Genomic DNA, 57671 nt, shown 5'->3' on the forward strand with positions numbered 1-57671 from the left:
CGGGGGCCCCCCTGACCCTGCAGGGCCTTCACGATGAGGGCGTCTCGGTTCCGGCGCGGGTGACATCGATCGACCGCCGTGTTGATCCCGCCACGCGACTGGCGGCCTTACTGGTGGCCATCCCGCGGGGAAGCCCCCTGCTTCCGGGCGAAACCCTGAAGGCCCGGATTGTGGCAAACGCCTTGCGAGGGGTAACGACCGCGCCCCGTGCAGCCATCCTCTACGATGGTGATGCCCCATTCGTTTTCGTCGTCCGTAACGGCAAGGCGATCCGACGGGCCGTAACCCTCGGGATTGAACAGGGTGACACCGTCCAGATTCGCACCGGCGTACAGGCGGGCGATCAGCTTGTTGTCGAAGGCGGTCCGGCATTGTCGGACGGCATGGCCGTGCACACCGGCCAACCTCCTCAGGCGGCACACCCATGACCCGCTGGCTGGCGGGTCAGGTTCGCTTCGTTATCCTGGCCTTTGTCCTTCTCGCGCTGGCCGGCTCGGCATCAGCGGTCCGACTGCCGGTCAGCCTGTTTCCCCGGATCGACTTTCCCCGGGTTGTGGTCGCGCTCGATGCCGGCGACCGGCCCGTCGATCAGATGGTCAATCAGGTGACCCGTCCGGTCGAACGCGCACTGAGAACGGTTCCGGGTGTCGTAAGTGTGCGTTCGACCAGCAGCCGTGGTTCGGCGGAGCTCTCGGTCAATTTCGCCTGGGGCGCAGACATGGTCGCCGCAACCCTGCAGGCCGAATCTGCCGTCAACACCGTCATGCCCGACCTGCCGCCCGGTTCACGGTTCGAGGTTCGACGCATGGACCCGACAGTCTTTCCCGTCCTCGGTCTCGCGCTGGTTTCGACCACGCGCGATCCCGTCAGTCTGCGCGATTTCGCCATGCTCCAGCTGGCTCCCCTGATTTCTTCGGTTCCAGGTGTGGCCAGCGTCGATGTACAGGGCGGGCAGCAGAAAGAATACCAGGTCCTCGCCGACCCGGCCCGGCTGCAGGCCCTCGGCCTTTCGGTCGAGGACCTTGCCCGCGTATTGGCTTCCAACAATGTGGTCGTCGCGGCCGGTCGGCTCGAGGACCGCTACAGGCTGTACCTCGTCCTGGCCGACAACCGCCTGGGCAGTATCGATGACATCCGCCACACGGTCGTCCAGACCGGCACGCGGGGCGTTGTCGAACTCGACGACATCGCCGATGTGGTGATCAGCCACACGCCTCAATGGACGCGTTTGACCTCCCAGGGTCAGGACGCGGTGCTGATCAATATTCGCCAGACGCCCGACGCCAACAGCGTCGGCCTGGTCAAGGAGGTCCGTCGCCGGATCGCCGGGTTCAAGGCCGAGACTCCGCCCGACGTGAAAATCGTCACCTTCTACGATCAGTCGCAACTGGTCACCGCCGCGGCCGCAAGTGTGCGGGACTCCATCCTGCTGGGGGCCCTGCTCGCGGGAATCGTTCTGTTCGTCTTTCTGCGAAGCCTGCGCTTCATGCTCATCGTCGCACTCCTGTTGCCGGCGGTCCTGGCGACAACCACACTCGCGCTGGGCCTGATGGGGATGAGTTTCAACATGATGACCCTGGGCGGCATGGCCGCCGCTGTGGGTCTGGTGGTCGATGACGCCGTGGTCATGCTCGAGCATCTGATGCGGCGTCTGCAAGAGCGACGGCGCGGTGCCGATGAGACCGAAGGTGTCCTCTCCGCAGCGGCGGAAATGGCGCGACCGCTGATAGGCTCGACACTGGCGACCATTCTGGTGTTCGCCCCGTTGGCCTTTTTGGGTGGCGTGACCGGCGGCTTCTTCAAGGCCCTGGCCATCACCATGTCGGCCGCGCTCGGCGTTTCCCTCCTGTTCGCTCTGTTTATCGCCCCCGTATTGGCCGATCGCTGGGTGAGGGAGCGGGATGTCGAGCAGGCCGAACGTGCCGGCAGTTTGCTGGAAAAATTCGGAGGTCGCTACGAATGGCTGATGCAGAAAGTCCTGCGCGTGCCCGGGCGGCTGGCCCTGATCGTCGCCCTGATCACGGTGGCCGTCGGTGGGTTCGCCTATACCAAGGTCGGATCCGGCTTCATGCCCAAAATGGACGAAGGCGGTTTCATCCTCGACTACTACGCTGCACCCGGCACCTCATTGGCCGAGACCGATCGGCTGCTGCGGCAGGTCGAAACCATCCTTCAGGCAACCCCCGATGTCGAAAATTATTCACGGCGCACGGGCCTGCAACTCGGAGGCGGGCTGTCCGAAGCCAATGAAGGTGATTTTTTCGTCCGGCTCAAGGCCAAGGGGCGTCGACCCATCGAGACAGTCACGGCCGATATCCGCGGACAGATCGAGACCACCGTTCCCGGCCTGACCGTCGAAACCGCCCAACTCATGGAAGATCTCATCGGGGACCTGACGGCGGTTCCCCAACCCATCGAGGTCAAATTGCTCGGTGCCGACGAGACCGCGTTGATGACCGCGTCCCCCATGGTCGTCGATGCGATTGGAAAAATCCGGGGCGTCGTCGAAGTACGCGGCGGTCTGCGCGTCGCGGGCGACGCCGTTGTGATCACGGTCGATCGCCCGGCAGCAGCGCTTGAGGGACTGGATCCGGAAGCTGTCACCCGTCAACTCGAACTCCTCGTCGGCGGCACAGTGATCGGTCAGATCCAGGAGGGTGAAAAGTTGATCGGCGTCCGCGTCTGGACGGGGGGCTCAACCCGGGACCGCATCAAGGCGCTGGAGATCCTTCCGATCCGCGCGCCGGACGGACACGCCCTCCCCCTCAACAGGGTGGCAAGCCTGTCGATCGCACCTGGCCAACCCCAGATTACACGCGAGAATCTGCAGCCTCTGGTCGCGGTTACCGCGCGTCTGGATCAGCGTGACCTCGGTTCGGCGATGCGCGAGGTGCAACGCACCGTTTCGGGCCTGGCCCTGCCTTCGGGAGTACGTGTCGAATATGGCGGCCTGTATGCCGAGCAGCAGAAATCCTTCCGTGACCTCGCCGTGGTCTTCGTCAGCGCCCTGTTTCTGGTGGGTTTGCTGTTCCTCTATCTGTTCCGTAGCTGGGCGGCGGCCGGCAGTATCGTGGTGACCCTGGTCCTTGCGGCATCCTGTGTCTTCCTGGGCCTATGGGTTACCGGGACCGAACTGAACATCTCGGCAATGATGGGCCTGACCATGGTGATCGGCATCGTCGCCGAGTTGGGGGTCTTCTATCTGGCGGAACTGCCCACGGACGGTCCGGCTGACAACCGAACCCTGATTGCCGCCGGACGGGCACGCATGCGACCGATCCTGATGTCGGCCCTTATCGCCATCCTGGCCCTGTCCCCCCTGGCGCTCGGTCTCGGCGAAGGCTCCGCCATGCAGACGCCGCTGGCGATTGCGATCATCACGGGCCTGCTCGCAGGCGTGCCCCTGATCCTGATCTTCACGCCCGCCCTGCTGGCCCGCCTGTCCACCCCGTTCAGAAAGCCATCAGCATGAGCGTCAGGATCAGGCCGCCCCGGAAACCAACGGGATCATTATCGATGGGGGCGAGGATTGCCGTGCGGGCCGGCATCGTCGCCGGTGGCGCGTTCGCCCTTCTTCTGGGCTACGTGACCCTTGCGGCGGTGACCGGAAATTTCCACACCGTCTCTGACGGCGAAGTCTACCGCTCGGCCCAACCCTCCGCCGAAGCGCTGGCCCGATACCACCGCAGATTCGGGATCCGAACCGTGATCAATCTGCGCGGGAAGAATGAATCCGAGTCGTGGTACCGGGACGAGATCGAGACCTCAGAGCGGCTGGGCATCCACCATATCGACTTCAGGATGTCGGCAAAGCGCGGCATTACCAAAAAAGAGGCCTAGCGGTTGATCGAGATCATGCAGCGCGTGCCGAAGCCGCTGCTGATCCACTGCGAATCCGGAGTGGATCGTTCCGGACTGGCCTCCGCCCTCTATGTGGCCGCCGTGGACCGACTCGGCGAGCAGGCCGCCGAAGACCAGCTGTCCCTGCGATACGGTCACATCGCCGCCCCGTTCGGCAAGGGATGGGGCATGACGGTTACCTTCGAAGAAATGGAACCGTCCCTGGGTTACAGCGACAGCTGAAACGGTACTGACGCCTCAAGCTGCCGGGAGCGGACACCTCGAACGCCCGCAAAGAGTGGTGGGCTCAACTGATCGCCGCGTGACGATGAGCCCCCTACCCTAATCGCGCCCAGCGGAGAAAATTGCCGTTGGACTGACAGCGCCGCCACGGCTCGTGCGCCAGCTCTGAACGATAGTCAGCGACCCGGACTCCGACCAGTCCCGTCACATGCCGCGATGCCGGGTAGCGTCACACCTTCCCGACGCCGACCCTGCGCTTCACTGTCGCACTGGCGCTGGTCATCCGACGTCACTTTTGCCCATAGACGGGATCCCGTGAACCACCACTGACCGTTCGAATGCGGATCCACACCTACCTGGATTGAACGATATCAAGAACGCGGCGTTGGGTCCGGAAGGTCGTTCGCGCCTGTTGCGGGACGCTTCATCGCTGCACCCGGATCTCGCTGACCGGAGTAGCGTTCCAAATGCAGTTGTTGGGCGCGCATCCGTATGTCCAACAAAATTGACAACTCCGCCGAGTTCCACGGTGGACTGGGGCCCAGGGGTGGACATGAGTGATCACAAGGCGGCCACGGCTGACAACTGGCTGACAGACGGCGGAGAGATGGCGGGCGCTATCCGCGCTCATGACTGGTCCGCCTCCCCGCTGGGCCCGCTCCCGACATGGCCGGTCTCGCTCAGGGCGGTCGTGAACCTGATGATCACGTCGCGCTATCCGATGTTCGTGGCCTGGGGACCGGCGCTCACCTTCATCTACAACGATGCCTACGCCCCGATCCTCGGCGAGAAGCATGGAACGGCACTGGGGGAGCCATTCCAGGGCGTCTGGTCCGACATCTGGGACGACATCAACCCACTCGTCGAGCGCGCGCTCGCGGGCGAGGCGACCTTCAACGAGGATCTCCACCTCGTGATGGAGCGCTACGGCTATCCGGAAGACACTTGGTACAGCTTTTCCTACTCGCCCGTCCGGGACGAAACCGGGGCGATCGCCGGCATGTTCTGCGTCTGCGCCGAGACCACAGAAACGGTCCTGACCAATCATCGGATGGGCTTCCGTATCGATCTCGACGACCGTCTACGCGGCCTGGAGGATGCAACGGACCTGCTGACGACGGCCTGCGAGCTGGTCGGTCGGCATCTCGAAGCGGGTCGCTGCGGCTATGGCGAGGTCGATCCGACAGACGAATTCCTGGTCATCAAACACGACTGGACCGATGGCCGGATGCCGCCGTTGCCCGGCAGAATTCGCCTCGCCGACTACGGTCAGGAACTCGTCAAGGAGTTCCAGGCCGGCCGGGCCGTACGGCTGGCAGACCCGTTAACCGACAACCGGACCCAGGGACACGAAGCCGCCTTTGCCGCCATCGGTGGGGTTCGGGCCGGCATGGCCGTGCCGATCCTGAAAAACGGCCGGCTCAGCGCGCTTTTCTACGTCAACCAGACCGTACCCCGGCGCTGGAACGACGCCGACGAAATGCTGCTGCAGGATGTCGCGGAACGTCTTTGGTGGTCGGTACAGAATGCGCGGACCCAGGCCCGGCTGCGTGAAAGTCAGGCGGTGCTGAACTTCACCCTCGATTCCGCCAAGGTCGGAGACTGGGATCTGGACCTTCTGACCGACCAGGCCCGGCGCTCGGCGCGGCACGATGCCTGCTTCGGCTACGCCGAGCCCGTTGCAGACTGGGGCTTCGAACAGTTCCTCGCCCACGTCGACCCTCGCGACCGGGACGATGTGGAAAAGCAGTTTCGGGAAGCGGTCACCAATCTGACCGAGTGGCGCTTCGAATGTCGTGTGGTCTGGCCCGACGGCAGCATTCACTGGATCTCCGCGGATGGATCGATCTATCGCACCAGCGAGGGTCGCGCGACGCGGATGCTGGGCATTGTGTCGGACGTCACGGACCGCAAGCGTTCGGAAATGCTGCAGATGGCCCAGCGGCGGGTCCTCGAACTCGCAGTGCAGGACGCACCGCTGACAGACACGCTCGGCGAACTGCTGACGACCATCGAGGAACAGGCACAGGGCGGTATGATCGGCTCGATCCTGCTGCTGGATCGCGACGGTCAGCACCTGCGCCATGGTGCGGGTCCAAACCTGCCGGACGAGTACAACCGCGCCATCGACGGCGTCGCGATCGGTCAGAACGTCGGTTCCTGCGGCACGGCGGCCTTCCTGAAGGAGCCGGTGTTCGTTTCGGATATTGCCGACGACGTCCGCTGGGCGGACTTCCGCGACCTCGCCCTGTCGCACGGCCTTCGGGCCTGCTGGTCGACACCGATCCTGTCGACCAACGGTGCCGTCCTCGGAACCTTTGCGATGTACTATCGCGAACCGCGTGAACCCCACGCCGGGGACCTGGAACTGGTCGACGTCACGACCCGCTCCGCCTCCCTGCTGATCGAGCGTCATACGGCGGCGATCGCGCTCCGCGAGAGTGAGGCCCGCTTCAAATTCGCCCTCGACGCGGCCTCGGCTGTCGGCACCTGGGACTGGGATGTGAAGGCGGACCGGGTCTATGCGGACCCGCATTTCGCCCGCCTGTATTCGGTGGACCCGGACAGAGCCGCACGGGGCGCGCCCGTGGCGGAGTTCACCTCCAGCATCCACGAAGCCGATCAGGCCCAGGTCGCGGCCGGCATGGAACAGGCGCTCGCTGCCGGGGAAGACTTCCAGTCGGAGTATCGACTGGTGCTGCCGGGGGGGCAGGTCCGGTGGGTGCTGGCCCGGGGTCGCGCCTACCACGACAGTCAGGGCGAACCCGTTCGCTTCCCCGGGGTGGTGCTCGACATCACTGACCGCAAACAGGACGAGGCGGGACGGCAGGCCCTGATCGACATGAATGACCGCTGGCGCGACCTGCGCGATCCCTCTGAAATCGCCTATGTCGCCGCTGAAGTCCTCGGCCAGACCCTCGGCCTCAGCCGGGCGGGCTATGGCACCATCGACCCCGGCACCGAAACCGTCGAGATTCAGCGGGACTGGACTGCTCCCGAGGTGAAATCACTCGCGGGCGTTCGTCATTTCCGGGACTATGGCTCCTTCATCAACGACCTGAAGCGCGGCGAGACCGTGGTATTTTCGGACACCGAAACAGATCCACGAAATGCCTCTGCGGCCAAGGCTTTGAAGGCCGTGGCGGCGCGTGCGATCGTCAACATGCCGGTTCTCGAATCCGGTCGCCTGGTGGCCATGCTGTTCCTCAACGCCGCAGAGGTTCGCGAATGGTCGTCAGGAGAGCTCGCCCTGATCCGCGAAGTCGCGGAACGCACCCGAACCACGGTCGAACGCGCTCGCGGTGCGCTCGAGCTGGCCGCAAGCGAAGCCCTGTTCCGCAGTGTCGCCGAGGCCATGCCCGGCTTCGTCTGGTCCGCCGACACAGCCGGGCAGCTCGACTACACCAGCCCGCGCTGGCTGGACTACTCCGGTGACGGTGGGACCGAAGGACTCGGCGAGGGCTGGGCCGGGTTCGTTCACCCCGACGACCTCGCCGGTGCCCTGGAACGCTGGCAGTCCTCGATCCAGACCGGCGACCTCTATGAGATCGAGTTCCGCCTGCGCCGCAAGGACGGCATCTACCGCTGGTGGCTGGTGCGGGCCGTCCCCGTTCGGGACGATGCCGACGCGATCACGCGGTGGATCGGATCGGCGGCCGACATCGATGAAATCGTCGCCGCGCGCGAGGTCCTTGCCCGGGCCCGGGACGACCTAGAACGCACCGTCGAGGCCACCACCGCGGAACGCGACCGGCTCTGGACCCTGTCGCGGGATCCGTTCCTGATCGCCGATTCCGAGGGCCGCTGGCTCAGTGTGAGTCCGGTCTGGACCGAACTGCTGGGGTGGTCGGAGCAGGAGTTGGTGGGGCGGAACCCGGCGTGGATGGAACACCCTGACGACACGTCAGAGACTCACGAGCAACTGGACCGGCTGGCGTCGGGAGACCCGATCCTTCGCTACGAAAATCGCTTCCGCACCCGCGACGGTGACTATCGCTGGTTCTCGTGGACGGCGGTTCCCGATGGCGCGTTGATCTATGCGGTGGCCCGCGATGTGACGGCGGAAAAAGCAGCGGCCGCCGCACTGCAGGAGGCCGAGTCCCAGCTTCGCCAGAGCCAGAAGATGGAAGCCGTCGGACAACTCACGGGGGGTATCGCCCACGACTTCAACAATATGCTGGCGGTTGTTATGGGCTCACTCGAACTTCTGGATCGCCGGCTCGACAAGGAAGACAACCGGGCGCGCCGCTATGTTGAAGCCGCCAGCGAGGGGGCCCGTCGCGCGGCCCTGCTGACCCAGCGTCTGCTCGCCTTTTCGCGCCAGCAACCGCTCCAGCCGGTACCGGTGGACGCCAACCGCCTGGTCGGCGGGATGTCCGACCTCCTGCGCCGCGCACTGGGAACCGATATCCGGCTCGAGACGGTTCTCGCCGGGGGAGTCTGGGGGGTTCACGTCGACCCGAACCAGCTGGAAAACGTCATTCTGAACCTGGCGGTCAATGCCCGGGACGCAATGCCGGACGGCGGTCATCTGATGATCGAAACCCAGAATGCGCATCTGGATGATCGCTATGTCGCCGCCGAAATCGGTGTCGCGCCCGGCCAGTATGTGCTGATCGCCGTCACCGACTCCGGCTCGGGCATGTCGTCCGACGTCATTGCCAAGGCCTTCGACCCCTTCTTCACCACCAAGGAGGTCGGCAAGGGAACCGGCCTCGGCCTCAGCCAGGTCTATGGCTTCATCAAACAGTCCCAGGGCCATGTACGTATCTATTCCGAACCCGGCCAGGGCACGACCATCAAGCTGTACCTCCCCCGGTTGACCGACACGGACGCCACCACGCCCGAAGAGGACGATACGACGAAACTGGTTCTCGGCGAAAAACACGAGGTGGTTCTGGTCGTCGAGGACGAGCCCGCCGTCCGGCGGTTTTCAGTCGAGGCCCTGACAGAACTCGGTTACGGCGTGCTCGAGGCCGACGGTGCCCCTGCGGCGCTAAGACTCCTGGAACAACATCCCGATATTTCGCTGCTGTTCACCGACGTGGTGATGCCCGACGTCAATGGTGCCAGGCTCGCCGAGGCCGCGCGCCGGCTTCGGCCGGATCTGAAGGTGCTGTTCACCACCGGCTACACCCGTAACGCCGTCGTCCATAATGGTGTGCTCGACCCCGGTGTGGAATTGATCGGCAAGCCGTTCAGCGTGGAAGACCTTTCGGCAAAGGTGCGGAACATTCTGGACAGGGTTCCGATTGGGAGCCTGTCAGATTAACGGCAGAGACGGTCCTGTCGGCCCCAACGGTGTTGTCAGGACATATTCCACCGACGCCGGCCCCGGGATCCGGGATCTCGCCTTCGTCATCGACAGCGCGCTACAAATACATGCGCCTTGCACCGATCCAGCAGACTACCTCGTCCAGATGCCATCGGGGCGACTGAGGCTGAAGCGGAAATACAGCCACACCACGTAGCGGATGACATTCGCCCGAAAGCGATGGTTCCAGGGTCACGCCTTCTTCAGGGTCAGGGTGATGACGGACCCGATCGGCCGGAACGTCCGGGCGACGCTGTCCTGGGCCGCGACCTTGAAACGCGGGCGATCCGAAAGAGCCACCGGCTGGCCGTCAGCGTTCACCGTGGCCACAATGAATCCGAGCGTTTCCAACTTCTGCACAGCGGTCTCGGCGGGATCGTCGAGCAGGGCGGGCACTGGTCGGGACTCGTCGAGCGCCGTGGGCGGCGGCACCGGGACGACCTTGAAGGTCAATTTGGCAGCACCGTTCGCCTGATAGCCATAACGGTTGGCGAAACCCGCATCGACCGGCACCACATAGGTACGGGCCGCGCTGAGACCGCCGCCCGCGCTGCCGTCAGCGGCCCCCGTGCCACCGACCCGCATCGACACCTGCACCTCGCAGGTCGTCTCGGGCAGGACATAGAAGGTCGGGCGGTAGCCGATGTCGCGCAGCAGGGCCATGCCCTCGTCGCCTTCGGCGTCATAGACCGAAAGCGTCTGGGCGAGCGATGCCGCGTCCAGCGCGGCCTGGGCCTCGGCGACACCTCGTCCCACGGCGGCGATCACGGCCCCCAGCGGGGCCGCCAGACCGTCACTCAACAATTCACCCAGCGAGTCCGTCATCCTATGCTCCCGAGCTGCGGGCAAACACGACCAGGACACGACCGCCGCGCGCCATGCCTGTGCCCGGTTCCGGCGTCTGCAACATCGCTTGACCCTCGGCGACATTCGTCCCAAGGCCCGGCGGGCCGAAGCTGGCCTCCAGCATCAGGCCCACGGAGGCCAGGACCCGTCGTGCGGCCGTCTCGGTCAACTGCCGCACATCGGGTGCCACCAGTGCGACTCCGACGGCCGGCGGACGATCGGGGTTGAGGTCGATCTTGACATCGGAGAGGACGCCCGGCGGCAAGGATTTCAGATCGACGGTGTTCAGCAGGTTCAACCGGCTTCCGTCGCCCTGCATCAGACCCCGGGCATTGACCGTGACGCTGCCCAGCGAAAAACCGGACGATTTCAATGCGGTCTGCGCCCCGACGAGCTCGGTCCCAAGCTTGGTCGCCAGGTCGCCGACCCCGATGCTGGTTTCGCTCACCCCGTCTTCGGCAGCAGAGAGACGCGGACCGGCGGCCGCCGCTTCCGTGCGCAGATTCACGAGCGCTGCTTCGCTTTTCGCCAGCTTGAGCGAAACGTCGGCCAGAGCCGCTTCACGTTCGGCCAGGGCCTTGCGCTGGGCCGCCAGCTCGACGTCACGATCAGTCAGGGCCTTGGCGCTATCCGACAGCCGCGCCGCGAACTGGCCCGCCACCTCCTTGGCGATCTCGGCTTTCAGGGTGGCCGCCTCGGCCGCCTGAAGCCCGCCTTCAGCGGCGCGCACCACACCACCCACAACGAACGGGTCGTCCGGAATTCCCCTTGTCGCCGCACGCGGTTGAACGAAACGAGCCGCATCAGGCAATCGCGTCAACTCGCCGAAATCGACATTCAGCAGGGCCGACCGGGCGCGCCGCGAGACGCGCGGATTCGACGACAGGACCACGACGCCGCCGCTTTCGACCAGGCGCAGGGCCGGAGCGAGCGGCACGGTGTCATCGGCGATCACGCCCTTGCCGCGCAGCTCGCCGTTGGCACCGGAGGTCGCCGGTCCGGCGGACACCCAGGCATTGGAGAAGAGATAGAACAGCTGCGCCTCGACCCGCACGCCCGCCACAGGCTTGGCACCTGCATCGACCAGCCGGGCGAACCAGTTGAACGACGTGCTCATCCGACCACCTCCAGCGGGATCGCGGCGCGGGCGCTGAATGGCCCGATCGAGGCCACGACGACCGCCACGCTCTTCCCGGACTGGCCGTCGTCGATCCTGAGCAAGGTCGCGGCGCGACCGTCGGCATCGGTGGTCAGCAGGGCGTCTCGCAACCGGGTGCCGGGCAACCGTCTGAACTCGCCCAGCCCCCGGGCGCGGGACAGGGCGCTCGAGTCCTCATCGTCGATGTTCAGCTCAAGCGGCTGGTCCGCCAGTCGTTCGCCGGCGCTGTTGCTGACGGTCAGGGCCAGTGTCGCCTCTCCGCCGATATTGCCACCGACAGCGATGGCGATCCGCGGAACGGGCAAGCCCTCGCCGGGTGGCGTGGCGATCAGACGCCCGCTGATGCTGCTGCGGACATTCTGACTGCTGCTGCTCTGGTCCCTGGCGGTGAATACCAGCGCGATCGGTCGACCGCCGCTATCGGTCCGGGTTTGCATATCGACCTGGATCGAGAAGTCCAGAAATGGCAGTTCATAGCTCGAAAGCAGCCGACCGCCCGCGTCCATCAAGGGTCCGGCGTTCAGCGCCATCTGCGCCTCGCGCAGCCCATTGGCGAGCGAAACCAGCAGTTCCTCGATCGAATTGCCGACGAACCGACTTTGCTCGGGCATGTCAGCTCTCCTCGGCGCGACGGGCGCGAAGCCGGTCCAGGGCGCGGTCCCGGCGGGCATCGTCATTGGCGGCGTCGGCCTCACGGAGATCGCGCACGTTGCCGGCCATCTCCCTCAACTGGTCGGCCCTGGAGGTCAGTTCATCGATGGAGCCGACCGCCACGGCCAGTTTCCGCGCGGTTTCACGCACATAGGGATCGGCCCGTCCAAGACCTGGAATGCGGTCTGCGGCGCGTGCCCGCCAGTCGCTGGGGATGGCGTCTCGCGCCGCGTCCAGGGCCCGGTTGGCGACCACCTCGGCGGCGCGGGTCCGGCTGACCAGGTCGCGCGCGCGCGTCAGACGGCGGTCCAGCGCATCGCCGACTGGCTGGGGTGGCGCGCGGCGGTTGGTGACCCCGTCGCCCAGGGCGACCGCGTCACGCGCCGCCATCCATGCCCGGGGATCGATCGGCGGCCGGCCGGCCGGCACCGCCTCTCCCGGCGTCGGCCGCAGGGGTAACGGCATTGCGCCCGCAAGGAGAGAGATCTCCGGCGCGACGGTCGGCGGGGTCGATGGTCGATCAGGTGCCGCCTCGCGCGGACGGTCGCGCGCGGCGGCCCAGCGAGCCAATTCGGCGCGTCGCACCGCCATCGGTGTGACGGCATAGCGGGGATCCGCCGGGTCGCCGCCGGTCAGGGCCGCGACCCCGGCCTGCAGTGACTCCCGTTGACTGATGAGGGCGGCCAGGGCCGGTGAGAGCGCTGCGGGATCGAGCGCGGCCGGGTCGACCCCCGCCGGGTCTGGTGCCGGCGCGTCGTCCGGGACCACGGACGACGCGCCCGGTCCTGCGGTTGATGCCGCGCGTCTCAGGGCATCTCGCCACGGTTCCCTCATGCCGGAGTCGCGCGTTTTGCGATCAGGTCGCGCACCCGTTCCTCAAACAAGGCCGGTGGCGGGATCGGCACCAGCTTGGTGCGCATCAAACTGCTGCCCTCGGCGCTGTACTGATATTTGGCGGCAAAGCTGGCGCTGACACTGCTGGTGGCCACCGAACCGCCGCCGCCGAACGGCGTCCAGAAGGCACCGCCCGCTGTCGCGCTGGACGAGCTCTCTACCTTCCTCTCGACATCGGTTTTCATCGAGATCGACATCTTGAGTTCGATGACCGTATCGACGAACTGATAGAAGGTGGGCGTGAAGCCCAGCTCCATCAGGCTGTATTCCTGGCCATCTCCGAACTTGATCAGGTATTTCTTGGAAACATTGCCCTCGCCGGGCGTCTCCTGGTCCGCCGCCTCGTCATAACCCGCCATCAGACGGGCGATGCGCAGACTGACCAGGTCAAGCTGCAACTGGGCCTGGGCGATGCCGACCCCCAGACGCTGGATCATTTCCGGGAAGGGTACGGCGAGCAGTTCGGTACCGACGCTCATCGTTCAATCTCCTGCTGTCAGGGTGCGGGCGGCTAGGGCGGCGGAGGCGGGGGCGGTGAAGGCAGCGGGGTGCGCGCGCTAATTTCAGCGTCGAGCTTCTTGCGACGGCGTTCGACGTCCTCATCCAGTTGACGTCGGATGCGTTCCTCCAGGATGGGCGGCGGCGGCAGCGGCACCAGCTTGGTGCGAAGCAGACTGGAGCCTTCGGCGGTGTAGCTGTATTTGCTCGCATAGGTCGCATCTACCTGACTGGTGGACACCTGACTGCCCCCCCCGCTGGGGCTCCCGAAAAGCGCCCCGAATATGCCTCCGCCCACCTTGAAACTTTTCTGGTTCTGGCCCGTGTCGCGGGTCGTTCGCGTCGTCTCGGTCGAGCGGGTGATCTTGATGGCGATCTTCACCTCGATGATGGTGTCGACAAACTGGTAAAAGGTCGGACTGAACCCCAGCTCAAGCATCGAAAGACGTGTCGGCACACGGATCAACGCCGTCGCGCGCTGTCCCGCAGGGGTGCTCGATTTCTGGTCCGCCACCATCGCCGCAAGAGTTGCGGTGCTCCCCGACCTCAGCGCTTCCTCGGTCGCGACATAGGCCTCCGCCTCGATAATCGTCATCAGATCGTAGCCGAAGAAGATGCGGCTATCGTCGAATGCGATCTGGCCGTCGGTGTCGTGGATGACCTTGAGGCCACCCATCATTTCAGCGACTTCGATGCTGCTGGCATCCAGTTGCATCTGCCCGTCAGCGATGGCGAACGCCATCTGACGGATCATGTCCCCCATCGGGACGTTAAGCAGTTCCTGTCCGATAGCCATGTGTCCGTTCCTTTTCTAGGCGGGCTCGGGGGTTTGTTCGCTCATTCGACGCAGAACGCCCTCGAGGATTTCGGGCGGCGGCAGGCTGACCACGCGCGCCGCGATCGAACTCATGCCTTCGGCGCTCACCGAGAATTTGCGCGCATAGGAGACGCTTACCGAGGCCGCGACCATGACCATACCGGCGTTGACGCCCAGGCTGGCCCCGGCGGTGACACCGAACTCGGTGCCCTCGGTCATCGAGAAGCTGAGCTTGGCCTCCACCGTCGCTTCCGTGAAACTGTAGAAGGTCGGCGTGAAACCCAGCGCCATGAGATTGTACTGCTGCCCCCCCAGTTCGATCTCGGTCGTCGCCATCAGCGCAGCGGTGCGCACGCTGTTTTCGTCCATGGCGCGCTGGGCATCGGCGACAGCGATACCCAGCCGCTCGATGATCTGCGGCAGCGGAGCCGACAGCAGCTGTCGGGTGACGGCGGGGACCTCACTCATGGCGACGGCGGGGTGGGCGTTGGCGTCAGTGAAGGCGGCGGTGTCGGCGTCGCGGGCTGCGGTGCCAGATAGGTGCGTATCTCATCGAGGAATTCGACCGGTGCCGGAACCGCCACCAGGCGCGCGACGATCTCGCTGTTGCCGTTGACAGACTGTTCAAACGTCCGGCTGGTGCGATAATCGACCGCAATACCGACCGCGAGGGCATAGTTCGCACGGTTGGGATCGGCTGTCGGCGTAGCAGGCGCACCACCCGGGGCGGCCGCCGCGGCCAACGGCTGGCTGATGCGCGCGCCCCCATCCGCGGCGAGCGAGATGTCCGCCGTGCCCAGGGTCAGCAGATCCAGCACGATCGCATCATCTGACCGAGCTACAAAGACCACCGAGCCACGTCGCGTGGCGCGCGAGAGATTGGTCGCTGAGCCCGCGTTGATCGCGGCAGCCATGTTGAAGGCAAAGGCCTCGGGACTGTTGGTGCCGAAGACGTTTCCGTCACTGTTGACCGCCGTGCCGCTGGTGGCAACGGCCGTCGCCGCCGTTCCGACGTTGACGGCCGTACCGTCGACCGCCTGGGCGGTCGAGCGCGCCACAGCGACGAAGCCGTTGCCGGTTCCACCGCCCGTCATGTCAGGCGTGGGCGTGGCCTGCAGATTGGTGCCGTTGGCCTCGACCACGATGTAGTTTCCACCGCCCGCAAGGGTCACCTCCGCACGACGGAACTGCGCATTGGCCTCAGGTCCGGGATCCCCCGTCCACCGCAGTTCGCCCGTGCTGGCGGGCGTGGTGATACGGCCGGCCGCGACGCCGAGAGCGATGAGTTGATCACGGACCCGCGCGGCGCGATCGTCGCCGAGACGGCGGTTGCTGGCCTCTGTGCCGGCCCGGTCGGTAAAACCGCTGACGATCACCGGCTGGGTGCCACCACGCAGGAGGGTGGCAATAACCCCAAGCTCGGCCAGACCGTCGGGTTTCAACACGCTGCTGCCGGTGTCGAACAGGCAGATGGCAATGGCACCGAGCGCGTCAGGTGCCGTGGTCGAGCCCGCGGAATCGCGCACCAGGCGGGCGTTAAATCCGCCCAGCCCCTGAATTGCCGTTCGGACGCTGCGCGCGAACGCCAGGGCGTCGGCTTCCGAGTTCACGGTCGCGACCTTGCCACTCGCCAGGGTGTAGACTTCGTTGCTGCCGGCCGTCGGCGTGTTGACGATGCGGATCAATCCCGCGCTGACGGCTGAAGTCGGCAGGAAGGCAATGGCATTGCCGGTTAGCACCGGATTCCGGGCCGTCGCCGGAACCAGGGCCAGGGTCACACTGCGCGCCGTGTTGTTGACGAACACCCGATCAAATCGGCCCGTCGGCATTCTCAACCGTTCCGCCAGATTGTTGGCCGCAGCCTCAAGATCCGTCCCGGTTACATCCAGCCGGGTCCCGGCGACGGTCACACTGGCCGGAACTGCGGTCAGCGTGACCTGAGCCAGCCGGGAACCGGTCCCCGCACCGGCACCCGGACCGTTGTTCAGACCGAAATCCACATGTCCGCCGATCCCGAAGCTTTCAGTATTGCCGACCTTCATCGCCAGCTGGAGCCGCACGGTCAGGTCGGCATGCTGGTAGTGGTAGAACGGTGGCGACAGACCGAGTTGGAGAAGTGACTTGCCGCCCAGTCCCTCTCTCGGCATCACATATTCGCCGACCTGGGACAGGCTGTTGAGATCCAGCTGCAACTGGGCATTGGCGATACTGATCCCCATCGCCTGAATGAAGTTCGATACGCTCGTGTCCGTCAGGATCTGACCCGGCGTCATTGTCTCGATCGGATTAGCCATGGGCCGCGTCCTTGCTCGCTTTCGGGGTGTCCATCATCCCGTCCGCATCGACGATGTCGGCGCGGACGATGAAGTAGCGGTGATGTCGTTGCGCCTCGGTCAGTCTCGTCGGGCTGACGCTCAGGCCGCGTGCCGTCCAGTCCATGACGGCGCGGGCGAGGGACAGTTCCGGGTCCAGCGCCAGAGCGGCCGTCAGCGCGGCGCGCGCGGCGGCGGTGTCGCCCGCCTTCAGCTGGTTGACACCCTGACGCTCCAGCAAATGCGCCCGGTCACGTCGGTGAAACGTCGAAGCATCAGCATCAGCGGCGGCGCTCGCCGCCTCACCGGCCAGGGCCGCGGCCTGTGCATACGCCCCGGAGTGCTCCAGGCTTTCGATGACGCAGTGGAGATAGTGGCGTGGAAACACCTGTGGAGCCGCCGCGGCATATGCCAGACGCAAGGCCTCACGGTATTTCATCAAGGCTTCGTCGTGTCGGCCTTTCAGCGCCAGCCGCTTGCCGGCTTCAGCGACCGCCATATGCATGCGGTGCCGGTTGGGCGCCGCATCGCTGCAGGCGAGAGGGTCGCGCTCGATCTGGACGGGAGTCATGGAACGGCCTCCAGAACCTCAGCCCCCGCAGCCTCCAGTCGCGCACGCATCAGGCGCGCGCGCGGGCGCGACATGACCGCGGTGCGGAACGGCGGTTGGGCTCCGAACCCCGCTGCCGCCAGCGCCTCGGTCGGCGCGTTCATGACATCAAGGGCAACACCGGCGAACGTCGACAGCTCCGCCGTCGCGCCGAAACCTGCCTCCACATAGGCCGCCAGCCGGGCCGGCACCTCGGTGAAGCACACATCCGCCTGCACAGGCACGGGCAAGACCGCAGCCAGCCGGGGATAGTCTTGCGTTGGCACGCCGGCGAGTGCCTCCAGCGCCGCCGCACCGGCGACCGCATCGTCCGGCATCGCGTTCAACAAAATGGTAAAGCGCAGGAACGCCTGATTGAAAATCCGCACCGCCTCGGGCGCTTTCATCCGCCGCCAGATGGCATCAGCCGTTTCCCGGCTCAGGTCGAACACCGTGGCGGAGCCATCGGCTTCAAGCTTGCCCCCGGCCGGCAGATAGGGGCGCAGCACGCCCGCCTGCAAGGGGGTCAGCCGCGAGGCAAACAGGGCATATCGTGAAGACGTCGGGTCGGCGGCGATCAGCGAGACGGCATCGCCGGGCAAGGCCCGCTTCAAAGCGGTATAGGTCGCTGCGCTGACATTGCCGAGCAGTATGCCGGGCGGGGTCAGCAACGCTTCAAGTGCGGCCGCCGGCGTCGTGCCCAGAAATCCACCGAGTATCGCCGCCACTTCATCGGCCCGCGAGGGCTCAATCAGTTCGCCGGCAATATCCAGCAAAGGAGCCCGCGGAGGCGCATGACCCGCTGGCTTGACGGCCGCTTCAAGGCCAAGGCCCGTGATGATCTCCACAAGGCGTTCTGCGTCCTCGGCTGGCACACCGCCCAGTAACCTGGCCGGCGCGCGATAGACGGCGTCCACGACGGTTTCGATCGGTAGTTCCAGCGCCCGGGCCAACGCGGCCGCCGCGCCTGGCGACCCCGAGCCCACGCCCAACATGAGGATATCGGTCCGAGACATGAGTGCCCGTCCCATAACAATTTGATTTGCACCAAGTAGAAGTCCTTACCGCGCGCCAGAACCCGCCGCTCTCGCAGCTTTCGGCATCGGGTAACAGGAACGGCAGGTACTTACGTCTGTAATCAAACTTTAAAGAGAGTATTGAAACGCTACGCTCAAACCACCATCTTAACTAGCGCCAGAATCCGCGGGATGGCAAGCCCTTTGGTTGTGGGCGGCCCGTTATTCCCCTCACCTTGTCCCCGGCAGCGTCTCTGGAATGCAAGGCTTTTGTCCGCCCACGACGCAATGTGCATTCCGGTTACTCATGCTCTTGCGGGACATCAGAATCGTTCCCGAGAAAATTGGTCCTGCCCCCTGCCCTGGCCGTACTGGAGTTCGGCGTTAATTCTGCGCTTACGCCCACACGGGAGCATCTCGTCCAGATGCCGGGGCGATAGCACCGGCCGGCGACGCTTCAAGCGCCGCGCGCTCGGCGGTTTATGACCACCCAAGAAGAGACAAGTTGCCGTTGGACGGACAGCACCGTGTGCACTACGCTGGCCACAACAGGGCGTTGTGAGGGGCATTTGCAAGCGTATATGATGGTATTGTTTCGCTGGGCAGCCAGTGTGCTGATGGTCGTCAGCCTGGTCTTCAGCGCGACCCCGGGCACGGCACAGGTCCCATCGGTGCTCGAGGAGATGACCCTGATCACCCAGGGGGCCGATCAGGCCTCCTTCCTGCTGCGCTTCTCGCCCACCGAGCCACAACATGCAGCGGTGAACCTGAACCCGCGCAGGCCCGAGCTGCTGATGCGCGCAACGCTCCGGGCCCCGCGCGTGTCTCTCCAGGTGACTCCCAACGGCCTCGTCCGTCAGGTGAGCTTCGACAATTCCAACGGCGACCTGCTGGTGCGGTTCGACACGTCGATGCCCTCGAGCGTCAAGGCTGAGCCGGCAGGCAACAGGGGCGTCCAGGTCACCCTGACCCGGATCAGCGAGGAGGAAGCGACGGGAAGTCGTCCACTCGGGTCGGCCGGCGAGGCGGTCGTGCCCGCGACCGACCTTCCGGGCTTTGCCCAGGGCGCTCCGAGAGACACCTATATCCCGGGCGACGCTTACGAACTGGTGCCGCTGAAATACGCCGACGTCAGCGAAGTGATCGGACTGCTGGTCGAAGGCCAGACCATTCAGCCCAACAACGTCTTCATCCGACGTGAGCCGGGCTTCGGATCGGTGGCCTCAAGCAATCAGCAAAACTTCAACAGCTTCCAGAACCGGCCCGAACGCGAAAGCGTGCCGCTCGGCGAGTCCTTCCCCGGTCAGGGCATGGCGATCGACCGTCGCTTGAACGCCATCTGGATCACCGGAACGCCGGAGCGGATCGCCCGGGTCAAGGACCAGATCGCGCTGATCGACATCCCGGTGGACTCGGTGATCCTGGAGACCCAGTTCGTCGAGTTGACCGAACAGGGGGTGCGCAACCTGGGCATCGATTTCAACAATCCGTCCGGCCAGATCGCCGTGGGCACCCTGCAGACCGGCGCGAACCTCCCCTTCGGGATCGATCCCGAGTCGGTTCTCCCTTCGGGTGCATTGCAGGCGTCCCTCTACGCCCAGGTGCTGAGCGGTGAAGGACGCATCGTGTCACGTCCCCGGATCGCCGCCCAAAGCGGCTCGACCGCGAAGATCATCACGGGCGACGCCCTGCCGATCCTGACGTCCATCGCCCTGTCCGGCGTCAACGCTGTTTCCCAGCAGGTCCAGTACGTGAATGTCGGGGTCACCCTGCAGATCGCGCCGCGGGTCAGCTCGGACGGATTCGTGACGTCACAGATCTACGGCGTGGTCTCGTCGGTGACAGGGTTTTCGCAGGGCTTTCCGACGATCAGCCAGCGCGAGGCCGAGACTTCGGCCTCGGTGCGGGATGGCGAGACCTTTGTCATCGGCGGGCTGACACAGGAGAACACGCTGACGACCACATCCAGGGTTCCCCTGCTCGGGGACATTCCGTTCCTTGGTAATCTGTTCCAGGTCAATCGCTCGACCCGCTCGAAGACCGAGCTCTATATCATCATAACGCCCCGTATCGTTCGCCACCGCCGGTTTGAACTTCAGTCCGACGCTGACCCTCTCCCGGCCGGCGGGACTCCGCAGACGCGATAATCCGGGTTCAGCCTGTCACAAGGCTCTGCACACAGATCACCGGGGACCCGCAGGTTCAATTAGCGATGTCTTGCGTCCGATCGACGCCGGGACTGTGAACAGGTTCTTTCAAGCTTAACGAGAAAATTTCGTCGACAAGGCGAAATTGTGTCCATAGCGTGGCCTTGGTTGTGAAGGACGCATTGGCCCCGATCGCAATCCTCAACAAAGGAAATCCAAGGTGAAAAGACTTACTGTTTTAGCGCTTGCGAGCCTTCCGCTGTTCGCTCTGGCACTGCCAGCCCAGGCCCAGGTCGCCGGAGACCTGGTTCCCAACAGCTACATCTGCGTGTTCAACAAGGGTTCGGTATCTCGCGGCAACGCCCAGGCGGAAGCCCATCGGTCGGCCCAGGCCGGCGGGGGTCAGGTGACACACGTGTACAGCGTCGCCATCCAGGGTTTCTCGGCCAACCTGCCGCCGCAAGCGCTCGCGCGGGTCCAGGCGGCCAATCCGAACATCGCCTATTGCGAGCAGGACCAGATTTTCACCATCCCCCCCATCCGGGCAGACGCCAAACCCGGCAGCGGCGGCGGCGTTCAGCCCGCGCAGGAAACCCCCTGGGGGATTGCCCGGGTCAATGGCGGTGCCGCCGGCACCTTCGCAACCGCCTGGGTGATCGACACGGGCATCGACCTCGACCACCCGGACCTTAACGTCGACGTTGTGCGCAGCCGCAGCTTCCTCGACAGGGACACGAACCCGGATGATCAGAACGGCCATGGCACCCACGTCTCGGGAACCATCGCCGCCCTGGACAACGCCATCGGTGTGATCGGCGTTGCGCCCGGCGCTCCGGTAGTCGCCGTCCGCGTGCTTGATCGTCGCGGCAGCGGCACCACTTCAGGTGTCATCGCCGGGGTCGACTATGTGGCGCAATACGGCCGCCCCGGCGACGTCGCCAACATGAGCCTCGGTGGCGGAGTCAGCCAGGTGCTCGATGACGCCGTGGTCGCGGCTGCGGCGGGCGGTGTCCGCTTCGCCCTCGCGGCCGGTAACGAAAGCGACAATGCCAACAACCATTCGCCTGCCCGGGCGAACGGTCCGAATGTCTACACCGTTTCGGCCTTCGCGATCGGCGACAACTGGGCGTACTACTCAAACTTCGGAAACCCGCCGATCGATTATGCCGAGCCGGGCACGTCGATTAAATCCACCTGGATGGGGGCCGGCTACAACACCATCAGCGGCACCTCGATGGCGACACCACACCTTGCCGGCGTGCTGCTGGCCGGCGCGGTCCGCAACGGCGGCGCGGTTATCGGGGACCCCGACGGCAATCCCGATCCGATCGGCGTTCGATAGGATTATTGTGCTGACGTGTTGAACGAACAGAAGGGGCGGCCATGCGGCCGCCCCTTCATTTTTCGCGATCATGATTACCGCGACCAGCCGGAAGTCGCCCTGGCTGAGTGGAAGACGCTCGTCGGATTGTCTCTGCGCACCCTGCCCAACCTGCGCTCCCTGGAGACAGGTTAGCGCTAGACTGACAGCCCCTTCGTCCGACTGCCGACGCAGGAACTCCGGCCCGGTTCAGTAGTTTGGCCGTCATGGAAAAGCTGTTTGTCCGTTTCGCCACTGCCACCGCCAAAGTGGCTGGCAACCCGTGGACCTTTCTGGGCTGCGCCCTGATCGTATTGGCATGGGCCGGAAGTGGGCCGATCTTCAAATTCAGCGAAACCTGGCAACTGGTCATCAACACCGGGACGACCATCATCACGTTCCTCATGGTGTTTTTGATTCAAAACACACAAAACCGGGATGGTGCCGCCATTCACGCGAAGCTGGATGAGCTCGTGTTCGCCTTGAAGCAGGCTGACCCACGATTCATCGGCATCGAGCACCTGACGGAAAAAGACCTGGCTGAAATCCTCGATGAGGTTGAGGCCCGGGGCGTTGCTTCTGGCAAAGGGAAACCCGCTCGCGCTGTTAAGGGCAAACGGGGAGTCAGGGCCTCGGGCGTTGATGCCCAAAAGAAGCGCAAGGCCCCGTCCAGGTAAGCTGGAGCTTCTGACGTCGTGCTCGCATGTCCTCGAAAGTTGCGAAACCATCGCATTCATTAATAGTGATGTTTTTCTGAGTCTTGGTTCAAACAGTTGCCGCTTGAAGCGATTGTAGCCCGCAGCATGGCTGGCAAGGAACCGTGACCCTGAGCCCGGGGATTTGAACCGCTGCTTTCGATCCCGCCGCCGCATCACGAGGCGGAAAGTCCCCCGGTAAACAAATTGCGCCCTTCCCGCCCTTCCTGCGCCGTGCCCCGCTGACGCCCCTCAGCTTCCCGGAAAATCACCCGCGAAAACCCGCCCGATCCGCCGCCGTGCCAGACTGTTTGCACCCCGTCGCACGGGCAGCTCGCCCGGCCGCCACAGCCGAATGGCGAACACTCGCCCTAGCCTTCACACCGCCTGCCAGGGTGCGACCGGTGGAGAAGCGTAGGAGTTGGACTGACAGCATCGACCGACGACAGCCGGCAGCCGGCAGCGACATCCGGCATCCGGCATCCGACAGGGGTGGGAATAAACCGGTGCCCGGCGCGGTCATATCTCCATGAACGTCACGAGACAGGTCCCCACCACATGAACGAGCACACGCGCGACCGCATGGACCGACGCGGCCTGCTTCAATGTATGGGCTGGGTCGGTACAGGTGCCCTCTTTACAATGACGGCGGGTTGCGCGGCCTCTACGAGCCTGGATCGGGCCCTTGCCGCCCAAACATCCCCCCGGGCGACCACGGGTTTTTCCTTCCTGCAAATCAGCGACACCCATATCGGCTTTAACCGGCCGGCCAATCCCGATGCCCGGGCCACCTGTCGCCAGGCCGTCGACATGATCAAGGGGCTCACCGTCAAGCCGGATTTCATCCTGCACACCGGCGACATCAGCCACCTTTCGAAGGACGTTGAGTTCGCGGATGCCGACGATATCCTGAGCGAGGCCGGACTGCCGATCTTCCACGTGCCGGGCGAGCACGACATGCTGGATGAAGGCGGCGGACAGGCCTACCTCGCCCGTTACGGCCGCGGGACCCTCGGTGCCGGCTGGTACAGTTTCGATCATGGCGGCGTGCATTTTGTGGCCCTGATCAATGTCGCCGACCTCCGGCCAGGCGGCATGGGCAAACTGGGAATCGAGCAACTGGCCTGGCTGCGCGACGACCTGGGCGGACAGTCGGACAGCACGCCGATCGTGGTGTTCGCCCACATACCGCTTTGGACGGTCTACGCCGACTGGGGCTGGGGGACTGATGACAGCGCCGAGGCGCTGACGCTGCTGCGCCGGTTTGGCTCCGTCACAGTCCTGAACGGGCACATCCATCAGGTGCTTCAGAAGACGGAAGGCAACATCCGTTTTCACAGCGCGCTATCCACGGCCTATCCGCAGCCGGCACCGGGTACCGCACCTTCACCCGGCCCCCTGGTTGTTCCCGCCGGCCGGCTCCATGCCCTGCTCGGTATCCGCACGGCCAGCGTCGTCAGCGGCGACGGTCCCATCGCCCTGCTCGACACACCCCTCTCCTGATCTCGAACCATCATCGGAACACATCATGTCCAACCGCCTCAGTGATATTCTGCTCCATCGTCTGGCCTTGCCGGGCCTCATCGTCTTCGTTGTGGCCCTGGGTCTGCCCGCGGCCGCAGCCCCTCCTGCAGCCCACCCGCCCAGTCGCCACGGACCGGCGACACCCCGGGCGGCACCTCCCCTGGTGCCGGCGACGAGCCACACCGTGGCCATCCGGAATTTTGTCTTCGTCCCGGCGACACTGACGGTACCCGTCGGCACGACCGTGACCTGGACGAACGGCGATGAGGCTCCGCACACCGTAGTCGCCACGGCACGCGGCTTTCGTTCGACCGCCCTGGATACGGACGATACCTATTCGTTCACATTCACGACCTCCGGCGACTTCGCCTATTTCTGCTCGCTTCATCCCAATATGACCGGCAGAATAATCGTGACGCCGCGTTGAGCCAAGGCGGCCCGGGAGGCTCCATCGTGAATGAGACGGCGACCTCTTCCGGGCCCCGTCTCGCGTTCGACGCTGCAGGCGCAGAGCGTGAGCGGACGGCGTCGTTTCGCGAGACGATGCTGCCCCTGATGGATTCAGCCTACACGCTCGCCCGCTATCTGAGCCGCGATCCGGTCGCCGCCGAGGATATCGTGCAGGATGCCTATCTGAGAGCCTTCCGGTCCTTTCATACACACCGGGGCAAAGCCCCGAAGCCATGGTTGCTGGCCATCGTGCGTAACTGTTTCCTGACGTGGGTGAAGGCTGAACAGACCCGGCACTTGCGTTTCCAGACGCTGGACCGCGAAGCCGAAGACGCAATTTCGTTCATCGACAGACATGCGATCGATCATGACGACCCTGAGGTGCTGCTGCTCCGCCGCCACGACACGGAAACCGTTCGAAGGGCGCTGGAGGGGCTGCCGGAACCCTTTCGCGAATGCCTGATGCTCCGTGAAATCGAAGACCTTTCCTACAAGGAAATCGCACGACTCACCGAGGCCCCCCTCGGCACGGTGATGTCGAGGCTCGCCCGGGGCCGGCAGATGATGGGGAGCCTGCTGCGCATGAACGGCCAGACGCCGGAAGGAAGCCCGCAATGACGTCTTGCTCGGATCGCATCGCCCTCCTCAATGCCCTGATCGACGGTGAACTCGATGCCGTCAACAGTGTGGAGATCGAAGGTCATCTCGAGACCTGCGAGGGGTGTCGGAAAGAAGTCGAGCAGCTTCAGGCCATCAGGGAGACCCTGGCCGATCTCGGCCTACGCAGCCCTGCGCCGCAAGGTCTGCGCGATCGCATAAAACTGGTTCTGGACGACGAGGAACAACCTCACCGGCATCGCAGGCTGGCTCTCGTTCGCCACCCCTGGAGGATCGCCATCGGATCGGTCGCGGCGATCGCTGCAGCCATGACGGTGATCGTCACCCTGCCTTCATTCACGACCGTGGGCCTGCAGGACCAACTTGTCGCCAGTCACGTGCGATCGCTTCTGGCAGCTCACCTTATCGATGTCACCGCCTCTGATCGTCATGTGGTCAAGCCATGGTTCAACGGTCGGGTCGACATCGCCCCGGCCGTCGTCGACCTGGCAGACCTGGGTTTTCCGCTGATCGGCGGCAGACTCGACTATGTCAAAGGGCGCGTCGTTCCGGTCCTCGTCTATCGAGACCGCCTCCACACCATCAACGTCTTTGTGCGGCCTGCGGGCCCGGGTTCGGCCCTGCATGGGCTCACGGCGCGACGGGACGGCTACAGCCTCGTTCGCTGGTCGCGCGACGGGCTGGAGTACTGGGCAGTCTCCGACATCGACCCGCGCGAGCTCGATCGGTTCTCGCGCGCGTTTGAGGCGGCGCTGTCAGCTCCGACCTAGCTGGACGAAAGTATGACCCTGAGCCCGGGGATTTGAACCGCTGCTTTCGATCCCGCCGCCGCATCACGAGGCGGAAAGTCCCCCGGTAAACAAATTGCGCCCTTCCCGCCCTTCCTGCGCCGTGCCCCGCTGACGCCCCTCAGCTTCCCGGAAAATCACCCGCGAAAACGCGCCCGATCCGCCGCCGTGCCAGACTATTTGCACCCCGTCGCACGAGCAGCTCGCCCGGCCGTCGATCCGAAGTGGGGGGGCAGGCTGGAGACAGCTTGGCGTTGGCCTACCGGCACCACGGGACCCTCACAACGTCGTGGCCCGCAACAAAACGCTCGCCACTGCGTTCGCCGCTGGCAGGTGGGCGGTAAATCCACGGTCTCAGAGACAGGGGTGTAAGGACTTGGTCGGGCATTCGAAACCGTCACAACGGCCGGTGCGTCGCGAACGCGCCACCAAACCGGCCGACATTTCCCGCCACGGCTGGATCGAGGTCCTGCGGTCCGCCTGGTCCAACGGTGCCGAGCATCAACTCCCGGCCGCCGCCGCCGCCGCGGCCTTCTACGGCTTCCTCGCCTTCGTGCCGGCGGTGGCGGCATTCGGCTCGGCGTGGGGCCTGATCGGCGATGCCGACGACCTGAGTCAGAAAGTTGATGCCTTCCAGGACATGGTCCCCTCCAGCGTGCTGGAACTCGTCCGGATGGAGGCGCTCCGCTTCACCCACGGCACCCCGGCCCATCTGGTCATGGCGACCGCCTTCTTCACCGTCGTTTCTATCGCGGCGGCCAGCTCCAGCTTGCGCGCCCTGATGATCGGCCTGAACACCGCCTTCCGCCAGAAGGAGACACGCCCCTGGTGGCACCGCCAGGCCCTGGCCGTCGCCTTCGCCATCGCCCTCGCTGCGGCCCTCGCCGGCGAGATCGTCATCGCCTCCCGCGCCAGCAGCATCTCACCGGATCAGGACCTATGGGTCGCGCTCCCGGGCATCGCCTGGCGCTGGGCGGCGCTGGTCGCCGCGTCCGTCGCCTTCCTCTCCGTGCTCTACCGCTACGGGGCCGACCGTCGAAAGGCGCGCTGGCGCTGGGTGACCCCGGGCAGCGTGACCGCCGCCCTTGCGGGTCTCGTCGCTTCGGTCGCAGTGTCCCTCTATGTGGAACACCTCGCCCAGTACGAACGCGTTTACGGTGACCTTGGCCCGGTGCTGGGTCTCGTTATCTGGCTTTGGACAGCGATGATGGTGGTGCTGGCCGGCGCGGAGCTCAACTGGGCCATCGAATGCAAGACCACTGTCGACACCTCCGCCCCGGACGATCCTGACGCGCGTACGGCGGAGACCTGATCGATGCTGTTGAAGGAGGGGACCACCTGTTGGCGCGTTGGCGTCGCCCCGCGCGCCGCATTCCTGCTCGACATGGCTGACTATTTCCTGGCCGCCCGGGACGCGATGTCCAAAGCCAGGCGCTCGGTTCATCTCCTGAACTGGGCCTTCGATCCCGACACCCTGTTCGACCCGCAGCCGGGCTGCACGGGACCGGACTCCGACCGGTTCGGGGCCTTCCTCAGGGATCTGGCCTGCAGCCGGCCGGAGCTGGACGTGCGGGTGCTGTGCTGGAAGTCAGCCCTGCCCATCGCCGCAACCCAGGACTTTTTTCCGCTGAAGGCGCGCAAATGCTTCACGGACACGCCGGTCAAATTCGTGCTGGACGGGGCCCTGCCGGTGGGGGCCTCCCACCACCAGAAGGTCATCATCATCGACGACGCGGTGGCATTCTGCGGCGGCGGCGATATCGGGCCCGACCGCTGGGACACATCCGGTCACCTCGACGACAATCCCCGCCGCGAGAAAACGCCGCGTGATCATAAATGCTTCGACTCCCGCCACGAGGTGATGACGCTGGTCGATGGCGCGCCGGCCCGTGCCCTCGGGCAGTTGTTTCGCGACCGCTGGCTGCGCGCCACGAAGGAAGCCCTGCCCGAGCCTGATGTGACGCCGCCGTCGGCGTGGCCGGCCTGCGTCAAGCCTGACTTTCGCAAGGTCGCGGTCGGTGTGTCGCGGAGCGTGGCGGCCTGGCGCGAGGTTGAGCAGGTGCGCGAGAGCGAGGCGCTCTACCTCGCGTCTTTCGCGGCAGCAAAGCGGTGCATCTATCTGGAAAACCAGTATTTTACCTCACCGATCATGGCCGAGGCCCTTGCCGCGCGTCTGAGCGAGCCGCGCGGGCCGGAGGTCGTTCTCGTCTCGACCCAGCATTCGCCCAGCTATTTCGACCAGATGACCATGGACCGGACCCGGTCGATGTTCCTCAAGCGGTTGAAGGAGGCCGACAAACACGGTCGCTTCCATGCCTACAGCCCGGTGACCACCCTGGGCCGCACGATCATCGTCCACGCCAAGATGGCGATCATCGACGATGTCCTGTTGCGCGTCGGCTCGAGTAATCTGAACAACCGCTCGTTCGGCTTCGACACCGAGTGTGATCTATCGATCGAAGCGTCGCGGGGCCCCCGAAACGCCCCGGAGCGCACCCGCATCGCCGACATAAGAACCGGCATCATCGCCCACTGGTTCGGATGTGAAAGATCCGTTGTGCAGGCGGAAATCGACAGAACAAACAGTTTTGGACGGGCCATAGAGGCGCTGCGTCTGGCCGGTTACTGCCGCCTGCGCCCCCTGGAACCGACGGAGATCGGGCCGGTCGCCACTTTCATCGCGACCTTCCACCTCGGTGACCCGATAACGCCCCGGGACTCGTGGCGACCCTGGAACCGCCGATCCCGACTGAAAGCCAGCCTTGCGGCGGCGGCTCGCAGAGTGGAGCGCGCAGGCCTCCCGACCCCGCCGCGCCGGCTCAGCAAAAAATCGGTCTAGGGGTACACCGTCGCAATCAACGGCTCACCCCACCCTCATCCGCAGTCCGCCGGCCGCAATGCGGTTGCCGCATCAACGCGAAGGCGGCAAAGGGTCGGGCTGCTGGCAGGAGGCAGCCGCTCAGCCGGCCTCAACCGTTCCGGAAGCGTCCGCTTTCATCTGCCTGACAAAATCGACCCAATTCTCATCCTCCATATGGCTATGGTCGCGAACGACACCCTGCTCGTCGATGAAGATGTAGGACGGGATGAGGTTGTTCGGGTTCAGGCGACGCCGTCCGTCAGCCTCCAAATGGAGGACATGGGTCTCAAGCGCAGAGTCCCCGACAACTGCGGAAACACCATGTCTGTCATCGGCTGAGACAATCCAGAAGGTCACGCCGGAGCGCTTCATACCCGGAAGCATGGCCAGAAGGTCGGGACGCTTGGCGACGCACTGCGGGCACCCGGAAGACATGAAGACAAGCACGGTGTTCTTGCCCGCGAGATCATCAGACGTGACCAGGGCACCGTCCGAATTCCTTCGACCCTCGAACGTCGGCAGGACTGTGCCGATTTCAGGTCCTGCGGCCGGAATTGACGCTTCCAGCGTCGCCACGCGCGTGGCCAGGCGCAACACCAGGAAAAGGGTGAGGGCCGATATGAAGAGCAGAAACCCGACGGTGAACTCGAGCACGGTGGTGATCATTCCGGAACAGTCCTCCCGTCAACGAAATGACAGCGACACGATGTCTGACAGCCGAATGGACAGGATCGCCGTGATCAGCGCGACACCGAACATCATGACCAGGCCGGCAACGGAAAGGACGGCCCGACCGTCGAATTGAGCGACGTAGAACGCGCAGGCAGCCAACGAACCGACACTGCGGACCAGATCGGAAATTGAAACCTCGTGCGACGCTCCGCCGAAACAGTTGCAGGCAACCGGTGTCCTGCGGAGCAGGACCATCGAGATCACTCCGGTGAACCCCAGGAAGAGAACCGCCGCCGCTGTGATCCCGACCCGTGCCGCCTCGCCGCCGATCAGCAGCAGGAATGCGACCAGCACTTCCACGGCGACGACTCCGATGGCCACAGCCCCGCTCCCGGCACCGGGAACGTCAAACAGGATCTCGAGCGTACCTTGAAATGCCCGGATGTTCGCGAACTTCCCTGCCGCCCCGGCAAAGAGGAGCAGCATCACATAGAAGCGACACGCCTCGCCAATGTACGCGCCTATGTGATTCATTCGACCACACAAGATTCCCATTGCGGTCCGACTCCCGCAGGGCTGCGCCGACGACACCGGCCTCCCGTACGGGTCGCCACGATCGTATCAGTCCAGCTTTCGTCCGGGTCAACGCGCCCCCCGGCCCCGATCGACCCGCGTATCGTCCGGGCAACTTCCCACGCCAGATCCTCTGTCGCTGCATCTGCCCGCATCGGCAGGCCAAGGGTCGCCATATCTTCTCGCGTAAGCGCGTAGGTATGAGAATGGTGTCCGTAGAGCAGCCGGTCGACCACCTCCGCGCTATCATTTTCCTCCGGCGATCGTGTCGCCAAGGATCGCAATTCGAGGCAGATCCCACGCGTCTCCAGGCAGGAACGATAGAAGGACGTCAACGTCGTGGGAAAGATGCTCTCACAGAGAATCGTCATGGCCGCGCCCTTGGCCTCCTCACCTGACACACCGAACCATTGCTGGGTCATTTCGCCGAACAACCGGACGTCCTGGGCCGATATCGCGAGAGGCCCCTGTTCCGATGTTGGCGACCCCGCCTGAAGCAAGGGATCGATCGGCGAAAACACCGCGACCTGGCCCGCAATGATTTCATGGGCTGCCAGAGCCACAATCGTGCCGGAGGACTCACACCGGTCCGGAACGATGAGGGTGAGATGGTCTGTGAATTCATGCAGGAGCAAAGCGACCCGTCGCGCGGCGTTCACAATACCACCCCGGCAATAGAACAGGACATCCAGCCTCTCGGTCCGTCCCATCTCGTGCAGAACATCATACAGGGACGGCAGCAGGTCGAGTTCAAGATTGGAAGCCGCCAGAACCAGCACGCGGCTTTGTCGCTGTGTCTCGATCTGTTCGATGAGGGACCCGATCTTCACGGCAACCCTTTCTGCACGGCGTCCGCCAGACATCTGGCGACATGGCTGGTCATATCCAGGCTCGGAACAAGCTGCTCAACGAACAGGAACTGCCCGACCGGATTGTTCTCCAGAAAAACATATCGCCCTTCCGGCGTGACGATCAGATCGATCGCCCCGTATGTCAGCCCGTAGCTATGGACGAACTCCAGGCAGCGACGCGACACTTCTGCTGGCAGATTGTCTGCCTCATAGGAAATTTCCGCCGACATATCTCGACAGTCGATCGCCGTTCGCGGATCGTCCTGTGAGTGGATTTTGGCCGCAAACACGCGATCACCAATAATGGTCACGCGCAGCTCATACGCTTTCAATACATTGGGTTGGAAGAAACTGGGGAGCTCCGCGACGGCGTCGAGCAGATCATCGTCTTCATCAGTGATCAGGGTCGTCGAAAGGTGACCGGCGATCCGGTCTTCAGCGGCGACCTCGTCGGCACCCAGGATCGGCGAAGAGAGCGTCTTGAATATCATCTCGCCACCGATGGTCCGCCGGAACGCTTCGACATCGGCTCGTCGGTTGGTGATCATGGACGGCGGCACGTCGAACCCCATTCTGGCGGCCCGCTGCAACTGTTCGCCCTTCCAGCTCGCGCCCCGCACGGCGAGGGGATGGCTCATCCAGAAACAGTCGAGCGAGTACAGCATGCTGAACAGGATATGCTCCATCTCACCGTCAGCGTAGGCCTTTTCCTGAGGGAGAAGGTCGCCTGATCTGTAGCTGAAATCCGCCTTCTTGCGCATCCAGACGGCACCAATCGTCTCGACCGGCAGAACGTCCCCCGAGGGCAGATGCGTCAATCCTCCGCGCCAGCATCCCTCAGCGAAGCTCAGGGTCATATCAAAATCTCTTGGAAAGGCGTCGAGGTTCAGCCTGAAGGGCGTGTGTCCGACCGCGCCAAGCTTGACCGCCACCTGATCCGCATGAAGGTCAGAGGTGTCCGTAACGATCAGGGCGCGGTTCGCCATACCTGCGCTCTCATGTCTGGATGCCGAGCGCAGGCCGCAGGCAAATCACGGCTCGAAAAAAACAAGGGCCCCACAATGGGGCCCTTGTCTCAGACAGTATGCTGTTCAGCACCAGTAGCCCTTGTCGAGCGGCGCGGGGCGACCGTCGGTATAGACGCTGTCGCGATACATGCCCTGACCGGTGGGGTCGGTGCAGCCAGCCACAGCCACGCCGGCCCGAGCCGTCCATTTGCCGTCCTTCAGGCCGATCGCATTCTGTTTCTTCTCAGCCAACTTGAACGCGAATGTTTTCTTTCCGCTTTCCATAACCAGAGACCCTTCTATAGGTTGAAACGCGACATAGATAATCCACGTCGCAGCGCCACATTCAAGGCGATAGGACAACACTACACCCAGAGGTAGAGACTTCAAGGGTGTCCCATGGTTGATTTTGCATCATGCCCCGGGCACGACAGACCATGAGGCAAAATTCACTTCAGGCTGCATTTCTCTTGAAAGGTGTGCCGTGCCGTTAGGAGGGAGACGGGCCAGTCAGACGACGATTCCGATGCGGCTGCTCTCTTTGCTCTGGCCCCGCAACGAGCCGATGCTGCGACTGAGAGTGGTCGCCGCAGTGTCATTAATCGCCGTGGGAAAGTTCATCACCATCGGCGCGCCGCTGATCTACAAGCAGATCATCGACGTCTTCTCCCTCCAGGCCACCCTGGTCGTGCCTGTCGCCCTGATTGTCGCGTACGGTGTCGCTAATGTCGCCGCCCAGATGGCGGGCGATCTGCGCCAACTGGTTTTCATCAACGTTGCCCAACGGGCGATCCGTCTGACGGCGCTGGAGGTGTTTCAACACCTGCACAGGCTATCGATGCGCTTCCACATCGAGCGTCAGACCGGCGGGTTGTCGCGTATCGTCGAACGGGGCACCGCCAGCATCGAGTTCTTGCTGGAGCTGGTCCTCTTCAGCATCCTGCCGACGCTTCTGGAACTGGTTCTCGTGTGCGCCATCCTTTGGCGATTCTACAGCCCCGACTTCGCCTGGGTGACCCTGGCCAGCATCGGGGTCTACAGCGCATTTACCCTGGTCGTAACCCAGAGGCAGGTGCGTTTGCGCCGCGAGATGAACCAGTTCGACGTGGTCGCCAGCGTCAAGGCCACCGACAGTATCATCAATTATGAGACCGTGAAGTATTTCGGAGCCGAACGTCTTGAGGGCGAGGGTTATGACGCAGCCAAACGCGCCTATGAAAAGGCCGCGGTCCGCAGTCAGACCATGCAGTCCCTGCTCACAATCGGCCAGACGGTGATCATCTCGGCAGGCTCGGTTGCAGTGATGCTGATGGCCGGACGTGGCGTCACCGCCGGCACGATGACAGTTGGAGATTTCGTTCTGGTCAACGCCTATCTGCTCCAGCTCTACGCGCCGCTCAATCTTCTGGCGATGGTTTACAGCAGCGTCCGGCAGTCCGTCACCGACATCGAAGTCATGAGCGATCTGCTCCAGCAACCGATCGAAGTCGAAGACTCGTCCCGCGCGACACGTCTGGTGGTGACACGCGGCCACGTCCGTTTCGACCGGGTCTCGTTCGGCTACGACCCACGCAGGCCGATTCTGAAGAATGTGTCGTTCGAAATTCCTCCCGGCAGCACCGTGGCGCTCGTCGGTCCGACCGGAGGCGGAAAATCGACGGTCGCGCGCCTGCTCTTCCGTTTCTACGATGTTGATAGTGGATGCATCACGATCGACGGTCAGGACGTGCGGCTGGTCACCCAGGAGAGTCTGCGGCAGGCGATCGGCGTCGTGCCGCAAGACACGGTTCTGTTCAACGACACCATCTACTACAATATCGCCTATGGCCGGGATGGCGCGAGTCGGGACGAGATCGAAAATGCGGCTCGCTCAGCCCGAATTCACGACTTCATCCAGAGTCTTCCCGAGGGGTACGACAGCCGGGTCGGCGAGCGGGGACTGAAGCTTTCGGGGGGTGAGAAGCAACGGATCGCGATCGCGCGCGTGATCCTGAAACAGCCGTCCATCCTCGTGTTCGACGAAGCCACCAGCGCGTTGGACAGTCGCACGGAACGGGATATTCAAACCAGTCTTGGAGCGGTATCGGCAGAGCGTTCGACGCTGATCATCGCCCACCGCCTGTCCACCATCGTGGAGGCCGACGAGATCCTGGTGATCGATGACGGGCGTATTGTCGAACGCGGGCACCATGAGGATCTTTTAAGCCAGGGCGGCATCTATGCCGGAATGTGGTCGCAGCAAAAACGGAGAGATGCCGCACAGGACCTGGACAGCGACCAGCCGACACTCACTCGTTAAGCCGGTCGAGATAAAACGCCTCTTCCATCGCTTCCCGCGCTGCCAACCGACTGACTCCCCTCACCTTCCAGAAAAAACACCGGCAAAAACCCGCCCGGGTCCAGCGCCGTGCCAGACTGTTTGGGTCCCGTCGCACCGGGAGGCTCGCTCGGCCGGCGATCCGAAGCGGCGGCGGGAGCGGAAGGGAGCGGGCCGCGACCGGGATCCTCGGAGACCGGGACGCGGGCTGACGGGGCTGCAACGTCCAGTCGGCCAGGGGCGGTGATCGAGTATCCGTCCGGACCAGCAGGCCGTCGTCGCGGCCGCTGCCCGTCGTGTGCAGAAGGGGAACTCGTTAAGAGCGAGGCGTAGCCCCGGGCATGTGGAAGCCCCCTCCGCGCGGAGCGCCAGTCTTCGTCGAAACGGTATTCAACTTCCTGCATCCGGGCGAAGACCCGGACGCTCCGCCCAGCCTCCCATCCCCCTGCGTCCCACCGGCGCGGGATGTATCATCGTGCCGGGTCGGGGGCGGCAGATCTTATCGCCCCTCCCCCTGTGATGAAGACGCCGACCGCTTCCTGCGGCGGCGCAGCAGCAGATAGCCTGCGGGGATCACCAGCATGGACAGCAAAGGTGCCGTCAGCATGCCGCCGATGACCGGCGCGGCGATGCGGCTCATCACTTCCGAACCGGCACCGTGGCCGATCAGGATGGGGAACAGTCCGGCCAGAATGACCGCCACCGTCATGGCCTTGGGCCGCACCCGCAACAAGGCCCCCTCGCGCACGGCGGTCTCGACCTCGTCCGGTCCCGGGTTCAGGCCGCGCGCCGTGAGTGCGGTCTTCAGATAGATCAGCATGACCACCCCGAACTCGGCCGACAGTCCAGCCAGGGCGATGAAGCCGACCCCGGTAGCGACCGACTGGTGATAGCCCAGCAGATACAGCAGCCACACGCCGCCGGTCAGGGCGAACGGCAGGGTGGCCATGATCAGGGCCGCCTCGTCGAAACGTCCGAAGGTCAGATACAGCAGGATGAAGATGATCAGCAGGGTGGCCGGAACCACGACCTTCAGCCGCTCGGCGGCGCGGATCAGATATTCGAACTGCCCGGAATAGGCGATGGTCACCCCCGGACTCGGTTGAACCTGATCTGCCACCGCCTTCTGCAGATCGCCGACCACCGAGGCCAGATCTCGGCCCCGGACATCGATATAGACCCAGGTCGTCGGGCGCCCGTTCTCCGACTTCAGCATCGGAGGCCCGTCCGCGACCTGAATGCCCGCGACGGTACCGAGCGTGATCTGCTGGCCCGAGGGGGTCACGATCGGCAGAGCCTGAAGCTCGGCCAGACTGTCGCGCGTCTCGCGGGGATAGCGGACACTGATCGGATAGCGGGCCAGACCCTCGACGGTCTGACCGATGGTCTCGCCGCCGACGGCCCCCGCGACGATGGCCTGGACGTCCGCGATATTGAGGCCATAGCGCCCGGCCGCCTGTCGATCGATGTCGACATTGACATAGCGTCCGCCCGTCAACCGTTCGGCCAGGGCCGAGCTGACGCCCGGGACGGTCTTGGCCACGTCGGCGACCTGGGCGGCGATCCGGTCGATGGCCTGAAGATCGGCTCCGGACACCTTGACCCCGATCGGGCTCTTGATGCCGGTGGCCAGCATATCGATGCGGTTGCGGATCGGGGGCACCCAGACATTGGCCAGTCCGGGCACCTGTACCGCCGCATCCAGCGCCTCGACCAGCTTCTCCGGGGTCATGCCGGGCCGCCACTGGTCACGGGGCTTGAAGCGGATGGTCGTCTCGAACATCTCCAGCGGTGCCGGATCGGTCGCCGTATCCGCCCGGCCGGCCTTGCCGAACACAGTCTCGACTTCGGGCACGGTGCGGATCATCCGGTCGGTCTGCTGCAGCAGTTCGGACGCCTTGGCGACCGACAACCCCGGCAGGGCCGACGGCATGTAAAGCAGGTCGCCCTCATCCATCGGCGGCATGAACTCGCCGCCCAGCTGGCTGATCGGCCAGGCCGAGGTGGCGAACACGGCCAGGGCGATCAGCAGGGTTGCCCGGGGACGCTGCAACACCCAGTCGAGCGGCGGGCGGTAGATATGGGTCAGCCAGCGGTTGATCGGATTGCTCTGCTCGGCCGGAATCCGTCCGCGGATCAGATAGCCCATCAGCACCGGCACCAGGGTGATCGACAGGATCGCTGCCGCCGCCATGGCATAGCTCTTGGTGAAGGCCAGTGGCGCGAACAGCCGCCCCTCCTGGGCCTGCAGGGTGAACACAGGGATGAACGACAGGGTGATGATCACCAGACTGAGGAACAGCGCCGGCCCCACCTCCGCCGCCGCTTCGGTGATCACCCGCCAGCGGGTCTCACCGGCCAGAGGCTCATCGGGATGGTCGTGTTCCCATCGCTCGATATGTTTGTGCGCATTCTCGATCATGACCACGGCCGCATCAACCATGGCCCCGACGGCGATGGCGATTCCGCCCAGCGACATGATGTTGGCGTTGACGCCCTGAAGATGCATCAGGATGAAGGCTGCGAGCACACCCAGCGGCAGGGTGATGATGGCCACCAGGGCCGAGCGCGCGTGCCACAGGAACAGGCCGCAAACCAGCGCGACGACGATGAACTCCTCGATAAGCTTGGTGCTCAGATTTTCGATGGCGCGATCGATCAGGTGCGAGCGGTCATAGACCGGCACAACCTCGACCCCGGCCGGAAGTCCGGCCTTGAGGGTTTCCAGCCGCTTTCGCACCGCCGTGATCACCGCCTGGGCATTCTCGCCCGAGCGCAGGATCACCACCCCGCCGGCCACCTCGCCCTCGCCGTTCAGTTCGGCGATGCCGCGACGCATTTCCGGGCCGATCTGGATCGTGGCCACGTCACCCAGCTGGATCGGCACCCCGCCGGTGGCCGTGCGGATCGGCACAGCGCGGAAGTCGTCGAGCGTGGTCAGATAGCCGTTGGCGCGGACGACATATTCGGTCTCGGCCAGCTCCAGAACAGACCCGCCCGCCTCGCCATTGCCCTGCTGGATCGCCGCGACGACCTGCTGGTGCGTCACGCCGTAGCCGGCCAGTTTGGCGGGATCGAGCACCACCTGATACTGGCGCACCATGCCGCCGATGCTGGCGACCTCGGCCACGCCCGGAACGGTCTTGAGTTCATAACGCAGGAACCAGTCCTGCAGGCTGCGCAACTGCGACAGGTCGTGCTGACCCGTCCGGTCGACGAGCGCGTATTCATAGACCCAGCCGACCCCGGTCGCGTCCGGACCCAGCGCCGGACGCGCAGTGTCGGGAAGTACGGCCTGAACCTGGCTGAGATACTCCAGCACCCGGGAGCGCGCCCAGTAGAGGTCTGTACCGTCCTCGAACAGCACATAGACATAGCTGTCGCCGAAGAAGGAATAGCCGCGCACCGTGCGGGCTCCCGGCACCGACAGCATGGTGGTCGCCAGCGGATAGGTCACCTGATTCTCGACGATCTGCGGAGCCTGGCCGGGATAGGAGGTGCGGATAATCACCTGCACGTCGGACAGATCCGGCAGGGCGTCCACCGGTGTATTGCGCACGGCCCAGAGGCCCGCGGCGACCAGGGCGAAGGCGGCCATCAGGACGAGGAAGCGCCCCTTGACCGAGGCGCGGATGATGGCGGCGATCATTGGCCTGCCTCCCGCCGGGTCAGACTGCGGATCGTGGCCTTGCCGTCGACCATGTCGAACCCGAAATCGACCTGGTCACCCGCCGAGATTCCTCCAAGTGGCACCGCCCCCGCTACCGGGAAGGTCATCGTCATGGCCGGCCATTGCAACGCCGGGACCGGTCCATGCGCGAGGGTGATCGAACGTCCCTCGATGGCCTGAACCCGGCCGCTTGTCCGGTAGGCCGGAGCCGGGGCCGGAGCCGTGGCCGAGGTTCGAGCTGGGGCCGGCGCTCGCGCCGGAGCTGGAGTCGGAGCCGGGGCCGGAGCCGCGGACGCGTTTCCCGACGGTGCCCGGGCCTGCTCCAGGCTACGCGCCGTGACACCGGACAGACTGGCCTCGGAATCGAACAGGAACTGGCCCGAGGCGACGACGCGCTCACCGTCACGCAGTCCGGAAAGAATCTCCGTCTGCCCCCCGGCTTCGCGCCCGACCCGGACCTCGGCCGGTTGATAGCGCCCGCCTTCTCCGGCGAGCATGACCAGATTACGCTGGCCGGTGCGGATCACGGCTTCGGACGGCACCAGCAGGGCCGGCACCGTCGACCCGCCGAACGTGATCTGTCCGTACATGCCGGGACGAAGACGACCGCCCCGGTTTCGCAACTCGACCCGTGCGGTCAGGGTCCGGCTGTCACCCGCGACCTCGGGCAACAGGGCGGTCAGTCGACCGGTCATCCGCTCCCCGGGAAAGGCGGCCAGCGTCACATCGACCGACCGGCCGACCCGGAGCTGACCGGACAGGGCCTCGGGCACCGCGGCGTTGAGCCAGACGGTCGACAGCCCGTTGATCTCGGCCAGGGTCAGACCCGCCGGCACACTCATGCCGGCGCGCACGCCCAGGGTGCGGATGGCCCCGCCGATGGGACTGTTGATCGTCACCGTCGTGCGCGGACGGCCCGACCGCTCGACCGCGACGATCAGGGACTCCGGCATGCCCAGCAGAACCAGACGCTGGCGCGCCGCCCCGGTCAGGGCCGCGTCATCCGTGCGACGAACCGCGAGATATTCGATCTGGGCCCCGCCCCAGTCCGGCACCAGCAAATCGACCAGCGGGGCCCCGGCGGCGATGACGTCACCGGGGGCACGCGCATAGACCCGCTGAACGAAACCGGCAGCGCGCGCCTGCACCACCGCGACGTCGCGTTCATTGTAATCGACCACCGCACTGGCGGTCAGGTCACCGTCGAGGATACCGGACCGGACCGTGGCGAAACGGACCCCCAGATTCTGGACAAGGGCCGGATCGATGCGAACACCCGCCGCCGCGCCAGACTCCTCGTCGGCGTATCGGGGCACCAGTTGCATGTCCATGAACGGTGACTTGCCCGGCTTGTCGAACCTCTGGCCCGGAGTCATCGGATCATACCAGTAGAGAACCTCGCGCTCACCCACAGTGGCGGCGACGGGATCCGCGCCGCCCGGACCGAAGCGTGCCAGCGCCAGGCCGGCCACACCGCCGATAACGATCAGGCCGGCGGCTGCGGCCGCAAGCCCCATATTTCTACGCTCAAACCGGATCATTGGTCGTTTCCATAAATCAGGGTGAATCGGACGGCGCGGCGCGCCACATCAGCTTCCTTGTCGAGGGTGTCCAGCCGGCCGTTGGCCAGGGCGGTGAAGGCGTCCAGCACCTCCATGACCCCGGCGCGGCCCGCGCCGTAGCTGGCCGTTTCGAGATCGGCACGCGTGCGCAGGTTGGGCAGAACCACGTCCCGCGCCCTGACCCAACGGGTGCGGGCCACCTCGTATTCCGTGAGGTCGCCCTGCAGGGTCGCCAGCCATTCACGTTCCGCAGCCTCCTGCTCGGCCATAACGCGCCGGGCATCGGCAGCGCGGGCCGCGATCACCGGCTCCTGCCGGCTCCCCTGAAACAGGGGCAGACTGACACTGGCACCGACGGAGACAAGATCGCCGAACATCGGATCCCGGTGGGCGTAGCCGGCCTCAAACGACCAGTCGGGTCGGCGTCCGGCCCGGGCCAGATCAAGGTCCGCCTCGGCCCGGTCCTTCACGGCGCCATAGGCGCGCAGGGCCGGCAGCCGACCCAGATCTACGTCAAGGACACCCGGCTCAAGATCGATGGCTGGTGGCGACCCACTGGCGCTTGGTGCCGGATCGCCGGTCCATCGCGACAGTTCCGCCCGGGCCCTGGCGAGGTCGACCCGCAGACCGTCGCGGCGATCATCCAGGGCGGCGCGCAGCTCGACAGGTCCCAGAATCTGCGCCGGTCGGTTCGCGCCCGAGACGAGGCCCGACGGGGCCGCCGCCCACAGCGGGTCAAGCGAGGTGAGCAGATCGTCCAGAACGGCCAGCCGACGTTCCGTATAGAACAGGTCGACCCAGGCCTGGCCGGTCGCGACCCGGACATCCCACAGCGTGATGTCCTCTCGCGCCCGGGCCACGCCGATATCGGCCTCGGCGATGCGTCGTTCAGCACGACGCCGCGCGCGGCTGGGGACATCCTGCTGCAGGCCGACCTGGACGTTGGTCATCTCGATCCCGTTGAAGCGCCCGGCTGCGGGACCCGAAACCGGAAAGCCGTCGACGCCGAACCTGAGCCTTGGGTCCGGCAGACGTCCGGCCGCCACGACCGAGGCCTCCGCCGCCTCCACGCCCAGGGCACCGGCACGCACGGTCGGGGCGTCCGAACGGGCCATGGCCAGGGCCTCGGCGAAGGTCAGGGGCTCGGATTTAACGGGCCCCGCGACAACCAGTGCGCAACAAAGCGCAGCCACGCTGGCCCAGGTCGGCGCGACAACGCGGGCCCGACCGACAGTAGATTTCAACACAATAATGAGCTCCAAACCCTCCCCGTCGCAAAGGACCGGGGATCAGCCGTTCAAAAAGTCCAACGGTGCCAGGCACCGCGGTGGACTCGCGAAGATACGGTCAGGGTCAGGCTTTTGGAGGATCTCGAGGTGGCAACGTGGTGAGGCCGACCAACCGGCCGGTCATCCCATCATAGGTCGGAGTGAGGCCGGAAACCGGCCGTTCGATCGTGGGCCCGAACGAAAATACGGGCGAAACGACCGTGCACCCCATCTTGGCAAGACAGTCGGCCTTCGTATGTTTGCACGGCGCTTGTCCGGGAGCAGACGCGTCATCCATCGCGCCCATCGTCATCTGAACGCAATCTGGCATGTCCGGCGCAGCTGAAAACGGAGTCGCCCTCGCCGTCGTCTGGCCGATAAAGCCGACGAACGCCAAAGACAGGATCAGGATGCGCAGCAAGCTCCACATAGCCCCACCTTCCCATGTTCCGGTCGGCCGCGCAATCGGCTCCTGACGGTGCTGTTCAAGCGCTCCAAGAAAACAGGGGCGGGGGTTGGGGGCGTCTATTCGCCGAAGGCGGGCACGCGTTCGTTGACCGGCTGCACAACGCGATTGGAGATGCCGAGCGCCGCCGCAAGGGCCGCGATCTGCTGTGCCGAGGCCTCAACCGGCGTCGACAGCACGTTCCAGCGCACACCCTCAGTGCACGGCGGCGTGGTCAGGGAACCGACATAGGCGAAATAATGCCTGTCCGCCGGCAACAGCAGGGCGGGATCGACGGTCGGACGGGTCACGCCCTCATCTCCGGTCTGCGTCGGCAGGGCTGCCAGCAACGCCGCAAGAGCGGGATTTGCGGCCCCTTCGGTCAGGAATACGCCGACGACCGCCAGGGCCCCGTCGGCACCCCGGTTCACGAAATGAATTTCGGCCGGATAGGTCTTGCCGTCCAGAGTATGTTCACTGGGGGCATGGAAATGGAACTGCACCAGCGCATAGCCGTCACTACCGATCAGGGTCCGGCCGGCGACGTCGGGCGTGAATTGCAAGGTGTGGCCGTTGTTCAGGAAAGTCCCCGGGCCGGCCCCATAGGTGACAGTCAGGTCCGGCAGATCGGCACCTGCCGTGCTGACCAGCGCCACCGGGGACTGCGCCGCGCCGACCGGACATTCCCCGCCCCAGCCTGCCTGTTCGGTATAGGTCCAGTGAGCCGGATCGGGAGCCGCTGCCCCGTCGCCGGAAGGATTGCACCCACCCAGAGCCAGAACGGTCGCCGTAACGATCAAAATTCTCACATGAACCTCCCCGGATTCGGGCCAAAATCGGCCGACGAACTGAACACCAGCCCGACAGTCCGCGCCAGCTCAATCCAGCCACCCCGCCCCGGTGGCCCGACGGATCAGGACAGTCGGACCACGGCGGTGGCGCATTGACGCCGGTCGGTCGGCCATTTGACAGTTGGCAATTCGAATTGTGGACGCAGGCTGTAAAGGCGGACGGATGAGCCCGCTTCAGGGCGCAGAGGTCACTGCGATTCCATGACGACAGACCCGGCCCGAGAGATCACCCAGACGTATTTCCCCGGCGCGCGGTCAGAGAACGAACGCCGGCTGCGCGACGAGATCGACGCCACGCTCGACCACTGGTTCCGATGGCGTTCGGGCCGGTTCGAGGACAGCGCCACGACTGGAGAACAGCCCGTCCCGGACACCGGTATCGCCACCCGTCACGATGACCGACTGGGGCGTCGACTGCTGACCCTTTGCGACGCCCTGACCGCCGAGACCCCAACCTTCACCCCCCGCTACATCGCCCACATGAAGGCCGATCTGTCGCTGCCAGGCCTGCTGGGCTGGTTCGCGGCCATGCTGCACAATCCCAACAACAGCTCACGCGAGGCCAGCCGCGTCGGCAGCGTCATCGAGACCGAGGCCATCGCCGCCCTGGCCCGGATGCTCGGCTATGACCCGGCACTGGCCCAGGGGCATTTCACCTCGGGCGGGACGGTCGCCAATTTCGAGGCGGTCTGGCGGGCTCGCTACCGGCTGGACCACTGGCTGGCCCTGGCACTGCACATTGCCGAAACGACCGGTACACGCCTCGACCCCTTCGCCGCCGCCCATATGGGCTGGGCCCGGTTCCGCGAATTGTGGAGCGCCCACGACCTGTCGGACGATGTGCTGAAAGCCTGCAGCGCGGCGGCGTCCAATCCCGGCGACATCTGGCGGCGCATCAGCCGGGCCACGGGTCAGAACTATATGGGACCGGTGATGCTGGTCCCCGGCAACCGTCACTACTCCTGGAGCAAGTCGGCCAATGTCTTCGGTCTGGGCGCAGAGGCAATCTGGAGCATCGCCCTCGATGCCTGCGGTCGCCTCGATCTGGCCGATTTCGAACGGCTGGTCGCACGCGCCGAAGCCGAAGGTCGCCCCATCCTCATGGCCGTTGCGGTAGCCGGTGCCACCGAGACCGGAGCCGTGGATCCACTGGATCACCTCTATGACCGGATGGACGACTGGCGGGCAAAACGGGGCTGGCGCATCTGGCGTCACGTCGACGCGGCCTACGGCGGCTTCCTCGGGGCCATGCTGGACGGCCCTTCCGAGGCGGCCCTGACCCCGGCGACCGCCGCCGCCCTGCGCGCCATGCGGCGATCGGACTCCATCACCATCGATCCGCACAAGCTGGGCTATGTGCCCTATGCCTGCGGGGCCTTCCTGACGCCCGACGCTGAACGTTATGCCGTGTCGGCCTTCGACGCCCCCTATCTGGACCGGCCGGAACTGGGCGAGGGCAAATGGTCCTCGACCCTCGAGGGCTCACGCTCGGCGGCGGGCGCGGCGGCGACCTGGTTGACCGCGGAAACCATCGGCTTCAACGCTGACGGTTTCGGAGCCCTGATGGCCGCCACAGTCGACGCTCGTCAGGCCTTCCAGGCTGCGGTCCAGGACGCCGTCCCCGAGGCCCGCTTCCTGCCCGCCGACAGCAATATCGCCTGCTTCACCCTGGCGCATCCCGGCGAGGCACTGAGCCGCTCCAATACCCGGACCCGAGCGGTTTTCGACCATTTCCAGACCTCACCCGATTTCGCCGTATCGAAGACCACACTGGGCCGGGACAATGCCGCCCTGATGGCGTCCGTTCTGGCCGGACATGAAGGTTATGACGACGCGCCGGACGGGCACGGCGGGATGCTGGTGATCCGCTGCGTCTTCATGAATCCCTACTGGTCCGAACCTTCGGTTCGACAGGAGCTGCTCCCGCGCTTTATCAAGGAATTGGGCGAAGCCCTGGCCGATGCCGATCTGGCTCAGGTCGCATGAGATGGAGGCGATGATGACCCGGATCCTGTTCTTCGGCCGCGTCGCGGAACGTCTGGGGGCCGATTGCCGCCTGGACCTGCCCGCAGCCGGAGCCAGTCTGGGTGAAATCCGTCACCTTCTGGCCGCAAGGGACGAGGTCAGTGCCGCCGCCCTGATGCGGACCGACGTCCGTGCCTCGGTCGACCAGATCGTGGTCGGCGACGACGTTTTGGCCCGACCGGATCAGGAAATTGCCTTCTTCTCCATCTTTTCGGGAGGCTGAGGTGGCGCTCGACGTCCGGCTGGAACCCTCAACCCTGTCCGCCCCAAGAGAGCTAGAGCGCTTTCTCGTCGGCCGCACCGGTGACGGGGCGGTGGTGGCCTTTACCGGCCTGGCCCGGGGCATCGGCAAGGACGGTTCGGCCGTCGAATCCCTGACGCTGGACTGGTATCCCGGCATGACCGAACGCTCGATGCGCGACATCGCCGAGGCCGCGGCGGCACGTTTCCCGGTCAGCGATCTGGTCGTGGTCCATCGTTGTGGCGACCTCGTCCCGGGCGAGACCATCGTCTTCGTCGCCGCCGCCGCGCCACACCGACGCGTGGCCTTCGAGGCCGCCGACTATCTGATGGACAGACTCAAGACCGAGGCGGCGTTCTGGAAGCGCGAGACCGGTCCCACCGGCACCCGCTGGATTGAACCCGTAGACGAAGATCGCGCCGCCCTGGCGCGCTGGAAGGACGACACGCCCTGATGGCCGGAATCAACGAAGATCTGCCGTTTCACCCGCTGAATATCGCGGTCCTGACCATATCGGACACCCGCGACGAAACCACCGACACCTCGGGCGGTCTGCTGATCGAGCGCCTGACCACAGCCGGCCACGTGCTGGCCGGCAAGGCCATCGTTCACGACGAGGTCGACGCCATCCGCGCCCAGCTCAAGGTCTGGATCGCCGACCCTGATGTGGACGTGGTGCTGACCACCGGCGGCACCGGCTTCTCGCCACGCGACGTGACCCCCGAGGCCGTCAAGCCTCTGTTCCGACGCGAATTGGACGGGTTCTCCGTCGTCTTCCATCTCAAAAGTCTCGGCACGGTCGGGGTAGCGACGCTGCAGTCGCGGGCCCTGGCCGGACAGGCCGAGGATACCTTCGTCTTCTGCGTACCGGGATCGACCGGGGCCTGCCGCGACGCCTGGGACCTGGTGCTGGCCGAAGAGCTGGACAGTCGCTTCCGGCCCTGTTCGCTGGTCGGCCAAATTCCGCGTTACCGGGGCATCTGCCCGTGAGCGCCCTGACCCATCTGGACAGTGGCGGCCGGGTGCATATGGTCGACGTCGGTGACAAGGCCGCCACCACCCGTCGGGCCGTCGCCGAAGGGCGTCTGGTCTGCGCGCCCGAGACCCTGGCCCTGGTGCGCGATGACCGCGCGCCCAAAGGTGCCGTCATCACCACCGCCGAACTGGCCGGGATCATGGGGGCCAAACGCACTGCCGACCTGATCCCCCTGTGCCACCCCCTGGGTCTGGACAAGGTCTCGGTGACGGTGGTCATGGACGAGACCCTGCCGGGCTTCATCGTCACTGCCGAAGCGCGCGTCAGCGGGCCGACCGGGGTCGAGATGGAGGCCCTGACCGCCGTCTCGGTCGCCTGCCTCACCCTCTATGACATGCTCAAGGCGGCCGACCGCGGCATGGTCATCAGCCAGGTGCGTCTGTTGTCGAAATCGGGTGGGCGTTCGGGTGACTGGACCGCCGGGGACGTCACGGAATCATGATCGATTTCGACGCGGCCGTCGCCCTGATCCTGAGCGCGGCTCGCCCGCTCGAGGTCGAGCCGGTACTGCTGGAGTCCGCCGGTGAGCGGGTGCTGGCCGAAGACCTGAAGGCCCGCGGCGACGCCCCGCGCACCGCGGTTTCGGCCATGGACGGCTATGCCGTGCGTGACGCCGACCTGACGACCCTGCCGGCGCGATTGCCGGTCGCCGAAGTCGCCTTTGCCGGTCGGGCCGATGTCCCTGTCCTGCCTCCGCACAGTTGCGCCCGCATCTTTACCGGAGCGCCCGTCCCGCTCGGTGCGGATCGGGTCATAGTTCAGGAGATCGTCGGCCGCGACGGCGACGACGCCCTGTTCGAGACCGCGCCGGGCGAAGGCCGCCATATCCGCGCGGCGGGTTCGGACTTCGGGGCGGGTGAGGTTTTGCTGCCCGCCGGGGCCGTTCTGGGTTTCCGCGCCATGGTCGCCGCCGCCGCCGCCGACGTCGCCACCCTGTCCGTCGTGCGCCGCCCTCGTGTCATCATCCTGGGAACGGGTGATGAGCTGGCCGAGCCGGGACAGGCACTGGAGACGCCCGGCAGTATCCCGGAAAGCGTCTCGTTCGGCGTGGCCGCCCTGGCGCGGCAGTACGGGGCCGAGGTCATCGCCCGTCGGCGTCTGGCCGACACGCCGGAGACACTGGAAGCCGCCGCCGGTCAGGCGCTCGATGATGCTGACCTGGTCGTGGTCACCGGAGGGGCCTCGGTGGGCGAGAAGGATTTCGCCCGCGCGATGTTCGCGCCCTTCGGTCTGGAGCTGATCTTCTCGAAGGTCGCCATCAAGCCCGGCAAGCCGGTCTGGTTCGGGCGGGCCAATGGAAAATGGATCATCGGCCTGCCCGGCAATCCCACATCGGCGATCGTGACCGCCCGTCTGTTCCTCGCCCCGCTGATCGCGGGTCTGGCGGGTCGGGACGCGGCCGCCTTGCTGAAGTGGCGGGACATGACCCTGACCACGCCGCTCAAACCCTGCGGAGATCGGGAGACGTTCGAGCGTGGACGTCTGGTCGCGGGTGGGGTTGCGGTTCTGAACACCCAGGATTCCGGATCCCAGAAAGCGCTGGCGACGGCCAACGTCCTGATCCGGCGGCGTCCCGGTGCCCCGGGCCTGTCCGTGGGTAAGACCGCCACCGTTCTGGATTTCTGACCCCGTCAGATGAGTCGCGGACGAGGGAGGTCGCCTCTCTATCGGACACGTTCGCACTGCCCTCCACTTGATACCGGTCAAGCCCTGCCTTGATGGTAATCTTCGCCTGCGACACGCCCGCGCGCCTTCCGCGCGCCGCAGGGAATCACCGAGTCTGACCTTCGTTTTCAAGGGGGACAGACATGGCGTTCGACAGTCCGCTGGCCGGAGAAATCTGGAGCAGCAAATATCGCTTTCGGCCGGTCGACGGCGAGGGCGACAAGACCGTCGAAGCCACCTGGGACCGGGTCGCCACGGCCCTGGCCGAGGCCGAGCCCGCCAAGTCACGCGGACGCTGGCGGACGCGCTTTCGCGAGGCGCTGGAAGGGTATCGCTTCCTGCCCGCCGGCCGGATCATCGCCGGCGCGGGCACCGGTCGGGCGGTGACCCTGTTCAACTGCTTCGTCATGGGCACGGTGCCGGACGATCTGGATGGCATCTTCCAGCACCTGCGCGAAGCGGCGGTGACCATGCAGCAGGGCGGCGGGGTCGGCATGGATTTCTCGACCGTCCGACCGTCCGGCGCGCCGGTTCGAGGGGTCGGGGCCGAGGCCTCGGGGCCGCTCAGCTTCATGGATGTCTGGGACTCGATGTGCCGCACCATCATGTCGGCCGGCCAGAGGCGCGGTGCCATGATGGGCTGTCTGCGGATCGATCACCCGGACATCGAAGCCTTCATCAATGCCAAGCGCGATGCCACCCGGTTCCGGAATTTCAATCTGTCGGTACTGGTCACAGACGCCTTCATGGCGGCGCTGGATGCCGATGCCGACTGGCCGCTGCTCTTCGAGGGCAAGGTCCGCCGCACCGTCCGGGCCACGGACCTGTGGAACCGGCTGATGCGCGCCACCTATGACGCCGCCGAGCCGGGGGTGATCTTCATCGACCGGGTCAACGCGGCCAACAACCTGGCCCACTGCGAGACAATCTCGGCGTCCAACCCGTGTGGCGAGCAGATGCTGCCGCCCTACGGAGCCTGTTTGCTGGGATCGCTCAACCTGGCCCGGCTGGTGACTGCCCCGTTCGAAGCGGGTGCCGCCATGGATGAGGAGGAACTTGGTCTCCTGACCCGCACCGCGGTCCGGATGCTGGACAATGTCATTGACATCTCGCGCTTCCCCCTGCCCGCCCAGGACGCCGAGGCCAAGGCCAAGCGTCGCATCGGCCTTGGCGTGACCGGACTGGCTGACGCCCTGATCTTCTGCGGGGCGCGCTACGGCGAGGACCAGGCCGTCGCCCTGACCGAACGCTGGCTGGGTGTGATCCGGCGGGAAGCCTATCGCGCCTCGGCCGAACTGGCGGCCGAGAAGGGCCCCTTCCCGCTTTACGACCCAATCATGCTGGAGCAACCCAACCTGGCCGGACTGGATCCCGAAACCCGTGAGCTGATCGCCCGCCACGGCCTGCGCAACGGTTGCCTGACCTCGATTGCACCGACCGGCACGACCTCCCTGCTGGCCGGCAACGTTTCGTCGGGCATCGAGCCGGTGTTCGCCTTCGCCTATAATCGCAAGGTCTTGCAGCCGGACGGCAGCAAACGCGAAGAAGCCGTCGAGGACTATGCCCTGTCCCTGTGGCACCGGCTCAAGGGGGCGGATGCGCCCTTGGAGAGCGCACCGGGCAATGCCTTCGTCAGCGCCCAGACCCTGACCCCCGAACACCATCTGCGCATGCAGGCGGCGGCCCAGAAGCAGATCGACAGCTCGATCTCCAAAACCATCAACTGCCCTGAAGACATCCCCTTCGACGCCTTTTCCCATGTCTATCGCCAGGGGTACCGTATGGGCTGCAAGGGGCTGACGACCTATCGGCCCAACGCCATCACGGGGTCCGTGCTGAGCGTGGAGCCGCAAACTACGCTACCGCCTCCGCCCGACGGACCGGTCCTGACTCCAAGGCCGCCGCGACTCGAGGGGGCGACCTACAAGGTGCGCTGGCCACTGGACGCGCATGCCGTCTACGTCACCATCAATGACTCCGAAGATGAGGACGGCGGCGAACGGCGACCGTTCGAGATCTTCGTCAACTCCAAGAACATGGCCCACTATGCGTGGACCGTGGCCCTGACCCGGATGGTTTCAGCGGTGTTCCGACGCGGCGGTGACGTCAGCTTTGTGGCTGAGGAATTGAAGGCCGTGTTCGATCCCGGCGGTGGAGCCTGGATGGACGGGAGCTATACGCCGTCGCTGCCGGCGGCCATCGGCGCGGTAATCGAACGTCATCTGGGACTGCCGACCGGAGACACGACGCATCCGGCCGCCCCCTCCCCTGTGGTCGAAACGGCACCGACCGTCGCGCGCGCACCTTCAGCCTGCCCGCGATGCGGCACGCCCGGACTGGTGCGCAAGGAGGGTTGCGACAGCTGTCTCGACTGCGGCTATTCCCGATGCGGATAGCGCCTCTGCGTCGCTCGCCGTCCCGCCGCCCCTGGACGGAGGTCTTCTATCGCGCCCGGCGGCCGGTCGAGATTCTGCTGACGGCCTCCCTTCGCAGTATCGCCCGTCGCCAGCCCGAGGCGTTCGACCGGTTGGGTTCGGTCCGCGATGCCACGATCCGGATCACCCCCGTGGACCTGCCCGTCGCCTTCGAGATGCGACCGGACGGCGAAACCGGGTCCATCCGGGTAGTGCGTCCGAACGACGATGCCGGCGAAGCCTCGGCGCGCATCAGCGGTCCATTGCTGACGCTTCTGGCCCTGTTTGACGGGCGCGGCGACGCCGATGGGGCCTTCTTCCAGCGCTGCATCGATGTCGACGGCGACACCGCCGCCATCCTGACTCTGCACAATGCGCTGGAGGCATCGGAATTGACAATGGCGGACATCCTGGGCCTGCCGCGACGGTTTGATCCACCGCTGCAGACCGTGCTGTCGATCGCCCGTCGCTGGCGCGAACCGGGGGGGGCGGCATGATCGCCGCGGCGGTCCCGGCGCTTGAACTGGTCTGCCCGGCCGGGTCGCCGGCCATGCTGAAGGCCGCGGTCGAGGCCGGAGCCGACAGTGTCTATTGCGGCTTCCGCGACGAGACCAATGCGCGCAATTTCCCGGGCCTGAACTTCTCGCCTGAGGAACTCCGGACGGCGACAGACTGGGCCCATGAACGCGGAGTCCGGGTCCTGCTGGCGCTCAACACCTTCGCCCGGGCGGACGCCACCGACCTGTGGCGCGCCTCGGCCGACGCAGCGGCCATGGCGGGTGTGGATGCCATCATCGCCGCGGACCTGGCCGTGCTGTCACACATGCGCACTAATCATCCCAACACCCGACTGCACCTGTCGGTTCAGGCCGCTGCGGGTACGCCGGAGGCGATTGCCTTCTACGCGCGTGAATACGGGGCGAAACGCATCGTCCTGCCGCGCGTCCTCAGCGTCGAGGAGATCAAGGTCCTGCAGCGAGAGATCAGCGTCGAGACCGAGGCCTTCGTCTACGGCGGCCTGTGCGTCATGGCCGAAGGCCGCTGCGCCCTGTCGTCCTATGCCTCGGGACGCTCGCCCAACCTGTCGGGAGTCTGTTCCCCGCCCGAGGCGGTCAGCTTCAGCGAGGCCGACGGCGAACGCACCACCCGGCTGTCCGGATTCGCCGTCGATCGCCTGCCGGCGGGCGAAGCCGGCGGCTATCCAACCCTGTGCAAGGGCCGGTTCCGCGGTGGCACGTCGGACGAGGCCGGCTATCTGTTCGAGGATCCGGTCAGTCTGAACGCCATGAGTCTGCTGGCCGGTCTGGCCGGTGCCGGGGTCACCGCCGTCAAGATCGAGGGCCGCCAGAGGGGGAGAGCCTATGTGGCGCGTGTCACCGCCGCCTTCCGCGCCGCCATCGATGCCCTTGGCCGCGGCGAATCCCCGGCCCCCTATGAGTCCCTGTTGAACGACCTCGCCGAAGGCGCGCGCGAGACGACGGGTGCCTACCGGAAGCGCTGGCGATGAGCGGGCCAATGGAACTGGCGATCGGGCCGCTGCTGTTCAATTGGGCCGCGGACCGGGTCGAAACCTTCTATGCCCGGATTGCCGACGAGGCCCCGGTCGCGACCGTCTATCTCGGCGAGGTGGTCTGCGGAAAGCGTCAGCCCCTGCTCCAGAACGCCCTGGTCCGGGCGGCCGGGCGACTGGAGGACGCCGGCAAGACCGTGATCTGGTCCACGCTCGCCCTGCCGGCCACGCCGAGGGAGCGCCGGCTGGCGGCGGACCTGGCCGCCGACCCCGATCATCTGATTGAGGCGGGAGACATGTCGGCGGTCTGGAGCCGGGCTCCCGCCCCCTTCGTCGCCGGGCCGTTGCTGAACGTCTACAGCGCGCCCGCAGCGGTCGAACTGGCCCGAATGGGCTGTGTGCGTTTGTGCGCCAACGTTGAACTCCCCCTGTCCTCGATCACCGAGATCGCCCGGGCCTGCCCCGAACTGACCCTGGAGCTGTTTGCCTTCGGCCGGTTGCCGCTGGCGCTGTCGAGCCGCTGCGCCCAAGCCCGAATGGAAGGCCTGCACCGGGACGCCTGCCGCTACGTCTGCGACCGCCACCCCGACGGCATGGATGTGGCCACGATCGAGGGCCAGACCTTCCTCGCGGTGAACGGTTTGCAGACCCTGTCGCATGGATGTCAGCTGGTCGATGTCCCGATCGAGGCCCTGACGGCGGCTGGCATTTCAGCATTGCGCCTGTCGCCGCATACGCTCGACATGGTCGCCGTGGTCGAAGCGTTCCGGGTCTATGCGGACGGAAACATCACCACAGACGAACTGGCCTGTCGCATCGAGGCGCTGGGTCCGCCTGGCCCCCTGGTCAGCGGCTATCTGCATGGCGCTGCGGGTGCCCGCGCCATCGGCGAACGGTCGGCACTGTGAGCACCGACGAACTTGCGGCGCGGCGAGCCCGGATCGACCGGATTGACGCCATTCTGGTGCGGCTCATGGCCGCGCGGCAACGCGAAGTCATGCAGATAGCCCGCCTCAAACGGGATCCGGACGCGATCCGGGATCCGCAGCGGATCGTCGTCATCCTCGACCGTATTCGCGCCGCTGCGCACCGCTATGGGCTCGACGAGGCCGTGGCCACTCCGGTGTGGCGCGAACTGCTGGAGCGTTCGGCCCAGACCCAGCAGTCTCTGCTGCGTCAGGAAGTCGGGAGCGCTGCTCGCCTTGACGAAGGGCAGTACGCGGCCGGAAGTCCGTCAAGTTCATCTCGCGGCACATCGCCTATGCAGGGCGGGTCAGCCGTACGGAACCCATCATGAGCACTGCCGCCGCCATCCGCGCCTATCGCGGGCCTGCCCTCTTCAGCGTCGGTCTACGCCCCTTTTACCTGTTCTCTGCCCTGTGGTCGGCGATCGCCGCGCCGCTCTGGGTCTACGCCTTCCTCAGCGGTGGACCGGTGGGGCTGGGCTGGCACGTCCATGAGATGCTGTTCGGCTACGCGGGCGGGATCATCGTCGGCTTCCTGCTGACCGCCGTGCCCAACTGGACCGGCAGGTTACCGGTGGTCGGCTGGCCGCTGGCCCTGCTGTTCAGCCTGTGGCTGGCGGGACGGGCCGCCATGCTGACGGTCGCGCTGAATGCGGACGCCGCCGCAGCGGCCTGGCCCGCAGTGATCGACAGCTTGTTCCTGTTCGCCATGGCCGGAGTCATCTGGCGCGAGGTCCTGACCGGACGCAACTGGCGCAATATCCCTGTCGCAATAATGGTTACCGTGCTGGCACTCGCCAACGCGGGTTTCCATCTCGAAGCCGGTGCCGGCGGCGTCGCCAATCTGTCGACCCGCCTGGGTCTGGCCGTCGTGACCCTGCTGATCGCGTTGATTGGCGGGCGGGTCACGCCCAGTTTCACCCGTAACTGGCAGCTCAAGCGTGGTGGCCCGCTTCCGGCGGTCACCGGCCGTTTCGACATGATAACCTTGATCGTCACGACGGCTGGACTGGTTGCCTGGAGCTTCGCCCCGACGCATCCGGCGGCGGGTGCGACCCTGCTAACTGCGGGAGTGTTGAACCTGATCCGGCTGGCCCGCTGGCGTGGCATGGCGACCCTGGCCGAACCGCTCGTGTGGATCCTTCACCTCGGCTATCTGTGGCTGGCTTCGGGTCTGGTGCTGCTGGGGCTGTCGGTCGGGATGCCAGCTCATGTCCTGCCCTCCGTGGGTGTCCATGCCCTGACCGCGGGAGCCATTGGCGTGATGACCCTGGCTGTCATGACCCGTTCCGCCCGGGGTCATACCGGACGACCGTTGACCTCCGGCACCATCGAGATCGTGATCTATGGACTGATCAACGCCGCAGCCCTGACCCGCGTGGTGGGCGGCTTGGTGCCATCCGCCTACCATCCCCTGCTGATTGTCTCGGTCGGGCTCTGGTCCGCGGCCTTCCTGGCCTTTGTCGTCGGCTACGGCCCGATGCTGCTGACCCCAAGGTTGGGCAAGGCCTGATCACCATCAGGCATAGCGCGCTGAAGCCGTCGCCTTGACCAGGGCGATCACCCACCGGCCCGGTTCCAGGGCCAGTTGTTCAACCGCCTGCCGGGTCACCAACGCCTTCAGTCGCAGCTCGCCCGCCTTAAGCCGTACCAGAACGCCGTCAGGGCGGGCCTCGAGCGCGGCGACTCGCATCGGCAGCCGGTTCTGGAAACTGGCACCGACCGGGTCGGTCAGGGCCAGGGCGACGTCGCGGGCGTCAACGATAACCCGCACCCGTTCACCCGGCGCGACGTCCAGAAGCGGTGACAGAAACGAGGTTCCAGCGAGGTCTATGCGGGTCGCGTTTCCCGCCGGATCGTGCGTGATCACGCGGCCGTTGAGGATCGATAGCGGCGCGCTCAACCCGGCGGCGGCCTCGGCCTCCGGGCGATCGAAGGCCATGTCCGGAGGTCCCGCTTCAATGGCCCGGCCTTCGCCGACCAGCACCACCCGGTCGGCCAGACGCGCCACCTCGTCGACGGCATGGCTGACGTAGAGGATGGGCGGTCCATCCTGGGCCAGACGATCGAGATACGGCAACAGATCACCGCGCCGCGCACCGTCCAGTCCGGCCAGGGGCTCGTCCAGGATCAGCAGGCGCGGCCGGGTCAGCAGGGCCCGTCCGATCGCCACGCGACGGGCCTCGCCGCCGGACAGGGATCCCGGACGACGCTCAAGCAGACCCTCGAGCCCCAGCAGGGCCGTCGTCTGATCCAACTCCGGACGGGTATCCCCGGCCCGGCGCGCGCCATAAAGCAGATTGTCCCGCACGGTCATGTGCGGGAACAGTCGGACGTCCTGAAACACATAGCCGATCCGCCGCCTCCAGGTCGGGATCGACACACTGGCCTCACTGTCGAACAGCGGCTCTCCGGCCAGGGCCACCCGGCCCCGGCTTGGCCGGATCAGACCGGCGACCAATTCAGCTACGGTGGTTTTGCCGGAGCCCGACCGGCCGAACAGGCAGGTGATGCGGGCGTCGCTCGCAAACCCGACCTCGAGAGAGAAGTCACCGCGAGCGATATGGGCCGAGACTTCCAGCATTACACTGTCCTCCCGACCCGACGCGCCGCCGCCCGTGCGACCCATTCCGAGACCAGCAGGGCCCCGATCGACACCGCGACGGAAATCAGCACCAGTCTCAGCGCTACTACCTCACCGCCCGGGACCTGAAGCAGGCTGTAGATCGCCAGAGGCAGGGTACGGGTCTCGCCGGGTATGTTCGAGACGAAGGTGATGGTGGCTCCGAACTCGCCTAACGCCTTGGCAAAGGCCAGCACCATCCCGGCCGCGATTCCGGGCAGGGCCAATGGCAGGGTGACGGTCAGGAACCGGACGGCGGGTGTCGCCCCGAGGGTCTCGGCCACCCGCTCGATCCTGGGATCGATCATGTCGAACGACAGACTGACGGCCCGCACCAGCAGGGGGAAACCCATCACTGCGGCCGCCAGCGCCGCACCGGTCCAGTCAAAGGCAAAGACGATACCCATGGGCTCGAGCCAGCTACCCAACGGACCGTTGCGGCCGAACAGCAGCAACAGGGCATAGCCCGTTACCACCGGCGGCAGGATCAACGGCAGGTGGGTCAGACCCGAGACCAGCGCCTTGCCGGGAAAATCATACCGCGACAGCAGATAGGCCAGGGCGATCCCCGGCGGCAGGCTGAACAGGGTCGCCGTCAGCGCCACCTTCAACGACAGGCCGATGATCTGCAGTTCTTCGGGACTGAGTGGGGTCATGACGAGGTCGACCCGGTCGGAGGCGACGCGAACCCGAAGCGACGGAAAAGGGCCTGACCTTCATTACCGGACAGATAGTTCAGAAAGGCCACGGCGGCGGCAGGATTGCCGAAGTCATCCAGACGCTGGACCGGCGCAGCCGAATAAACGATCGGCGCATGGCTTGAAGCCGGAAAGGTCGCCAGCACCCGCACCCGGGGCTCGGCGAGAGCATCGGTCGCGTAGACCACGCCCAACGGCGCTTCCCCGCGTGCGACCAGGGCCAGGGCCGCACGGACACTGTCACCGGGAGCCAGCCGGTCCTTGACCGCAGGCCACAGGCTCATTGCGGTCAGGGCCTCCTGCCCATAGCGGCCTGCGGGCACGGCCGGCTCAGCGATGGCCAGCCGTCCCTCGCCCAGCCGCGTGACAAGGTCGGTACCGGAGGTCAGGTCCACAGAGGCGGCGGGGGATGAAACCGGAGAGATCAACACCAGACTGTTGGCGGCCACATCGCGCCGCCCGGACGCATCGATCAGTTCGCGTTCATCGAGCCAGTCCATCCACGCTTCATCGGCCGAAATGAACAGATCAGCGGGCGCGCCCCGGTCGATCTGTCGGGCCAGCTGGGCGCTGCCCGCATAGGTGACCCGGACCGTCAGATCCGTCAGCTGCCGGTAGCTGGCGACGGCGGCATCAATGACCTCGCGCAGACTGGCCGCCGCGAACACATCAACCCGGGCACCGTTCCTCGACCGTCCGGAATCGCAGGCCGACAGGACTCCCGCCGCAAGCAGAATCAACCATTGCCGGCGCCCCATGCCGGAACCTGCCTCATTCATCGGACACGGCCTCCTCACATCCCCGGCCTGTTCGACCCTCGCCCCTGTCTAGCATGGCCGACCAGCGTGGCGCACAACGACGGTCGTCACCAATCTTGACTTTCATCAAGCATTTTCAGACGACCCGTCAAAGAAGATGGCGTCCGGTTCAGCTATGGCTCAGGGTGAGTTCGCTCCGAGCTGACCGGCCTACCGCGCATCCGCGCCACGGCCTTTCAGCCGGATCCGCAAGGATCGAGGGCGACGGGAGAAATCCCCTCGCCTCCCGTATTTGGAAAGGAGCTTCCATGGCATTCGATGCCGCCCCCGCGGTCGACGGCTTTGGCCGCCGATTCCACTACCTTCGCCTCTCGGTGACGGAAGTGTGCAATTTCAGCTGCACCTACTGCCTGCCGAACGGGTGGAAAAAGGACGGCCCGCTGTCGTTCCTGACCGTCGATGAAATTCGCCGGCTGGTCGCCGGATTTTCAGACCTGGGACTCAGCAAGGTTCGGCTGACTGGCGGTGAGCCGTCCGTTCGCAAGGACTTCAACGACATCATCGCCACGGTCGCGAACACCCCCGGCGTGGCCAAGGTCGCCGTAACTACCAATGGCTGGAACCTGGCTCGACACGTCGCCGACTGGCGCGCCGCCGGCCTCAGCCACATCAACATCAGTATCGACTCGCTGAACCCCGAGACCTTCCATCAGATCACCGGCCATGACCGGCTGCACCAGGTGCTCAACGGACTGGACCAGGCCGTGGCCGAAGGGTTTTCGGCGGTAAAGGTCAATGCCGTCCTGCTGCGCCAGACTGCCGAAGCGGGCTTCGATGACTGGGCGCGGTTTGTCCGCGACCGCCCGGTATCTGTCCGCTTCATCGAGCTGATGAAGACCACGGACAATGACGACTATTTCGCCCGCCATCACGTGAAGGCCCAGGGCCTGCGCGACTGGCTGGACCACAACGGCTGGACTCCGGGCGCGCGGACTTTCGACGCAGGGCCGGCGCTGGAATACCGCCATCCTGATCATGCCGGGTCCATCGGCCTGATCGCCCCCTACGCTCCGGGATTCTGCGACAGCTGCAACCGGCTGCGGGTCACCGCACGCGGCAAGCTGCGTCTGTGCCTGTTCGGCGACGGGGGCGTCGATCTGCGCGAGCTGCTTCAGGACGACGCTGACCGCGAGGCCCTGACCGCCGGCATCGTCTCAGCCCTGACCGGCAAGGCCCAGGGTCATCAGCTGGCCCGCGGCCTGTCAGGGGATCTGCGAAACCTGGCCCAGCTGGGCGGCTGATCAGCTCGAGACGTAGCCGCAGCTGCGACCTGTCGCCGAACTCCAGCGCTCACTCTCGGCCTTGCCGACGACCCCGTCCCGGGGCGGCATGTGATTGTCGATCAATGGCGATGGGCGCGCCAGCCGTTCCAAGGCCTCGGGGCGGCTCAGGGTAACCTCGCCCCCCTTCACGACCACACCGTACTTGGCTAGGCTGGCGAAGGCCCGTGACAAGTTTTCCGGCGTCATGCCCAGCAGGGAAGCCAGCACCCGCTTCTCATGCGGCAGGACAAGGGTCTCGACCATATCCTGACGTACCCGCTGGGTGATCAGATAGTTGGCCAGCCGCTCGACTCCGCCGCGCAGCTTCTGATTTTTCACGGCGCGAACCAGACCGCGGTAACAGCCGGACAACTCCTGGGCCACGGCGAAGCTGAAATCAGCGTCCTGACGCATCGTGCGGCGAAGCGCCTCGCCTGACAGCATCAGAATCTCTGACCGCTCCAGGGTGCGTGCCGACATCAGGGCGTCGGCATCCAGAACCACGGCGGCAAGGATGAAGGTCGACACCGGACGCAACAGCGCCAAGGTGGTCTCCTTCTCCTTCCAGGAGCCCTGG

At 65.5% G+C, this 57671-nt stretch carries 52 protein-coding genes and 1 riboswitch (2 of these 53 running past the window's edge); of the genes, 28 read left to right on the plus strand and 24 right to left on the minus strand.

Features of this window, described 5'->3' with window-relative positions:
- The 5 genes from AAC050_RS03850 to AAC050_RS03870 all read left to right on the plus strand — a co-directional run.
- On the plus strand, positions 1-428 hold the end of the coding sequence (locus AAC050_RS03850) for an efflux RND transporter periplasmic adaptor subunit (RefSeq protein ID WP_339913735.1). 622 nt of this gene lie to the left of the window's left edge; only the last 428 of its 1050 coding nucleotides appear in the window; its start codon lies off the left edge, out of view; the stop codon is at positions 426-428.
- The gene (locus tag AAC050_RS03855) at positions 425-3472 is read left to right on the plus strand and encodes an efflux RND transporter permease subunit (RefSeq protein ID WP_339913736.1); all 3048 of its coding nucleotides are present in this window, start codon (positions 425-427) and stop codon (positions 3470-3472) included. The genes AAC050_RS03850 and AAC050_RS03855 overlap by 4 nt, the downstream gene beginning before the upstream one ends.
- Before the next feature lie 62 nt (positions 3473-3534).
- Positions 3535-3840 carry a hypothetical protein gene (locus tag AAC050_RS03860; RefSeq protein WP_339913737.1) on the plus strand — a complete coding sequence of 102 codons (306 nt, stop codon included), beginning with the start codon at positions 3535-3537 and terminating at the stop codon, positions 3838-3840.
- Positions 3841-3855: 15 nt separating this feature from the next.
- Positions 3856-4083 (plus strand): tyrosine-protein phosphatase, encoded by a 228-nt coding sequence (locus AAC050_RS03865; protein ID WP_339913738.1) that lies wholly within the window; start codon positions 3856-3858, stop codon positions 4081-4083.
- Between the two features lie 553 nt (positions 4084-4636).
- On the plus strand, positions 4637-9355 hold the full coding sequence (locus AAC050_RS03870) for a PAS domain-containing protein (protein WP_339913739.1): 4719 nt from the start codon (positions 4637-4639) through the stop codon (positions 9353-9355).
- 234 nt (positions 9356-9589) lie between these two features.
- Here the strand turns inward: AAC050_RS03870 and AAC050_RS03875 are convergent, their stop codons facing one another.
- From AAC050_RS03875 to AAC050_RS03920, 10 genes are all read right to left on the minus strand, one after another.
- On the minus strand, positions 9590-10222 hold the full coding sequence (locus AAC050_RS03875; RefSeq protein WP_339913740.1) for a PASTA domain-containing protein: 633 nt from the start codon (positions 10220-10222) through the stop codon (positions 9590-9592).
- 1 nt (position 10223) lies between these two features.
- Complete coding sequence (locus AAC050_RS03880; RefSeq protein WP_339913741.1) at positions 10224-11360, minus strand: hypothetical protein; 1137 nt, start codon at positions 11358-11360, stop codon at positions 10224-10226.
- Positions 11357-12013: a hypothetical protein gene (locus AAC050_RS03885; RefSeq protein ID WP_339913742.1), complete on the minus strand. Its 657-nt coding sequence runs from the start codon at positions 12011-12013 to the stop codon at positions 11357-11359. Before AAC050_RS03885 ends, AAC050_RS03880 begins: the two co-directional genes overlap by 4 nt.
- Before the next feature lies 1 nt (position 12014).
- Positions 12015-12821, minus strand: coding sequence for a hypothetical protein (locus tag AAC050_RS03890; RefSeq protein WP_339913743.1), 807 nt, complete (start codon positions 12819-12821; stop codon positions 12015-12017).
- Between the two features lie 62 nt (positions 12822-12883).
- Positions 12884-13426 (minus strand): hypothetical protein, encoded by a 543-nt coding sequence (locus AAC050_RS03895; protein ID WP_339913744.1) that lies wholly within the window; start codon positions 13424-13426, stop codon positions 12884-12886.
- A 32-nt stretch (positions 13427-13458) separates the two neighbouring features.
- On the minus strand, positions 13459-14241 hold the full coding sequence (locus AAC050_RS03900) for a hypothetical protein (RefSeq protein ID WP_339913745.1): 783 nt from the start codon (positions 14239-14241) through the stop codon (positions 13459-13461).
- Between the two features lie 15 nt (positions 14242-14256).
- On the minus strand, positions 14257-14730 hold the full coding sequence (locus AAC050_RS03905) for a hypothetical protein (RefSeq protein ID WP_339913746.1): 474 nt from the start codon (positions 14728-14730) through the stop codon (positions 14257-14259).
- Positions 14727-16556: an OmpA family protein gene (locus tag AAC050_RS03910; protein ID WP_339913747.1), complete on the minus strand. Its 1830-nt coding sequence runs from the start codon at positions 16554-16556 to the stop codon at positions 14727-14729. Before AAC050_RS03910 ends, AAC050_RS03905 begins: the two co-directional genes overlap by 4 nt.
- On the minus strand, positions 16549-17145 hold the full coding sequence (locus AAC050_RS03915) for a hypothetical protein (RefSeq protein ID WP_339913748.1): 597 nt from the start codon (positions 17143-17145) through the stop codon (positions 16549-16551). Before AAC050_RS03915 ends, AAC050_RS03910 begins: the two co-directional genes overlap by 8 nt.
- Positions 17142-18179, minus strand: coding sequence for a hypothetical protein (locus AAC050_RS03920; protein ID WP_339913749.1), 1038 nt, complete (start codon positions 18177-18179; stop codon positions 17142-17144). Before AAC050_RS03920 ends, AAC050_RS03915 begins: the two co-directional genes overlap by 4 nt.
- Before the next feature lie 581 nt (positions 18180-18760).
- On the opposite strand from AAC050_RS03920, the gene AAC050_RS03925 reads away from it, so the two are divergent.
- From AAC050_RS03925 to AAC050_RS03965, 9 genes are all read left to right on the plus strand, one after another.
- Positions 18761-20326 carry a secretin N-terminal domain-containing protein gene (locus AAC050_RS03925; RefSeq protein WP_339913750.1) on the plus strand — a complete coding sequence of 522 codons (1566 nt, stop codon included), beginning with the start codon at positions 18761-18763 and terminating at the stop codon, positions 20324-20326.
- A 415-nt stretch (positions 20327-20741) separates the two neighbouring features.
- A complete protein-coding gene (locus AAC050_RS03930) occupies positions 20742-21668 on the plus strand; it encodes a S8 family serine peptidase (RefSeq protein ID WP_339913751.1) in 927 nt (308 codons plus the stop codon).
- A 245-nt stretch (positions 21669-21913) separates the two neighbouring features.
- Positions 21914-22363, plus strand: a complete 450-nt coding sequence (locus tag AAC050_RS03935) for a low affinity iron permease family protein (RefSeq protein ID WP_339913752.1) — start codon at positions 21914-21916, stop codon at positions 22361-22363.
- Positions 22364-22939: 576 nt separating this feature from the next.
- Positions 22940-23884: a metallophosphoesterase gene (locus AAC050_RS03940; protein ID WP_339913753.1), complete on the plus strand. Its 945-nt coding sequence runs from the start codon at positions 22940-22942 to the stop codon at positions 23882-23884.
- 25 nt (positions 23885-23909) lie between these two features.
- Complete coding sequence (locus tag AAC050_RS03945) at positions 23910-24332, plus strand: cupredoxin family copper-binding protein (RefSeq protein WP_339913754.1); 423 nt, start codon at positions 23910-23912, stop codon at positions 24330-24332.
- A 26-nt stretch (positions 24333-24358) separates the two neighbouring features.
- Complete coding sequence (locus AAC050_RS03950) at positions 24359-24973, plus strand: sigma-70 family RNA polymerase sigma factor (RefSeq protein ID WP_339913755.1); 615 nt, start codon at positions 24359-24361, stop codon at positions 24971-24973.
- Positions 24970-25743, plus strand: coding sequence for an anti-sigma factor (locus AAC050_RS03955; RefSeq protein ID WP_339913756.1), 774 nt, complete (start codon positions 24970-24972; stop codon positions 25741-25743). Before AAC050_RS03950 ends, AAC050_RS03955 begins: the two co-directional genes overlap by 4 nt.
- 427 nt (positions 25744-26170) lie before the next feature.
- On the plus strand, positions 26171-27073 hold the full coding sequence (locus AAC050_RS03960; protein WP_339913757.1) for a YihY/virulence factor BrkB family protein: 903 nt from the start codon (positions 26171-26173) through the stop codon (positions 27071-27073).
- 3 nt (positions 27074-27076) lie between these two features.
- Positions 27077-28600, plus strand: a complete 1524-nt coding sequence (locus AAC050_RS03965; protein ID WP_339913758.1) for a phospholipase D-like domain-containing protein — start codon at positions 27077-27079, stop codon at positions 28598-28600.
- A gap of 120 nt (positions 28601-28720) precedes the next feature.
- Here the strand turns inward: AAC050_RS03965 and AAC050_RS03970 are convergent, their stop codons facing one another.
- The 5 genes from AAC050_RS03970 to AAC050_RS03990 all read right to left on the minus strand — a co-directional run bounded on the left by AAC050_RS03970 (position 28721) and on the right by AAC050_RS03990 (position 31976).
- Positions 28721-29287, minus strand: coding sequence for a redoxin family protein (locus tag AAC050_RS03970; RefSeq protein WP_339913759.1), 567 nt, complete (start codon positions 29285-29287; stop codon positions 28721-28723).
- Between the two features lie 18 nt (positions 29288-29305).
- Positions 29306-29848, minus strand: a complete 543-nt coding sequence (locus AAC050_RS03975) for a MauE/DoxX family redox-associated membrane protein (protein ID WP_339913760.1) — start codon at positions 29846-29848, stop codon at positions 29306-29308.
- The gene (locus AAC050_RS03980; protein WP_339913761.1) at positions 29824-30696 is read right to left on the minus strand and encodes a hypothetical protein; all 873 of its coding nucleotides are present in this window, start codon (positions 30694-30696) and stop codon (positions 29824-29826) included. Before AAC050_RS03980 ends, AAC050_RS03975 begins: the two co-directional genes overlap by 25 nt.
- Complete coding sequence (locus tag AAC050_RS03985) at positions 30693-31703, minus strand: MvdC/MvdD family ATP grasp protein (RefSeq protein ID WP_339913762.1); 1011 nt, start codon at positions 31701-31703, stop codon at positions 30693-30695. Before AAC050_RS03985 ends, AAC050_RS03980 begins: the two co-directional genes overlap by 4 nt.
- Positions 31704-31808: 105 nt before the next feature.
- Positions 31809-31976 (minus strand): hypothetical protein, encoded by a 168-nt coding sequence (locus tag AAC050_RS03990; protein WP_339913763.1) that lies wholly within the window; start codon positions 31974-31976, stop codon positions 31809-31811.
- A 274-nt stretch (positions 31977-32250) separates the two neighbouring features.
- Here AAC050_RS03990 and AAC050_RS03995 point away from each other — a divergent pair, with 274 nt between their 5' ends.
- The gene (locus AAC050_RS03995; RefSeq protein WP_339913764.1) at positions 32251-34023 is read left to right on the plus strand and encodes an ABC transporter ATP-binding protein/permease; all 1773 of its coding nucleotides are present in this window, start codon (positions 32251-32253) and stop codon (positions 34021-34023) included.
- 517 nt (positions 34024-34540) lie between these two features.
- Here the strand turns inward: AAC050_RS03995 and AAC050_RS04000 are convergent.
- The 5 genes from AAC050_RS04000 to AAC050_RS04020 form a co-directional block, all read right to left on the minus strand.
- On the minus strand, positions 34541-37690 hold the full coding sequence (locus AAC050_RS04000; protein WP_339913765.1) for an efflux RND transporter permease subunit: 3150 nt from the start codon (positions 37688-37690) through the stop codon (positions 34541-34543).
- On the minus strand, positions 37687-39252 hold the full coding sequence (locus AAC050_RS04005; protein ID WP_339913766.1) for an efflux RND transporter periplasmic adaptor subunit: 1566 nt from the start codon (positions 39250-39252) through the stop codon (positions 37687-37689). The genes AAC050_RS04000 and AAC050_RS04005 overlap by 4 nt, the downstream gene beginning before the upstream one ends.
- Complete coding sequence (locus AAC050_RS04010; protein WP_339913767.1) at positions 39249-40520, minus strand: TolC family protein; 1272 nt, start codon at positions 40518-40520, stop codon at positions 39249-39251. The genes AAC050_RS04005 and AAC050_RS04010 overlap by 4 nt, the downstream gene beginning before the upstream one ends.
- Positions 40521-40626: 106 nt before the next feature.
- Complete coding sequence (locus tag AAC050_RS04015) at positions 40627-40962, minus strand: hypothetical protein (protein WP_339913768.1); 336 nt, start codon at positions 40960-40962, stop codon at positions 40627-40629.
- Between the two features lie 104 nt (positions 40963-41066).
- Positions 41067-41795 (minus strand): carbonic anhydrase family protein, encoded by a 729-nt coding sequence (locus tag AAC050_RS04020; RefSeq protein WP_339913769.1) that lies wholly within the window; start codon positions 41793-41795, stop codon positions 41067-41069.
- A gap of 243 nt (positions 41796-42038) precedes the next feature.
- Here AAC050_RS04020 and AAC050_RS04025 point away from each other — a divergent pair, with 243 nt between their 5' ends.
- The 12 genes from AAC050_RS04025 (at position 42039) to AAC050_RS04080 (ending at position 53206) form a co-directional block, all read left to right on the plus strand.
- Positions 42039-43823 (plus strand): pyridoxal-dependent decarboxylase, encoded by a 1785-nt coding sequence (locus AAC050_RS04025; protein ID WP_339913770.1) that lies wholly within the window; start codon positions 42039-42041, stop codon positions 43821-43823.
- A 10-nt stretch (positions 43824-43833) separates the two neighbouring features.
- The gene (locus AAC050_RS04030; protein WP_339913771.1) at positions 43834-44085 is read left to right on the plus strand and encodes a MoaD/ThiS family protein; all 252 of its coding nucleotides are present in this window, start codon (positions 43834-43836) and stop codon (positions 44083-44085) included.
- 1 nt (position 44086) lies between these two features.
- A complete protein-coding gene (locus tag AAC050_RS04035) occupies positions 44087-44557 on the plus strand; it encodes a molybdenum cofactor biosynthesis protein MoaE (RefSeq protein WP_339913772.1) in 471 nt (156 codons plus the stop codon).
- Positions 44557-45093, plus strand: a complete 537-nt coding sequence (moaB, locus tag AAC050_RS04040) for a molybdenum cofactor biosynthesis protein B (protein WP_339913773.1) — start codon at positions 44557-44559, stop codon at positions 45091-45093. The genes AAC050_RS04035 and moaB overlap by 1 nt, the downstream gene beginning before the upstream one ends.
- The gene (moaC, locus tag AAC050_RS04045) at positions 45090-45581 is read left to right on the plus strand and encodes a cyclic pyranopterin monophosphate synthase MoaC (protein WP_339913774.1); all 492 of its coding nucleotides are present in this window, start codon (positions 45090-45092) and stop codon (positions 45579-45581) included. Before moaB ends, moaC begins: the two co-directional genes overlap by 4 nt.
- Positions 45578-46765, plus strand: coding sequence for a molybdopterin molybdotransferase MoeA (locus tag AAC050_RS04050; RefSeq protein WP_339913775.1), 1188 nt, complete (start codon positions 45578-45580; stop codon positions 46763-46765). Before moaC ends, AAC050_RS04050 begins: the two co-directional genes overlap by 4 nt.
- 182 nt (positions 46766-46947) lie before the next feature.
- Positions 46948-49200: an adenosylcobalamin-dependent ribonucleoside-diphosphate reductase gene (locus tag AAC050_RS04055; protein ID WP_339913776.1), complete on the plus strand. Its 2253-nt coding sequence runs from the start codon at positions 46948-46950 to the stop codon at positions 49198-49200.
- Entirely contained in the window at positions 49191-49715 is a 525-nt protein-coding gene (locus AAC050_RS04060) for an SCP2 sterol-binding domain-containing protein (RefSeq protein WP_339913777.1), read from the plus strand. The genes AAC050_RS04055 and AAC050_RS04060 overlap by 10 nt, the downstream gene beginning before the upstream one ends.
- Positions 49712-50725, plus strand: a complete 1014-nt coding sequence (locus AAC050_RS04065; RefSeq protein ID WP_339913778.1) for a peptidase U32 family protein — start codon at positions 49712-49714, stop codon at positions 50723-50725. Before AAC050_RS04060 ends, AAC050_RS04065 begins: the two co-directional genes overlap by 4 nt.
- Positions 50722-51636 carry a U32 family peptidase gene (locus AAC050_RS04070; RefSeq protein WP_339913779.1) on the plus strand — a complete coding sequence of 305 codons (915 nt, stop codon included), beginning with the start codon at positions 50722-50724 and terminating at the stop codon, positions 51634-51636. Before AAC050_RS04065 ends, AAC050_RS04070 begins: the two co-directional genes overlap by 4 nt.
- The gene (locus AAC050_RS04075; protein ID WP_339913780.1) at positions 51633-52025 is read left to right on the plus strand and encodes a chorismate mutase; all 393 of its coding nucleotides are present in this window, start codon (positions 51633-51635) and stop codon (positions 52023-52025) included. The genes AAC050_RS04070 and AAC050_RS04075 overlap by 4 nt, the downstream gene beginning before the upstream one ends.
- Positions 52022-53206, plus strand: a complete 1185-nt coding sequence (locus AAC050_RS04080) for an NnrS family protein (RefSeq protein WP_339913781.1) — start codon at positions 52022-52024, stop codon at positions 53204-53206. Before AAC050_RS04075 ends, AAC050_RS04080 begins: the two co-directional genes overlap by 4 nt.
- A 6-nt stretch (positions 53207-53212) precedes the next feature.
- On the opposite strand, the gene modC is transcribed toward AAC050_RS04080, so the two are convergent.
- Genes modC through modA form a run of 3 tightly spaced genes read right to left on the minus strand, consistent with a single transcriptional unit; the run spans position 53213 to position 55793 of the window.
- Positions 53213-54277 carry a molybdenum ABC transporter ATP-binding protein gene (modC, locus tag AAC050_RS04085; RefSeq protein ID WP_339913782.1) on the minus strand — a complete coding sequence of 355 codons (1065 nt, stop codon included), beginning with the start codon at positions 54275-54277 and terminating at the stop codon, positions 53213-53215.
- Complete coding sequence (gene modB / locus AAC050_RS04090) at positions 54277-54972, minus strand: molybdate ABC transporter permease subunit (protein WP_339913783.1); 696 nt, start codon at positions 54970-54972, stop codon at positions 54277-54279. Before modB ends, modC begins: the two co-directional genes overlap by 1 nt.
- Complete coding sequence (gene modA, locus AAC050_RS04095; protein ID WP_339913784.1) at positions 54969-55793, minus strand: molybdate ABC transporter substrate-binding protein; 825 nt, start codon at positions 55791-55793, stop codon at positions 54969-54971. The genes modB and modA overlap by 4 nt, the downstream gene beginning before the upstream one ends.
- A 161-nt stretch (positions 55794-55954) precedes the next feature.
- Positions 55955-56091, plus strand: a riboswitch (molybdenum cofactor riboswitch).
- Between modA and moaA the strand changes: the two genes are divergently transcribed.
- Entirely contained in the window at positions 56081-57073 is a 993-nt protein-coding gene (gene moaA, locus AAC050_RS04100; RefSeq protein WP_339913785.1) for a GTP 3',8-cyclase MoaA, read from the plus strand. It overlaps the preceding riboswitch by 11 nt.
- Here the strand turns inward: moaA and AAC050_RS04105 are convergent, their stop codons facing one another.
- On the minus strand, positions 57074-57671 hold the 3' portion of the coding sequence (locus AAC050_RS04105) for a cyclic nucleotide-binding domain-containing protein (protein ID WP_339913802.1). The gene runs 182 nt beyond the window's last position; 598 of the gene's 780 nt are visible here — the last part of the coding sequence; its start codon lies off the right edge, out of view; the stop codon is at positions 57074-57076.

This window comes from uncultured Brevundimonas sp. (assembly GCF_963974615.1).
Taxonomy (GTDB): domain Bacteria; phylum Pseudomonadota; class Alphaproteobacteria; order Caulobacterales; family Caulobacteraceae; genus Brevundimonas.

What these genes read in the sequence shown, in the direction of transcription:
- AAC050_RS03855 (WP_339913736.1), top strand. Translation starts at nt 425, where the DNA reads ATGACCCGCTGGCTGGCGGGTCAGGTTCGCTTCGTTATCCTGGCCTTT.
- AAC050_RS03865 (WP_339913738.1), top strand. Translation starts at nt 3,856, where the DNA reads ATGCAGCGCGTGCCGAAGCCGCTGCTGATCCACTGCGAATCCGGAGTG.
- AAC050_RS03870 (WP_339913739.1), top strand. Translation starts at nt 4,637, where the DNA reads ATGAGTGATCACAAGGCGGCCACGGCTGACAACTGGCTGACAGACGGC.
- AAC050_RS03875 (WP_339913740.1), bottom strand. Translation starts at nt 10,222, where the DNA reads ATGACGGACTCGCTGGGTGAATTGTTGAGTGACGGTCTGGCGGCCCCG.
- AAC050_RS03880 (WP_339913741.1), bottom strand. Translation starts at nt 11,360, where the DNA reads ATGAGCACGTCGTTCAACTGGTTCGCCCGGCTGGTCGATGCAGGTGCC.
- AAC050_RS03885 (WP_339913742.1), bottom strand. Translation starts at nt 12,013, where the DNA reads ATGCCCGAGCAAAGTCGGTTCGTCGGCAATTCGATCGAGGAACTGCTG.
- AAC050_RS03895 (WP_339913744.1), bottom strand. Translation starts at nt 13,426, where the DNA reads ATGAGCGTCGGTACCGAACTGCTCGCCGTACCCTTCCCGGAAATGATC.
- AAC050_RS03900 (WP_339913745.1), bottom strand. Translation starts at nt 14,241, where the DNA reads ATGGCTATCGGACAGGAACTGCTTAACGTCCCGATGGGGGACATGATC.
- AAC050_RS03905 (WP_339913746.1), bottom strand. Translation starts at nt 14,730, where the DNA reads ATGAGTGAGGTCCCCGCCGTCACCCGACAGCTGCTGTCGGCTCCGCTG.
- AAC050_RS03910 (WP_339913747.1), bottom strand. Translation starts at nt 16,556, where the DNA reads ATGGCTAATCCGATCGAGACAATGACGCCGGGTCAGATCCTGACGGAC.
- AAC050_RS03915 (WP_339913748.1), bottom strand. Translation starts at nt 17,145, where the DNA reads ATGACTCCCGTCCAGATCGAGCGCGACCCTCTCGCCTGCAGCGATGCG.
- AAC050_RS03920 (WP_339913749.1), bottom strand. Translation starts at nt 18,179, where the DNA reads ATGTCTCGGACCGATATCCTCATGTTGGGCGTGGGCTCGGGGTCGCCA.
- AAC050_RS03925 (WP_339913750.1), top strand. Translation starts at nt 18,761, where the DNA reads ATGATGGTATTGTTTCGCTGGGCAGCCAGTGTGCTGATGGTCGTCAGC.
- AAC050_RS03935 (WP_339913752.1), top strand. Translation starts at nt 21,914, where the DNA reads ATGGAAAAGCTGTTTGTCCGTTTCGCCACTGCCACCGCCAAAGTGGCT.
- AAC050_RS03940 (WP_339913753.1), top strand. Translation starts at nt 22,940, where the DNA reads ATGAACGAGCACACGCGCGACCGCATGGACCGACGCGGCCTGCTTCAA.
- AAC050_RS03945 (WP_339913754.1), top strand. Translation starts at nt 23,910, where the DNA reads ATGTCCAACCGCCTCAGTGATATTCTGCTCCATCGTCTGGCCTTGCCG.
- AAC050_RS03955 (WP_339913756.1), top strand. Translation starts at nt 24,970, where the DNA reads ATGACGTCTTGCTCGGATCGCATCGCCCTCCTCAATGCCCTGATCGAC.
- AAC050_RS03965 (WP_339913758.1), top strand. Translation starts at nt 27,077, where the DNA reads ATGCTGTTGAAGGAGGGGACCACCTGTTGGCGCGTTGGCGTCGCCCCG.
- AAC050_RS03970 (WP_339913759.1), bottom strand. Translation starts at nt 29,287, where the DNA reads ATGATCACCACCGTGCTCGAGTTCACCGTCGGGTTTCTGCTCTTCATA.
- AAC050_RS03975 (WP_339913760.1), bottom strand. Translation starts at nt 29,848, where the DNA reads ATGGGAATCTTGTGTGGTCGAATGAATCACATAGGCGCGTACATTGGC.
- AAC050_RS03985 (WP_339913762.1), bottom strand. Translation starts at nt 31,703, where the DNA reads ATGGCGAACCGCGCCCTGATCGTTACGGACACCTCTGACCTTCATGCG.
- AAC050_RS03995 (WP_339913764.1), top strand. Translation starts at nt 32,251, where the DNA reads ATGCGGCTGCTCTCTTTGCTCTGGCCCCGCAACGAGCCGATGCTGCGA.
- AAC050_RS04000 (WP_339913765.1), bottom strand. Translation starts at nt 37,690, where the DNA reads ATGATCGCCGCCATCATCCGCGCCTCGGTCAAGGGGCGCTTCCTCGTC.
- AAC050_RS04005 (WP_339913766.1), bottom strand. Translation starts at nt 39,252, where the DNA reads ATGATCCGGTTTGAGCGTAGAAATATGGGGCTTGCGGCCGCAGCCGCC.
- AAC050_RS04025 (WP_339913770.1), top strand. Translation starts at nt 42,039, where the DNA reads ATGACGACAGACCCGGCCCGAGAGATCACCCAGACGTATTTCCCCGGC.
- AAC050_RS04030 (WP_339913771.1), top strand. Translation starts at nt 43,834, where the DNA reads ATGATGACCCGGATCCTGTTCTTCGGCCGCGTCGCGGAACGTCTGGGG.
- moaB (WP_339913773.1), top strand. Translation starts at nt 44,557, where the DNA reads ATGGCCGGAATCAACGAAGATCTGCCGTTTCACCCGCTGAATATCGCG.
- AAC050_RS04050 (WP_339913775.1), top strand. Translation starts at nt 45,578, where the DNA reads ATGATCGATTTCGACGCGGCCGTCGCCCTGATCCTGAGCGCGGCTCGC.
- AAC050_RS04055 (WP_339913776.1), top strand. Translation starts at nt 46,948, where the DNA reads ATGGCGTTCGACAGTCCGCTGGCCGGAGAAATCTGGAGCAGCAAATAT.
- AAC050_RS04060 (WP_339913777.1), top strand. Translation starts at nt 49,191, where the DNA reads ATGCGGATAGCGCCTCTGCGTCGCTCGCCGTCCCGCCGCCCCTGGACG.
- AAC050_RS04065 (WP_339913778.1), top strand. Translation starts at nt 49,712, where the DNA reads ATGATCGCCGCGGCGGTCCCGGCGCTTGAACTGGTCTGCCCGGCCGGG.
- AAC050_RS04070 (WP_339913779.1), top strand. Translation starts at nt 50,722, where the DNA reads ATGAGCGGGCCAATGGAACTGGCGATCGGGCCGCTGCTGTTCAATTGG.
- AAC050_RS04080 (WP_339913781.1), top strand. Translation starts at nt 52,022, where the DNA reads ATGAGCACTGCCGCCGCCATCCGCGCCTATCGCGGGCCTGCCCTCTTC.
- modC (WP_339913782.1), bottom strand. Translation starts at nt 54,277, where the DNA reads ATGCTGGAAGTCTCGGCCCATATCGCTCGCGGTGACTTCTCTCTCGAG.
- modB (WP_339913783.1), bottom strand. Translation starts at nt 54,972, where the DNA reads ATGACCCCACTCAGTCCCGAAGAACTGCAGATCATCGGCCTGTCGTTG.
- modA (WP_339913784.1), bottom strand. Translation starts at nt 55,793, where the DNA reads ATGAATGAGGCAGGTTCCGGCATGGGGCGCCGGCAATGGTTGATTCTG.
- moaA (WP_339913785.1), top strand. Translation starts at nt 56,081, where the DNA reads ATGGCATTCGATGCCGCCCCCGCGGTCGACGGCTTTGGCCGCCGATTC.